Consider the following 57,671-nt stretch of genomic DNA (forward strand, 5'->3'; position numbering starts at 1 on the left):
GCCACCATCAACACGCAGGGAACAATATCTCGTAGCGGATCCGTATATTCCCTTCGCAATTTTAGGCAATTTACCATCAATGAAGATGGAGCAGTAACGGAGGCCGTAGCTCCTTTATTTTATTTTGATTTCAAAGAGAACGACGGGGTGGATGCGGGGGATGCTGTGTTAACGCTTAACGCAACACAGCGCGATATGGACATTATCTCAAATACTACAAAAGGCTATACACTTTCGTACATAGATAAAGCATTCGAATCTGTAGTGGTAACAGATAATTTCACGTCAGCCCCAGATGAAAAAGTAGGTATAGTAACGCCATTTTCACCAGAGGGAGCTATTGGATGGTCAAATTATGATATGTCGGTACACCATATCGTGGCCATAGCTAACCGTACCCTTATCCTCTCTAAAGGTAATACAGCCTTATTTAAATTTCGCGTCAATAGTATATACTCCAATGAGACACCGAATAAAGAATCTGCTTCAGATAACTATGTCTACTATGCTGTCGATTATGAAGAGTTTAAATAGGGACAAACTTTCTATTTGTTGTTTATTTAGAATGATTTTAAATAAATAACGTTTTGCATACATGATTTGTCGTTTTGCATACACCAAGTGTCAGGCAACGAAGCTATCTTTGTTTAGAATCAATTTAAATAATAGTACTACAAAAATGAAGATGAAAAATATCCTAATAGCCAGTTTGTCTTTACTGTTTATGGCTAGTCTTACGGCCTGTAATAAAAGCGATCCTGCGCCGGAACCTGAAGTAGATCCGGTTATACCGGAGACCATGTTTAACCGGATGATTGAAGTGCGCAACTTTGGTGAAGATCTATCGGATGGTGCTGCGCCGGACAGTGACCAAGAGCCCATTTATTACAGCTTAGAGGAAAACAAGCCTGTTGCTGTTTCCTACCGAAGGACGAACCGCTGGGATATATCCTTTGCCGGTATATACCGATCCTACTTGGGCGGTAATAGCGGGCGTGGAGGCGGTGTTTCTCCCAATTATGGAGCGGGAGGTCCAGGCGTCGGGGGGATTATGATCGTCGAGAAGAGTTTTGACGAGGTGGTCGACATTCCCGACGACAACGTGTTCAAGACCGAACGCAATGTCATCAGCACTGATGACAACGGCGATATGGGGAATGGCATAGGCTGGTACCTTTATGATTTCGGTGGTACCCGGGTCCGCGACGGCGCCTATGACAATGCACATATAGCCTATGCGCTCGACAAACCGCTCGAGATTACATTGCCCAACGGAGGAAAGAAAACGGTACAGCCCCGTACCGTGATCGTGCGCACCGCCAGGGGTAACTATGCCAAGATCAGAATGCGCAGTATCTATAAAAACAAGTTGGAACGCGATAGTTGGAAACGGAACGACGACAAGCCTTACTTCTCCTTTGATTATGTATTGGCAAAGAAAGGAAGCGCCAAGTTTGAAATTGATTAGTCATACAATATACCTCCCTGCGGTAGGCAGGTCATTTACAACAATAAAAAAATGAATAAAACATATACCTTTTTAAGCATCCTGTTTCTGGGGTTGGTGTTCGCTTCCTGCACCAAAGAGGAAGAACTGGCACCTCTGCCACAAGACAAAATAGTAGAATACAGTGTCAACAATGTACCTGCGGGCACCAGCCTTTACGGTGCTATTGATGACGAGAAAAAAACCATAACACTCTATGTGCCTTTTTACCTCGGCCTGGAACTGATCGATGCCGATATCACGGTATCTCCCGGCGCCAAGCTGCAGGAGGAAATCCTGCCCATCCCGATCGATACCGAAGACCAGACCTATACAGTAATTGCTACCGATGGCTCAACAAACACTTATACACTCCTTATCGTGTCACAAAATACCCCTGATCTTGAGGCCGTCTGGGGAATTTATAACTATCCGGCAATACAGCCGACAGCTTATCCTGTTGGGATATTGCCTTATATCCATGGTAATTTTTACAGTAATAATATCAACCTGATTAAACTGACATTGGTTTCCCGCAATACGCAAAAAGCAGTACAGCTCAATACCCGGGAGGGACGAGCGGCTCTGGCTCCACTGCTTACCGGTGACGAACCGTACCGGTACCGGATCGCAAATCTAACGATTCCGATGGACATCGATACCGGTTACCACGATGTAAAGATTGCTTTTCTAGGACATCAGGTAACACTGGCGGATCCGATCAATATCCAATACAGGTCACCTCGGATTAACTATTCTTCTGGTAAGGCCATGCAACAAGGAGGAGAGGTCGTTTATAATGCAACGCCACAGTATCTGATATTGGAACCCACATCGGTCAAGGCAACCTACATGGAAAGTGGTACGACCTATGATTTCCCGATCGTGAAGTATGATATGGAGAGTGTTACCTTGAAGGTGCCAGACAATATTCCAACAGGCAGAATTTCTGTTATCTTCCAGACAACATATAAAAATTGGCCGACGACCACCAACAGTACTTCGATAACGGTCACTCCAAAATAGCCACGTGCTTATCTCCGGCAACGGAGATGTCTATATAATAAATTAGTATTTAATAACACAAAAATTAAACAAATGAGTATGAAAAACATCCTCAAATCAACAATAGCTGTCGCGGCGGCGGCCTTGTTCAGTCTGTCTTCATTCGCGAAAGACAATAACCCAGTGGCTATCCAGCCGTTAACACCGGCTAAGGTAACGGCTATTTCCTGCGGCTATCAATATAGCGTGACAGGAAATGTTGGCAGCCCTTTTAATCCTTCGACGTTTGGCAACGTATACGTTACCCTGGGCAGTGGTTCGGCATCGCAGGGTAGTTCTGCAGGAGCGCAGCTCATCTTCACTGAACATGCCAATGCTGCTGTGGCTGCTAATAGTGGAGCTCAACTAAGGATATTGACTGGTGTAGATATTTGCACAGTTACGGCTTCAGATTGGGCAGGCGCAACGTCTGCAAGCGGTGCTGTAGGTGAAGATGTTTGGTACACGTACGAGGATCAAGTAGCAACTCCGATCCCGGGTGTCGTGATGTTGGTAAGCAATGATGGCGGTGCTACCGTCTGGGCTTTCACCTTAGACTCTGCTACAGCCGTAGAGATTACTCCATTTCCAGGATTAACCATACAAGGTACCGTTACGATTAATGTGAACCAACTGTAAACATAGCATAAAGGTTTCCTCAGAGAAGCATGTTGGCAGACCTCTGAGGAATCTTTTACTTGTTGTCGATTTTGAGAACCAGAAACATGAATAGACTATACAAAATATATACGGGCATAGCGGTTGGCTGTACCGTTCTGTTTGGCGCATGCAAAACCGAATACCCCGACCTGCCTTATGCCGAAATAGAAACTTTCACTATCGAAGACGCCCATGGCGATCCGCTCCAGGCGGTTATTAAAGGAGACGAAATCATCATATATTGGACTCCATTAGAAGACGAGCCCGAAACCATCCGACCCGTCATCACCCTATCCGAGGGGGCGTCAATATCACCGGCATCGGGCGAAGTCGTACCGTACAGCGCGTCCACAAAATATACGGTGACTGCACAGGATGGTAGCAGAAAGACCTACACCTTCCGGCCGGAAGGCGGACAGCCTATACCTTATTTGAATAGCATAAATAATACAGAAATAAATATAAACGGTGTAGTTGCCCTATTGGGCGATTATTTCCTGCCCGATGCTGATAAAACCAAGGTCTACCTAATGGCCGGCGAACAGGAATATGAATTAACGGAATTTCGCAGATTTACAAATTCCAGTATTCACTCCGTTATCCCGATTACGACAGAACTGGATACCGGTTATTACGATGTCAAACTAGTGACTGGCAGGTACACGCTCATGGCCGGGCAGCAGATACACCTCAATGCCCCTACCTTATCAACGTTGCTGGACAGGACGAAGCTGCCGCCGACTACCATCAATCCGGGACAGACGTTCTCCGTTTATTTCACGCACGAGCAAGCCCTAAAATTTTATCAGGAGGATGATTTTATAGCACGGATGGAATACAGCGACAATACACCGGTGCGTAATTTTGATCCTCAGGTGACGTTTGTCAGTGCCACCGAAGTGCAGATGACGATCCCCACAGATATAGCTACCGGATCTGCTTACTTTGTCTTAGCGACAACGGGCAGTATATTGAACGTCATAGGACAATCGGTAACCATAGAATAGCTTTTGTTGAACTAAATATTCCATTGAAGCGCGTGATAAACTGTTACGGATTATGTTGCCTGTTGCTCTTTTTGTGCGGAGCATGCTCGAAGTCGCCGGTGACAGACGGGGAGGTACCGCTGCCAGAGCCAGAACCTGTGGATACACGCAGCACACGGGAAAAATATAGTGCTGCGATCACAGCCTGGCCGGAAGCGGAATGGTACAGTGGAATTATCAAAAAAGAGTTGGCGGAGCTGCCTGCCAACCCAAATGCCAAGCCCAATACCGAAGTTCTGCGTCTGGGCAAAGTATTGTTCTTTGAGAAGCGGATGGGTAGTATACAGAACTCCTGTTCATCCTGCCATAACCCGGCGAAGTTCTGGACAGATGGCAGCAGGATGGCAATTGGGGGTGGCGTACGCAATACGCCTACCATCGAAAACGCCTGGCACCTCAAAGGTCACCTTTTTCACGATGGCAGGGCAGCAACCTATGCCGAACAGATCACCGAAGCTATCGAATCGCCTATCGAGATGGACGGTGACCTGAATATTATACCATGGATCCTGTCGCAGATCCCGGGCTATCCCCCTCTATTTGAGGCGGCTTATGGCAGCAACAGCATCACCAGAGAGCGCATTCTCGATGCACTGGAAGTCTATACGCTAAGCATCAGCAGCGGCGAAACGGCCTTCGATCGGTTTGTACGTGGCGATTATGCCGCACTGACGGATAAGGAAATCGAGGGTTTACATTTGTTCCGCACCAAGGGAAAGTGTATCAACTGCCACAACGGCCCGTTCTTCACCGATCTGCAATACCACAATCTGGGCTATGCAGTGGATTTTCGTGGAGATTTAGATAATGGGCGCTACGAGGTTACCGGATTCGAAGCCGACAAGGGAAAGCTCCGTACCCCCGGACTGCGAAATGTATCCAATACTGCACCCTATTGGCATAATGGCGAGATTGCCACACTTGAAGAGGTTATCGATCTGCTTAACCGCGGTATGCCCCATACGGGTAGGCAGAAGATAAACGGAACGTTATCGCCACATATACGACCATTGCAACTCACATCAAACGAGCAACGAGCCATCCTGGCTTTTCTGAATACCCTAAGTAGTGAAGTGCTCAAAGTAGAATCACCCACACTACCTCAATAGTATAAAAGCCTCCTCTAGACATACATCCGAGGAGGCTCTTCGTTGGTAGCCGTGCTTTAACGTCTACATAATAAATTAGTAACGCAAAAGTACACTTCGGTTCAGAAAAAACAAATTACAAGTTACTAAAGTCAAAAAAATATCAGTTTGCATATGCGAATCACCGTTTTTAATAGATTGATTAACAACCCATCCTTTATATTTGATATTATTTAGAATATATTTAAATAATAACGATAGGGTAAACCTTTTATGAACAATATATGATGAAAGTAAATGACCACACAACATTGCAGGTATGGATCGCACAACTGCGGGAGCGCGGGCATATTGCAAGCAAACAGCGTATCTTGATCATGCAAGCGTTGTTTCAGCAACGCGAAATCGCCGACATGGAAGATTTCTGGATTGCTTTGCGCCAGCAGCATCCGGTATCTTGGGCGACCTTCTACAATTTTATTCGTTTAGCTTTGAAAGAGAACTGGATAAAAAAGGAGACAGGCACCTCTAATTATACACGTTATCAAATTCTGATTGATTGAATCTACGTAATAGGAATGCTGATTTAACGTTTTTCATATACGATTGAGCGAAATGCAGCATATAAGCTATACAATAAATAAGAATCTTTGTAAATCAACATTTAAAATAAATAGAACAACTATGATGTTAAATCAAAATATCAAAAAAAACACAAAAGAGGCACACCAAACCTTAGAGGGGGTGGTGGTGAGACAACTTAAGGCCGTTCGATCTGATGCGGATTATGCAGAAGTACTTAAGAATTTTTACGCGTATTTCAATGCCGTAGAAAAAGCCATCGCTCCGTTTATTACATCGGACGTATTGCCCGATTACACGGAACGTCGTAATTCATCGCATATCAAAGCGGATATTGAAGAACTTGGCGGAAAAGTAGATAATTTGCCTGAAGCGACAGCGCCAGTAATACAAAATGCGTTAGAGGCTTTAAGCGCGCTGTACGTATTGGAAGGTTCTATTATGGGCGGCCCTTATATTGTGCAGATGTTGAATAAGAATGGTGTGACGAAAGGAACGTCTTTCTTTTCCGGTTATGGAGAAAATACTGGTAAAATGTGGAGTACATTTGTTGATGTATTGAATAGGCGCAGTGAAGGCCCCGATAGCCAAAAGCGAGCTATTGAAATTGCCAACGAGACCTTTGCCCGGTTTGGAGACGTGTTTAGAAGCGTAACGGCTCAATAGCGCTAACGTTCAAAAAAGCAAATCCTCGCCATATCTTGGCGAGGATTTTTTTCTTTTTTCTAAAAATTATCGTACTTTAATAGCAATGTAATTCAATATAAAATTTAACGAATAGACAAAACTATGGCTGAGTCCCAAAAAAAAGGAGAGATTGTTACGGACATTTTAGAGGGGGAAACCTTAGATAGTATTCATCATGTCAACAATCCCGTGCTTGATGTGCCTACAGTAGAAAAGAAATATCTGAATAAGGTTCTTTCGTATATTAAGCAGGGAAATGTGCTCGTCTTTACAGACGGGAAAGCCAGTGTAGAAGTAAGGATTTTTTCCGATGAAATTATCAGAGTGCGTTTGGCGCCAAGAAGCTCATTTCTTGATGATTTCTCTTATGCTATTAAGCAAGATCTTGATATTCACCCTACTTCTTTCTCGATTTTGGAGATAGACAACGCTTTTATCATAAAAACCAATGCTTTGGTTTGCCGAATACAAAAAGAAAATTTTCTTGTGTCGTTCGAAGATTTGAATGGGAAAGTATTGAATGCCGACCAGAAACCCATGCATTGGGAAGAGAATCCGGACTTTGGAGGGTACTATGTCTACTGTACGAAACACACTTCCCATGACGAAGCGTTTTTTGGTTTAGGCGATAAGTCGGCTAATTTAAACTTACGAGGAAAAAGGTTCCAGAACTGGAATTCTGACACCTATGGTTTCGGTTTTAATCAAGACCCACTCTATAAAACTATTCCGTTTTATATAGGTGTAACAGGTGGAGATGCCTACGGTATTTTTTTCGACAATACATTTAGAACGTATTTCGACTTTGCTGCCGAACAAAACGACCAAACAAGTTATTGGTCGGAGGGCGGAGAACTGCAATATTACTACATTCATGGACCGCAGATGATGGATGTTGTGAAACGTTATCACGGACTGACAGGCACACACTATATGCCACCGCTGTGGGCAATCGGCTACCATCAGTGTCGATGGAGTTATTATCCTGAAGCCAACGTACGGGAAGTTGCTAGCCAATTCCGTAAACGACAGATACCATGTGATGCCATTTATCTAGATATCGATTATATGGATGGTTATCGCTGTTTTACCTGGAATAAACGCTATTTCCCAGACCCGAGGAAAATGATTTCAGATTTAGCTGCTGATGGATTTAAAACGGTAGTAATGATCGATCCGGGTATTAAGGTAGATGAAGATTATTGGGTATTCACCCAGGGGAAAGAAAATAAATATTTTTGTCGTCGTGGAGATGATTATTTTATGGAGGGATATGTATGGCCGGGACGCTGTCAATTTCCAGATTACACTAATCCCAAGGTAAGAGAGTGGTGGGGCACATTGTATCGTGACTTGGTAGAAGATGGTGTGGCAGGTGTATGGAATGATATGAATGAACCCGCTGTATTTGGTCGCGGAACATTTCCGGACGACGTACGGCATTATTACGAAGGGTTTAGGGGATCTCACCGTAAGGCCCATAATATATATGGTATGCAGATGGTGCGCTCCACTTATGATGGCCTAAAGAAACTCCAAAAAAATAAACGCCCATTTACGATCACACGTGCTGCTTATGCCGGAACACAACGCTATTCATCTGTATGGACAGGAGATAATATAGCAACTTGGGAACATCTAAAGATTGGTGTCCTTCAATTACAACGTTTATCCGTCTCGGGCCTTTCATTTTGCGGTACTGATATTGGTGGGTTTACCGGAGAGCCGGATGGTGAACTTTATACCCGTTGGATGCAATTCGGTGTGTTTTCTCCATTTATGCGCGTCCATTCAGCCGGAGATACACGCGATCGGGAGCCTTGGAGCTTTGGCCCAGAATGGGAAGCTATCTGTAAAAAGTTCATTGAGCTTCGTTACAGATTATTGCCTTATATCTATACAGTATTCTGGAGACAGCATAAGTATAGGGAGCCTATATTGCGGCCTATATCATTACTAGAACAACATAAACTGGAAAATCTGCGACGGGAGGAGGAATTTGCTTTTGGACATAATATTCTCGTTTCGCCTGTTATTCAACCGGGACAACAATCGAAGACGGTGTACTTACCAGAAGGTAATTGGTATTATTATTTCGACAATACTTCGCTGGAGGGCGGGCAAGCACATGAGGTCGAAACGCCATTGGACGAAATGCCCATCTTTATTCGTGGAGGAAGCGTAATTCCTGAATTTCCGGTGATGCAATACACAATGGAAAAGAATATCGATGCGCTAAAATTAAACATCTATTGGGGGCAAGGACGATATGAATCCCATGTTTATGCAGACCATGGTGAAACCTTTGCTTACGAACAAAATGTGTACAACGAAAAATATTTTATCGTTGAGGGAGAACAAAATAGCTTTACTATTGTACAACATTTAGAGGGATTGTATCACGAACGTTTCGATAGTTATAAGATTTACGTTGTCGGGCTTCCATTTGATGTGGGCCATATCGAAGTAGATGGAGATGTATTGGACATGTTGGTAGATGAAGAAGGCAAGCATTACATTTCCGTTGAAAAAGAATTTAGACGGTTAACGATTTCATAAATATAAACAACTGGGATTATGGGGCAGGCAGTAGAGGTATATTCGTTATTCACGGACTTCGATATTAATTTATTCTGTGCAGGAAAGCATTTTAGGCTATATGAAAAATTAGGATCACATACGGTGACGCATAATGGCAAAGAGGGCGTTCAGTTTGCCGTTTGGGCCCCTAATGCGACATCAGTTTCCGTGATAGGTAATTTTAATGGATGGAATCCACATAGTCATCAATTGTATGTCCGATGGGACAGTAGCGGTATTTGGGAGGGTTTCATTGAAGGACTACGGTTAGGAGAAGTGTATAAGTATCACATCCATTCGAACACAGGGGAACATTTGGAGAAAGCAGATCCATTCGCATTGGTGAACGAACAGCCGCCTCACACGGCTTCCGTCGTAGGAACAACCTGGTACCAATGGAACGACCAAACATGGATGCGGCAAAGACAAGTGTATAATGCCCATGACAAACCTTTTTCCGTATATGAAATGCATATAGGTTCCTGGTTACGCGACCCGTCTGATCCTGAGCGTTTTTTAACTTACCGCGAGGTAGCGGGTAAATTGGTACCTTATCTTAAGGAAATGGGGTTTACGCACGTGGAATTTATGCCTGTAATGGAACATCCTTTTTATCCTTCCTGGGGATACCAAATTACAGGTTATTTTGCAGCTTCTTCCCGTTATGGTAGTCCGCAAGATTTGATGTACCTTATCGAAAGCCTACATAAAAATAATATCGGTGTTATCCTGGATTGGGTACCATCCCACTTCCCGGGAGATGCCCATGGCTTGTACAAGTTTGATGGCTCTCACCTCTTCGAACATGAGGATCCACGCAAGGGCTTCCATCCCGACTGGAAATCATATATCTTTAATTATGGAAGAAATGAAGTCCGTTCTTTCTTAATTTCGAATGCTTTTTTCTGGTTGGACAGATACCATATAGATGGTTTGCGGGTAGATGCCGTGGCGTCTATGCTTTATCTGGACTATTCCCGCAATGAGGGGGAATGGATACCGAACGAACATGGCGGACGCGAAAACCTGGAAGCTGTACATTTTTTAAAAGAATTAAATGAGGCGGTGTACGCCCAGTTTCCTGATGTTCAAACCATCGCAGAGGAATCCACATCATGGTCCGGTGTGAGTAGGCCTACGTTTGACGGAGGTTTGGGTTTCGGTATGAAATGGATGATGGGCTGGATGCATGATACGTTAAACTATTTCAAGGAAGACCCGATTAATCGTAGATATCATCATGACAAGATAACCTTTGGAACGGTATACAGCTTCCATGAGAACTTTATGCTGCCGTTATCACACGATGAGGTGGTACATGGCAAGCAGTCTCTTATTTATAAGATGCCGGGCGATGAGTGGCAGAAGTTTGCTAACTTGCGTACGCTGTATCTTTATATGTATACTTTCGTGGGAACTAAACTGCTGTTTATGGGAGGGGAATTTGGCCAAACCTCCGAATGGAATGTCAATCAATCCCTCGACTGGCACCTCACGCAATTTGAACCGCATCGCGGTATACAACAATTTGTAAAAGACCTCAACATGTTATACCGGACGCAGCCCGCGTTATATGAACGAGCGTTTACTCCCGACGGTTTTCAATGGATAGAACTTGGCGACCATGAAAATAGTGTATTTGCCTTTCTACGTCGTGGGGCGATATCGTCCGATGATGTGCTGGTTGTGTTTAATCTTACACCCGTGGTAAGAAGTTACCGCGTTGGTGTACCGGTACCAGGCTTGTGGGAAGTAATCCTCAATTCGGACGATGTGCCCTATTATGGAAGCGGGATACACCAGCGTGCGGCTCTTTCCGAGGAAATGGAGTGGATGGGCTGCGCAAATTCTATAACACTTAGATTACCTCCTCTTGGCGGATTAATCCTCAAACAAGTTTAGTATGCATGTAATACATTTAAGTGTCGAGTGTTTTCCATTGGCAAAAGTAGGCGGATTGGCTGATGTGGTAGGCGCATTGCCACGATACCAGCGTAAACTCGGTATCGATGCATGGGTGGTATGTCCCTACTACGATAAGCCATTTACACGTGACAACGACTTTTTATCAATTGCCAAAGGTTCTTTTTTTCAGGGATCGGAAGAGCTGCACTATGAGATATTGAAGGAAACCGAGAACAGTTTAGGCTTCCCTCTTTTCCTAATTCGCATACCCGGTAAATTGGATAGACAGGAAGTATATTGCTATCCTGACGAGGCGGAGCAATGGATAGCTTTTCAACATGCATGTTTAGATTGGCTTAAAAACAGTGGGACTAAACCCGATGTTATTAATTGCCACGATCACCATGTAGGTCTAATTCCTTTTTTAACAAAGTATGCTAATGACTTTAAAGAATTTGAAAAGGTGAAAACTGTATTTACCGTGCATAACGGGCAATACCAAGGCTGGATGAACTGGAGCAAAAGCATCCTATTGCCCGCATTTGATACATGGAAATGGGGATTATTGGACTGGGACGGGCTTATCAATCCATTGGCGGCAGCTATAAAATGTTGTGATGCTTTTACGACCGTTAGTGAGGGGTACCTCCAAGAATTGTACACGCAAGCAAATGGATTGGAAGGCTTATTCTTTTCAGAAGCAGCAAAAGGTTATGGGATTGTCAATGGTATCGATGACGCCTATTGGAACCCGGCAGCGGATAAATTGATATCCGTTAACTATGATGTTGAGTCCAACAAAAAAGGGAAAGCAAAAAATAAGAAAGCGTTTTGTGAAAAATATGGTCTGGACGAAACATTGCCTCTGCTGACATATATCGGCCGTTTTGCTGTCGAAAAAGGAGCGGATTTATTACCGGAAATTGTTGTAAATGTTTTTTCGTATACTGAAAATAAAATAAGTATATTTATACTAGGTTCAGGCGATACCCAGATTCAAGCTAATTTACAAGCTTTATTGGCGGCATATCCGGGTCGTCTTGCGACGTTCTTTGGCTATAATGAAACATTAGCACATGAGGTATATGCCGCGGCAGACATGATTTTGATGCCGTCGCGTGTAGAGCCTTGTGGCCTAAACCAATTGTACGCGATGAAATATGGTACTATTCCGATTGTTCGTGGAATAGGTGGACTAAAGGACACTGTGCGAGATATAAGTGAGAAGAATGGTTACGGTTTTGTGTTCTCAGACGCTACTTCTGAAGAAGCTGTTTCCGCCATTGGACGCGCCCTAGATTATATCGGGCAGCGGGGGAAAATGCAAAGAGTCCGAAGAAAAGAGATGGAGCTGGATTTTTCCTGGCATAAATCCGCTCAACAGTATGTCAATTTGTATAACCAGTTATAAATTTAATGGTATGGCACATAAAGTAGTATCGATTGTATTGGGGGGGGGACGCGGAACACGCCTTTTCCCATTGACAGAGCAGCGCTCCAAGCCAGCAGTTCCGATTGCAGGGAAATATCGTTTGGTTGACATTCCTATTTCCAACTGCCTGAATTCGGGATATAACAAGATTTTCGTCTTGACACAGTACAATTCGGCCTCGTTAAATCAACACATCAAGAATTCCTACAATTTCAGTATTTTTAGTAAGGGCTTTGTGGACATACTTGCAGCCGAACAAACATTGGAGGGAGACCGATGGTTTGAAGGTACAGCGGACGCCGTCCGACGCACACAGAAGAATTTGGTCAATGTGGATTATGACTATGTACTAATTTTATCGGGAGACCAACTTTACCAAATGGATTATTCGTCGTTGATTGACTTTCACGTGGAGAACGGTGGTGATGTCACCATAGCCACTATTCCGGTGAATGGTAAAGATGCAACAGGTTTTGGTATCTTAAAGGCAAATGAAATAAATGAGATTACGTCTTTCACAGAAAAGCCGGACAGCGAAGAGGTGTTAAACTGGGGATCTGAAGTTTCGGAAGAGATGCAACATCAAGGTCGATTATACTTAGCGTCGATGGGAATCTACGTATTCTCTAAGGGCGTATTGCGAAAAATGCTCACTGAAAACCCGGGAATGGATTTCGGGAAAGAGCTTATTCCTGATGCCATCGAGAGCCAAAAGGTATTGAGTTATCAGTTTGACGGATATTGGACAGATATTGGAACTATTCGTTCGTTTTTCGATGCGAATATTGGTCTGACCGATGACGTACCAGATTTCAACCTCTTTAATGAGACAGTCTTTACGCGCGCTCGTATGTTGCCGCCCTCTAAAATTTCGGGTACGACGTTGAACAATACGATAGTAGCCGACGGTTGTATCTTAAATGGAGATAAATTGGAACGCTCTGTAATCGGTGTCCGCTCACGAATTGGAAAAGGAACAGTCATCAAATCAACCTATATGATGGGCGGAGATCATTATGAAGATCTTGAAGAAGTCATTACGCTGGGCAATACACAGCAACCGCCTCCGATAGGTGTGGGCGAGCGATGTTATATAGAAAATGCAATCCTCGATAAAAATTGCCGAATCGGAAATGACGTCCGTATAAAAGGTGGGATACATCTATCTGATGGTGATTTTTCAACACATACAATACGTGACGGTATCGTCGTTATCAAGCGTGATGCGGTAATTCCCAACGGAGCAACAATCGGCTGCTAAATCCTTACAATCTCAATTCAAATTTGAAAAGCTTTCCAAATAGTTGGAGAGCTTTTTTCAGATAGATGTAGTAGTATTCTATATTTATTCCGTCCTTTGTCGAAAAATGGCGTTTGTCTATCGGTAATGACACACGTTGTTGTTTCGGAATCAATAACTTAGAAGATAGAGATAAGTGGACAGAAATAAGATTATCAAACAACATTATTGGAAGCTTTCGATTGTTTCAATTGGAATAGCTCTGGTTTGTAGTTTATTGGCATACACCTTGAAACATAGTACTGAATGGTTAGAAATATCGGTGTTTGAATGGATTTCTGATACAAACACATGGTTTTTTCTATTATTTCCGAGCGTTGGTATTACAGCTATCTATTTTTTACGGAAATGGTTGTTTCACAACCGTAAGAATAAGGGGTTAACGGAAATTTTCAAGACATTGGACGATAGAAAAGATCATCTTCCATTATTTAAGATTCCTTCCCACTATATCAATGGCTTCTTGACAGTTGTTTTTGGAGGCTCAACCGGCGTGGAAGTATCTACGGTGGTAGCTACTGCATCTATTGGCAATGCGGTTTATGAAAAAGGAGGCGTCGCCAAGATGTACAAACGTGAACTGATTTGTGCAGGGGTAACGGCAGGCGTCGCGGTGTTATTCGGAAGTCCGTTCGCCGGTTGGCTCTTTGCTCTGGAAGTCGTCGCCAGGAAATTCAATAAGACACTTTTTCTGGCATCTACCACTGCCGCAATTACCTCGGGGATATTTATTTATTTTTTTGATAATCGTCCATTTTTTAACTATACCGTGCAGGATTGGTATACTAGTGCGTTACCTTTTTTTATTCTTTTGAGTTTATTGTGTGGGCTGCTGTCCATTTATTTCACGTTGTTGGTTACACGTATTAAACTATTTTTTTCGCAGATTAATAACAATTTTATACGCGTCAATCTCGGCGCACTTATAGTTGGGGGGCTAATTTTTTGTTTCCCGTTGTTGTATGGCGATAGCTATCATGGGTTAAAAGGGATTGTCGACACCGCGATAACAGGAGGGCAACTGTCTTTAGGTATACTTTTTCTAGTTATTCTTCTGAAGCCTATCGCAGCTTCTTTAACTTTAGGGGCAGGCGGAGACGGGGGCGTTTTTGCCCCGAGTATCGTTGCAGGTGCGCTATTGGGGCTGGGGTTTGCGGTATGTTGTAATGCTCTCTTTGATACTAACCTTATTCTTATCAATTTCGTATTAGCTGGCGCGGCAGCAACATTATCGGCCTCTATCTACGCTCCCTTTACGGCTCTCTTTTTGACCTGTGGGTTGGCCGCTAATGGGTTCGAATTGTTTTTACCTATCTTAATTGTCTGTTTCCTGGCAAAATATAGCGCACAGAAAATATTGCCCTATAACGCCTATACATATGATGGTTTTTTAGCCAAACGGAGGGTGACGGAGATGGCTGATTGAGGTCGCTTACCTAGGCATCGGTGTAGTCGAATATTAAAATCAGATTAATGAATATCAACAATACGTCCGGAAACGGTGGTAGTATTGCCATTCCCGGATAAACAAGCCGGTTGGGGCATTTCTCGATAAGGTATAATAAATAAAAAATATTCCTATATATGCAATATAATATCAATTCGAGCGTTTTTAATATAAGGAGAAGCAAAAAACGGTGAGCTCTCTAAAAGAGATGACGTTTAAAATAAAAGCTTGCTTTACGAAAATGTATCTGTAAAGAATAAGCAAAGGGTTTATTCGAAAAAAGAAACATAGAAACGGAAAGAAAAGATACGAAGTAGAGAAGCATGAAAGGGTTCAGATTGATCTGAACCCTTTCTCCTTGATATATCCATGGTAACCATAGTTTCCAATTATTTATTTAACAATCATTTAACTGTTGGCTAAATAATTGTTAAGATTAAACCACTATATTTACAAAAAAAAATACTAGCCGAATAGACTAGACAAGAAACAAAAGATCAATACCATTTTACACATTCAATGAGTTCATCCATTAAGTTCAACAATGTCAATACATTGTTCTCAAAATCCCTCAAATTTAAAATCAACGATTATTTCAGTAGTACATATAAAAAGAAAACCGGAAATAGACGAATATTTATTAAAGCAGCAGTCCTGTTAACCACTTTCACGCTGCTGTACACCATTTTAGTTTTTGTACAACCACATTGGACTGTTGGTATCGTACTTTGTTTGCTGTTCGGAGTTAATCTTGCCGCTATTGGTTTCAATATCATGCACGATGCGGGACACAATTCATTCTCTGAAAACAAAAATCTAAATACCGTACTTTCTTATACCTTAAACCTATTAGGAGGCAATATCTATTTTTGGAAGCTTAAGCACAATATCGCGCATCACACCTACACCAACATCGATGGTGAGGATCATGATATAGAAGTTAAATTTATGCGGATTCACCACGATCAGCAATTGAAGAAGCATCATCGTTACCAATCGTTTTATTTTATTTTCCTATATGGTGTTTCCTATTTAGCTTGGATTTTCTATCAGGATTATGAAAAATATTTTCGGCAGAAGATGGGGGGAAGCTCGACACGATTCCACTTCCCACTGCGCGAACGGGTTATCTTTTGGACCAGCAAAGTGCTGCACTTTTTGATGTTTGTCGTTATTCCCATTGTATATGTGGGATGGCTACCTACATTAATCGGATGGGGGATTGCTGGAGCTGTATGTGGTATCAGTTTAGCGACTGTTTTCCAGTTGGCACATGTTGTCTCTGAAACAGAGTTTAAAACCATCGATCAATCGAAGGTCGAAGAGGAATGGATGATTCATCAGATTCAATCGACTGCTAATTTTGCTACCAAGAACAATGTGTTGACATGGTTGTTGGGGGGGCTTAATTTTCAAGTTGAACATCACCTTTTTCCTAGAATTAGTCATGTGCACTATCCCGCCATCAATAAGATTGTACAGCAAACCTGTAAAGAATACAATATTCAATATATTGAGTTTAGATCGTTTCGACAAGCTTTTATGTCGCATGTCCGGGTAATCCAGGCGATGTCAAGATAATATATTGATACAAATATCCAAAAGTGATGAAAAGTCTTTTATTTACAAATAATTAGCATTATCTTTGACGACATTAGGTCCTGTCGACGCTCTTTTTGATTCCGTTAGTCTAGCTTTCGCCATCACTCTTAGCTTTTTCAGTTTCCGTTAAGTTATCATAAATATAGACAGCACTAGTGCTGATTGGCGTCGTAACCCTCTGATCTGAACATCTCGATATATTACTGTTAACAAGCAAAAATATGTTCTCTTATTGATAGGCATTGCCTTGTCGAGACATACGATTGATAGTCTGTCCGAATTTTTAGATCGAGATAGGTTTCAGTCATAAATTAAATGAAATGAGTTTTAACAATTTCGGGATAATAGATCCCATTGTAAGGGCCCTTAATGATATAGGATATTCCGCTGCTACTCCGATACAGAAGCAGGCAATTCCCCTCATATTGAAAGGTAAGGATATTATAGGCTGTGCCCAAACGGGAACAGGAAAAACTGCTGCTTTTGCTTTGCCTGTGCTTAACTTACTGGCATCAGATACCAAGAAATACAATATGCCCCGTGCGTTAGTACTTGTCCCGACAAGGGAACTGGCTATACAAATTGACCAAAGTGTCGCACAATACAGTAAAAATATTCGTGTAAATCGCTTGGCAATCTATGGGGGCGTTTCCCAGGTCGCTCAAGTAGAACGACTACGCAAGGGCGTAGACATGCTTGTTGCGACACCGGGTCGATTAATGGATTTAATCAATCAGGGTCATGTGAGCCTTAGTCAAATTCAAGTCTTAATATTGGATGAAGCGGATAGTATGTTGGATATGGGATTTGTGCACGAAATTAAACGTATCTTAAAGTATATTCCTCAGAAAAGACAGACCTTATTCTTTTCGGCAACTATGCCAAATGAAATCCGCAAGTTTGCGAATACTATTCTTCACAACCCGGCCGAGATCAATGTTTCCCCTGTATCGTCTACAGCTGAGAAAATTGTACAGTCTGTTTCCTTTGTCGAAAAAAAGGACAAAGCTGCTTTTTTGGCTGGCGTTTTGCGGGATGGTCGTGTTACTCAAACTTTAATTTTTACACGTACAAAACATGGTGCAGATCGTTTAGCAAGGATATTGGGTAAAGGAGGGATATCAGCTGCTTGTATTCACGGAAACAAATCGCAGACGGCTAGACAAAAGGCTTTGTCATCTTTTAAAAATGGTGGGGTCAATATATTGATTGCCACTGATATTGCTGCGAGGGGGATTGATATTCAAGAGCTTCCATTCGTTATCAATTATGATCTGCCAGTTGATTCGGAAACATACGTACATCGTATTGGTCGGACAGGTAGGGCTGGGAAAGAAGGAAAAGCGCTCTCTTTATGCAGTGAAGAAGAAAAGCCTACTTTATTAAAAATTCAAAAGTTAATAGGCTTTCAATTGCCGATAACCGGAAAAAATAATAACAATTTATCAATAAATAATTAATACAATGCAAGAAGGAACAGTAAAATTCTTTAACGTTACCAAGGGTTTCGGTTTTATTACACCAAGTAATGGTGGTCAAGACATCTTTGTACACTCAACAGGTTTAGTCAATGACGTACGCGAAAATGATAGCGTAACATATGATGTTGAGCAAGGTAAAAAGGGGCTTAACGCAGTGAATGTTCGCGTAGCGAGATAGTGATAGGCTAGTTTAATTGTGAGATTAAACTACTTTTCATATTAAAATGGTGAGCTTTAGCTCGCCATTTTTTTAGGCCAAAGAATTAAGACTCCAGTTCTATTTCGGAGACTTGATTTCCTTGTTTCGTACGAATATACTTATATTTTACTTTTTGGTTTACAGCCAAAACCATACCCGCTAGCTTATCGTTAAAATAGACTGTTTCCCTACTTAAGTTGTCCCGAATAAAACCGTAGTGTCCAACCTCGTTATAATAAGAAACTTTACCATAAAGATATTCGTCTTCTGTATCTGCTGGACGAATTAAATCTTCTTCTTTAAACTTGTATGGCTGCGTTGGTGGTGTGTCGGAAATATTACCAAACTCGTCTACATAAGCAAACATTTCTTCCAATGGTTTGCCTTTGTTGTTCTCAGACTTATTTAGTTCTCTTCTTTCTTGTTTTTCTTTCTTTTTCAGTTGCTGTTTTTTAGCACGTTCTTTTTTCTTGAATGTAAGTTGATTTCTTGACATTAAAAGGGGTTAAAATTATAAAATAATAAGGTGTAAATCTTATAAGAAGCGAATTGCTCAAGGATAAGAGATAGGTGCCTTTTTGAAATGTACACAAATATACGGATTTAAAATGGCAAAAGCAATTTTAGCAAAACTAGACATTACTGGCATATTAGCCTTTCATCCCTCGGGCAGCGACTAAAAGAGGACTTTAGAAACAAAAAAGCTTCAATCTTTTGACTGAAGCTCTGCAGAGAGGAGGGATTGGTTTAGCCCTCATAAGCCCCATTCTCACCCCTAAACCTTCTCGAATCGAACCCCGGCCATACCTTCGGTTCGAATCTACCGGCTTAAAACAATAAACCCCTTATCTTTCAATAAGGGATTTATCTGCGGAGAGTGAGGGATTGGTTCAGCCCCGCAAGCCCCATACTCAGCCCTGAACCTCTTTTGGATCGAACCCTGCGGGTTCTCATCCCTCAGGCAGCGGCTAAAAATGCTTTAGAAATTAAAAAAGCTCCAATCTTTTGATTGAAGCTCTGCGGAGAGTGAGGGATTATCTCGCTTCGCTCGGTGATCCCCTGGATGGGAGGCTTCACGAAAACTAAAGCCATTCGCTTCGCTCATTCTTTTGTTGTTTAATCCTTTTGTTCAAACGTTGTTTGCAAAAGTCTATAAACAACAAAACCCGACTATTGTCGGGCTTTGTTGTTTGCGGCGGAGAGTGAGGGATTCGAACCCCCGAACCTGTGACAGTTAACGGTTTTCAAGACCGCCGCATTCGACCACTCTGCCAACTCTCCGCGACAAAAGTAGAAATTCTGACCCGATTCGCAAAAATTATTTTCCCCTTTGGACATTACCCTTTGAAAATGAGGTGAATTATTTTTTAAATGTTTTATCAGTCTACAAAAAGCAATACTGAACATGTCTTCGTGTGTATATTTCCGTTGCCAATAAAAAATAAATGCACTATTTTCACGGCCACATATGGCAAGAAGGAAAACTGTTGGAAGGAGGACGAAAGCAAGTGAAGAACGTAAAAGATATTTGGTTTGGAGTATCGTTGTACCGCTATGTATGTTAAGCGGTTTTGCCCTTTTATTTTATACAACAGATTTTTCTTATACTATTAAAAACTGGATTTTTCCGCAGGAATCAACGAACAAGCATACCGCTAGCGAGCACGAAAAGCGCAATATTGAATTAATAAAAAAACACGATTCTTACATATATGGGATTGATATATCCCAATATCAAGGTAATATTAGTTGGTTAGAGATCAACACTATATATGATCAAACACCGATCGACTTTGTGTTTATTCGTGCTACAATGGGCGAGAAGGCAAAAGACAAGCATTTCGAAGTGAACTGGAAAGCAGCACAAAGTAGAACAAAACTCCGGGGAGCTTATCATTATTTTCGCCCTAACGAGAATTCTATTCGTCAAGCCCGTAATTTTATAAACACGGTTAGGCTGAGGTCTGGTGATCTACCCCCAGTTTTAGATATTGAGGAGCGCCCCCGTAAGCAATCTATGGATTCGTTGAAGGTAGGACTGAAGCGGTGGCTGGGCGAGGTCGAGAAACATTACGGAATCAAACCCATACTCTATTCTGGAGATAGCTATTTTACTGATTTTTTAGAAAGAGAGTTTTCCGATTATATATTATGGATAGCCAATTACAATTTTTGGGTAGATAAACCTAAGAAACACTGGGACTTTTGGCAATTCTCCGAACGAGGCTTCGTACGCGGTATACAGGGAAACGTGGACCTTAATATGTTCAGGGGTAGTATCGAAGAATTAGAAGAATTGACAATGCCCTATTAATCCTGGTTTTCGTTTATATGGTTAGGTGAAGAAGGAGGCGTAATAACCAAAACCTTATCTATTCGGTGCCCATCCATATCAATTACTTCCAGTTTGTATTCTTTAAAGTGGACAAATTCGCCCTCTTCGGGTACGTGATCCAGCGTAAGAAATATCAGTCCTCCTAAAGTGGTAACATTCGAAATATCATCTTCTTCTGCTTCGTTCAAATTGATCTGAAAATATTCCAGAAAATCGTCTAGCTGCATTCTTCCGTCAATTATATATGAATCATCTTCCCGTTTACGGATAAGGGCATCTGCATGTTTCTCATCGTTGTTCATGTCACCGAAAAGCTGGCGTACAATATCTTTAATAGATACAATCCCTTGGGGTATACCGTATTCGTCGATGACAACGGCTAATTGTGCCCTGCCGTTTTTTAGAACGTTTAGAATATTGTATGCTGATGTGTTTTCGTTGACGAACGGGATGGGCTTTACCAACGCCTTCAAGTCGATCGGTTTATTATCGATATATTTTTTCAAAAACGTCTTAACATGAATAATACCCTTTACCTGATCGAAGGTTCCATCTACGACGGGGAACTCGGTATGTTCAGACTGTCGGATAATGTTTTTGTTTTCTTCAAAACTACTTTGCAAATCCAGGTATTCGATATCAGAGCGATGTACCATTAAGTTGATAGCGCGTTTATCACCTAATATAAGCAAACGGTCAACAAAGTCATGTTCAAAATTCTCAATAACGCCACTCATTACTCCTTCGTCAACCAGCGCTTTGATTTCCTCTTCTGTAACGGTATTCTTGGAAACCTTAATATTCAATAATCGAACAAGTGCGTCGGTGGAAACGCTTAATAACCAGACAAATGGTTTAACAAATTTACTTAAAAACAGCATCGGGGTAGCGACAAATGATGCGTATTTCTCCGGTATCGCCATCCCGATCCGCTTGGGGACAAGTTCGCCAATGACTAGGGAAAGATAAGTAATGCTAAGGACTACAACAATGATAGCTACCTGTTGACTATACGGAGCTAGAAATGATACTTGGCTAAAGACAGCGGCTAGATAAGTAGATATCGTGCCGCCACTGAAAAAACCGGTGAGAATACCGACTAAGGTGATACCGATCTGGATAGTAGATAAAAATCGATTGGGATTTTCTTTTAAATTTAAAGCTATCCGTGCAGATTTGTTGTTTTTGTCTGCTGCTGCTTGGAGACGCGCCTTTCGACTTGACACAATCGCAATTTCGGAAGCCGATAATATGCCATTAAATATGATTAACGCTATGATAATAATAATCTCTGTCAGCATAAAGCTATTTTAACTTCTAAAATACAAATTCTTTTCCAGCGTCACGCATGCTTCTGAAAAAAAACTAAAAAAGCGAGAGTCGCTTGTCAACAGCTTTTGTAAATCGCCGACTTTTCTAAACAGATTTAAAATAATTAATTAAAGAAAGAACAAACGTTTGCTTTAATACGACGTTTTTATTTATTGATTTATTTGTAGATATTGGCAATGTTTAACATGGTTCGTGTTAAATTTTTTTAAATTTTCCAATGTTTGAATTAAAAAATAGTAATGTGTTAAGCGCTGTTTCTCATTTTGATATAGAGGGGAATATCATTCATGTAGAACGTTTCGGATCGGGGCATATCAATGATACTTATCGTGTGAAAACTGATAGTAAAAGCTATCTATTTCAACGGATTAATACGCAAATTTTTGCTGATGTATTGGGATTGATGGAAAATACAAGAATCGTATTAGCACACCTAAAACAGAAATTGTCACACCTTGGAAAAGAAGAGGTGGAGAAATCAACCTTAACATTGATTCCAACTTATGAGGGGAAGTTGCACTATCAAGATGAAAACGACAGTTTTTGGCGAATGTTTATTTTGTTAGAGGGCACAAAAAGCTACGATATCGTTGAAACAGAGGTACAGGCATATTCAGGAGGACAGGCATTTGGCGAGTTCCAAAAGCAGCTGTCTGATCTGGAACCTGGTAAACTGGTGGAAATCTTACCGAATTTTCATAATATCGACTTCCGGATGAGCAATTTGCGTACAGCTATAAAAGATAACGCCGCCGGTCGTGTAAACGAAGTACAAGATATAATAGATTATATCATGGAGCGGGAGGAGCGGATGCGTATTGTTTTATTGATGGGACAGAAGGGAGATTTGCCATTGCGCATCACACACAACGATACAAAATTTAATAATGTCTTACTTGATGAACACGATCGTGTACAGTGTGTAATTGACTTGGATACAGTAATGCCCGGGTATGTAGCCTACGATTTCGGAGATGCTATTCGTACGATTATTAATTCGGCGGCAGAAGATGAACCTGATACCGAGAAAATAGTGTTGAATATTTCATTGTTTAGAGCCTATACGCAGGGCTATATGAGCAAAGCTTGCGATTTTTTGACTGAAAAAGAAATGACATCATTACTTCACGGTGTGTTCTTATTACCCTTCATGCAAGCTGTCCGTTTTCTCACAGATTATTTAAACGGGGACACTTACTATAAAGTACATTATTGTGCACATAATTTGGTTAGAACGAAAGCACAACTTAAATTAGTGCGAGAAATGGAATTGCATCAAAAAAAGATTGCTTCCATTTTGAAGGAAAGTGTCAATGTATAAATTAGAAAACGATGTCCAGTTTACAAATACCATACCGCGATATAGCGCTCGAAAACTTTACGTATTATGCGTTAAGCCAACAAATGGGAACATTGCCATGGCAACCTATAGCGTCCGTAAATTGGGAGGGATTTTCCTATAAGCCCAACGTGAATTTCCAGATGGCACACGATAGTCAAAGGATATTTATTCATTACAGTGTTCAGGAAGAATTTGTTAAGGCACAGTACGTCCACATAAACGAAGCGGTGTGGGAGGATAGCTGTGTGGAGTTCTTTGTTTCCTTTGACAAAAAAGTTAGCTATTACAATATCGAATTCAATGTATTGGGAACGGGGTTGATAGGCTCTGGTTCTCGAAGAAAAGAGGAAAGAGCACGCCTTGATCCAGCGATAACAACGAAAGTTAGAACTGCAACAACAGTCGTGAATGTCGACGGAAAAAAGAAATGGAATATTATCCTCGTGATTCCAACCGCAGTGTTTGTGAACGATAAAATAGGCAGCTTACGGGGTTTGACTGCGCATGCCAATTTTTACAAATGCGGCGATGGTTTGCCGACCCCTCATTTCCTTTCCTGGAGTAAAATAGAGCACCCTACACCAAATTTCCATTTACCAGATTTTTTTGGAGAAATTGTTTTTGAATAACGGCTGGCCCATTAAAAGCGATTTAGCATTCCTAAGATTCCCGTTAATCCACCAGAATGGAAAACTAATACCTTTGAACCGCTAGTTATTTGTTTTTGAGCAATTAAATCGTGTACTGCATAAAACAATTTTCCAGTATATGTGGGTTCTATCAAAATGGAGGTTTGGCGCGTAAATGTCTTTATAAATTCGATGAGTTCCGGCTTGGTCTTTGCATATCCACCGAAATGATAATCTAAATGCAGGCGTACATTTGCTGGATTTATTATGCCGAGCTTGGCAATCTCATCGAGGATAAAACTGCCTCCTTTAAGTACGGGAACACCGTGTAATGTGGTTTTCCACTGACGCGTAGTTATGCCCTTCGCCAAACCAGCTAAGGTTGTCCCAGTGCCACATGCACAGAACAAATGGTCGTAGGTGTCACAAATTTCGTTTGCTATTTCACTACATCCTTCAGCGGCTAGCGCGCCGTAACCTCCTTCGTCCATAAAGTAGGCCTCGCGAGAGTCTCTAAAGTAAATGTTAAATAGGGCTTTCTTATCTCTATACCGTTCTCTGTCAACAAAATGTAATTCCATGCCAAAAAGTTGACACAATTGTAGCACTGGATTGTCTAATCGATCTCCGCGTACAAATCCGTACGTACGGAATCCAAATCTAGCTCCTGCACATGCCGTGGCTAATAAATGGTTTGACCACGCTCCGCCAAAAGTCACTAATAGCGTTTTTCCGTCTGTTTTCGCTTGCTGTAACGGATATTTTAGTTTCCGCCACTTATTTCCAGAAATATAGGGATGTATGAGGTCATCTCGTTTGACAAATACGCGAACGCCACGCTCTTTATAAAGTGGAAGAGCAATCTCTTCTTCAGGGCTGTAAAAATCAAAATCCAACATATACTTTTGCCAAAGTTAGTAGATTTTGAAGGATTTCAATACTTTTGCGTAATGGCACTAGATTTGGATATTCACGAGCAGGACGAGCAAGAGCTTTTTGAACATTATCGGATTGAAGCCGATAAAGGACAAGCCTCACTGCGGCTCGATAAGTTCTTGATGAACAGGGTAGAAAACACTTCTAGAAGTCGCATCCAAAATGCCATAGATGCAGAGACGGTTTTTGTAAATGGAAAATTAGCAAAAGCGAGCTATAAAATAAAGCCATTGGATGTCGTCACTATGGTCTTACCGGATCCACCCCGCGATACAGAAGTATATCCAGAAAATATACCGCTTGATATTATTTATGAAGACGATGACCTGCTATTAGTAAATAAGGAGGCAGGCATGGTCGTCCATCCTGGTTATAACAATTACACAGGTACGCTTGTTAACGCCCTGACGTATCATCTAACTCAACTCCCCACTATGCCAGGCAATACCGGACGTCCGGGTTTGGTACACCGGATCGATAAAGACACTTCGGGGTTGCTAGTCATAGCAAAAAATGAATGGGCGATGACTTTTTTAGCAAAGCAGTTCTTTGACCATACAATAAATCGAAAATATCTGGCGTTAGTTTGGGGAGATATTACCGAAGACGGCACTGTGTCCGGTTATATCGGAAGGAACATTAAGGACCGCCGGATAATGGAATTGTATGACGATTCTGAAAAAGGCAAATGGTCGGTTACGCACTATACGGTATTAGAGCGCCTGGGATATGTTACGTTGATAGCATGCGCGTTAGAAACAGGGCGAACCCATCAAATCCGAGCGCATCTTAAATCTATAGGTCATCCGCTGTTTTCGGATGAATCATATGGAGGTGACAAAATTCTAAAAGGAACAGTATTCAATAAGTATAAGCAGTTTGTAAACAACTGTTTTGAGTTATTGCCTCGACAAGCATTGCACGCGGAATCGTTGGGTTTTATTCACCCCCGAACAAAAGAATATATGCATTTTGCGACACCTCTTCCGGCCGACTTTCAAGCGGTTTTGGAAAAATGGCGGTCTTATATCGCATCGACAGACCGATAGTTTAAAATAGGAAAAATTTATGTCTTTACAATATATCAATTTTGATGGGCAGCTTATTGCCGAAAATCAACAGATTGCAACCATAGATAACCGTGCTTTGCGCTATGGAGACGGACTATTTGAAACCATGTTATGGAAAGACGGGGATATACGGTTTTTAGATCTCCACGTAAAACGTTTACAACAGGGAATGCAAACGTTGCAATTAGATGAATATGCTAAGTTCGATGCTTTTTTTATTCGCTCCAAAACGGAAGAGCTTATCAGAAAAAACAACATGCTTGGCCAGCAAGTACGTGTGCGTTTTGTCGTTTATCGTGCAGGCGGAGGAACTTACGCACCGGAAACGAATAAACCGGTATACGTTGTACAGGTTTCTCGGATGCCACCTGTACTGCGCGATAAAAAATTAGGACTCATTGTCGATTTGTATACAGATTTTAAAAAGCCGTATAGTGATTTATCACATCTCAAATCAAATAGTGCATTGATTTATGTAATGGCGGGTCTGTACAAAAAGAAATTTGCCTATGATGAGGTATTTCTTCTGAATCAGGAAGGAAACCTATGTGAAGGATTAATATCCAATATCTTTATCTATTATGAGAAGACCCTTTATACGCCTGCTTTAACTGAGGGGTGTGTGGACGGTGTTATGAGAAAAGTTGTTATGGAAATGGCGGAGCATGAAGGTGTGCCCGTTGTTGAAGCGCAGATAAGTCCTGAAATTATGAAAGAAGCGGACGAAATTTTCTGTACGAACGCTGTTCAAGGCGTACAGTGGGTTATGGGCTACAAACAGAAGCGCTATTTTAACAAAATCTCTCGAATCCTTCAAGAGAAACTGCAAACTTGGGGAGAGGAAGCCGGTGAAAACTAAAGTTTAACGGTCTTATTGTCAAAAACTAAGGATAGATATGGAAAACGCATATGCGTTTTTTATGAAACATTTAAGTTTTTGTTTTAAAGAAGGGTTTCCTTATAAAAACTACGCTAGGCGTTTCTTACGCTGCACAAGTCGATACGTAATATATAGCAATATTAGCCAGATAGGTATCAACTCTACCGAAATCTTCAACCCGGTAAACCACATCATAACTAGTACACCCGATAAGAAAAAAAGGGATATATAATTGCTGATAGGGTATAGGAACGTGGGAAATGATGATGTTTCTAACCGCTCGGTTATTTTTCTTTTGAAAAAGATATGTGTTAACGATATCATAATCCAGTTGATGACAAGCGATGAAACCACTAAACTCATCAATACCTCCAATGCCCGTTCCGGCGCCAACTTATTGATGACAATACATATCGCGACTAATCCTGCGGTAACCAATATGGCATTAATAGGAGAATAGTTCTTGTTCAATTTCGTAAGAAACTTAGGAGCATTGCCCTGCTCGGCAAGACCGAAGAGCATACGCGAGTTACTGTATACACAACTATTATATACCGAAAGTGCCGCTGTAAGCACAATAACATTCAATGCGTTTGCAATGATATTTGTAAAATAATACATTGTGCCAAAAAGCTCAAACTGTAAACCTTTTAGACTTGCAAAAACCTCTACAAACGGACTTGTTTCGGGCGTGATATTACGCCATGGCATTAGCGAGAACAACACCAGCAATGAGCCGATATAAAAAATAAGGATACGCCATAACACTTGGTTCGTCGCTTTCGGAATGTTCTTTTCGGGGTTCTCAGCTTCTGCGGCGGTGATGCCGACCAATTCCAGTCCCCCAAAGGAAAACATAATCATGACCAGCGCAGCTAAAAGCCCCTGATAAGCACCACTTTCATTACTTGTTAGCCAACCTTTTGGAAAGAACCCTCCGTCGTTGATCAAGTTTTCTATTGTAGCTTGTTCTCCCCCTTTTCCACTTATCAGCAGGTAGCAACCAAAGAGAATCATGGCGATAATAGCCACTACTTTGATAATGGAAAACCAAAATTCCGTTTCACCGTATACCTTTACCGAAGCCAGGTTGAGTGCATTGATTACGATAAAGAAAAATAAGCTAGATACCCATAATGGGATTTCCGGCCACCAAAATTGTACATAATGGCCGATAGCTGTCAGTTCAGCCATACTGACTAATAGGTAAAGAACCCAATAATTCCAGCCCGAAGCATAGCCGGCAAACGATCCCCAATATTTATTGGCAAAATAGCTGAAACTGCCCGAAACGGGTTCATGTACTACCATCTCACCCAATTGCCGCATGATAAAAAATGCGATAACTCCCGCGATGGCATAACCGAGAATAACCGATGGGCCAGCTAGGACGGCGGCTTGTCCTACACCTAAAAATAAACCTGTACCAATGGCGCCGCCTAAGGCAATTAACTGGATATGTCTATTGCTTAGCCCGCGCTTAAGCTGCTTGTTGTCTTTCGGATTATTTGTTTTCAATATATTATTGTTCAAGTCTGTTGATTACGGTAAAAATAATAAAACCGCTGTATTATCAACGGTTTTATTATTTTTAATCTAGAACTACCCTTTGACCTATAGTATATTTATCTGTTTATCCTTAGGATGCTTAATTGAATAACCGAATTTTAGTTTTTGTGTACCTCCCGCTGGAATATGCAATTTCCATGTAACGATACCGGTTTCTTTATTTACTTCTCCGCCGCTGGATTCTTCGAGCGTAATATCCATGGACTTATCTGTCGATAGCGGATATTGTTCTTGCAGCGTTAGATTAACGGGTGATTTCTTATTGTTCTTAATGGTTATTTCAAAAATAGCCGTTTGCGTCCGGCTACTCCCTATCAATCTAGATGAAGAAAGATCATGGATTTTTTCCCGTTTAACGGAAATCATCTTGTCTCTTCCTAAGCTTAGTTTTAATGTGTCGGTAGCTTCGCTGGGATTGATGAATGTTTTCCCGACCAACATGTTTTCAAATATCACGTTTGCTTGTCCCGGAACTAGATTCAAGATTTCGTAATCTATCAGCTCCGCCAATAAAAATACCTCTTGGTTTATGCGCGGAGCAACGTAATATTGATAGCTGGCCGGATGCGTATAGTCTTTAAGATTTACGGCATGTTCTTTCCCATTAGAAGCAATAGTATACGGTATGTCAATATCAAAAGTGGTGTTTAACTGATTTTCAATTTGCTGTACGTAATCGTTCAATGCTTGGGGGATTACTGCGACTTCTTCTAATACGTTATTTTCTATTTTTGCTTGCTTCGCTACACCTCGTATTTGTACACCAGTTGTCCGCCCTTGAAGAGCGGCCGTTAAATTCTGTTGATAATACAAATGCCAAGGCAATAGGGTAGGTGCTACACTTCCTTGTGAGGGATTCGACGTAGAAAGTGTTAGATTAACGTGGTTCCAATCTACTCCAGTTTGTTGGGAAATGTTGGCTTTATATACAATTTGCAGCGGTGATGTCGTATTTGCGGCACGCAACTCATAAGAAGGATTCCAGTTTGCCTGCCGTGATAAATAAGAAATGTTAAACGGCTGGTTTCCTGTCTGGTTGTTTATAACCTGTACAATCAGCTGGCCTCCCGAGCCCGATGTTTGTCCTTTGACCTCATCAAATTGAACCTTCGCTTTATTTACAATATCTTGCTGCTCTGCGATCTTTTCTTCCAACGCGGTAACGTTGTTCTTTATTTCGAGATACTTCGGCTTGTAAAACTCCGTCATTTTCGCCAGTTCGGCGACAGTGGTGCTACTATTGTCACCAGAGATCTTTTGATTTTGTTCCAGAAGTTTAAGGGTACTTTCCTCGGTAGCCTTTTGATTCTGAAGTTTTTTTAATGCCGCTAAAGCACTTTTATACTCGTTTTCAATTTTGCTGTAAGCTGCTGTTTTTACGTCCGTATCAATGTAATTCATCGCGGGGCGCACGGAAAGGATAGTCACGTTGGTACCTGTACCAATCTGTATACTATTTTCATCGATATCGCGCGCCACGTGGGTGAATACTATTTCACTGCTACCCGAAGGAAGATTTATATTTGCTGTATGACTTAATTCTGCTGCATTCGTAAAGACGGTTACGTTTTTTAAGTCCGCTTTTTGTATAACGGCTTTCTGAGCAAAAGAGAAGTTTACTAAAACCAGTCCTGCGGAAAGTAATAAACTACTTTTTATCATAATATGAATATTTAATTTTTTTCACATCCGTCATTCCGCAACCACACCCCTTATTACAACCCGGTTGTTTGTTTTTAGAAGGCATAAATCGTTTTGCCATAAACACCAGTGCTAGGATGAATATAAGGATGATGATAGCATATTGAGTTACAGTTTCCATAATACTTTTTATTTAAGCAGTTGATAAGCGATAAAAGCAACAATATAAGCGATACCCGTCATCATGACCGTTTGTATCAGTGTCCATTTCCATGAGCCTGTTTCCCGTTTCATGATTGCAATGGTACTCATGCATTGCATGGCGAAAGCATAAAACAAGAGAAGAGAAATCCCTGACGCTAAGTTGTACGAAGGTTCTCCTGTGTTTCGGTTTATTTCCGACCGCATTCGACCCAATAAGGTCTCCCGTTCTTCGTCATCATCAGGGTCGATATCCTCACCAAGACTGTATACGGTGGCCATCGTTCCTACAAATACTTCCCTTGCGGCGAAAGAGGAAATAAGTCCAATACCCATTTTCCAATCATAACCCAAAGGTTTAACAAAAGGTTCGATGCCCATGCCCATATAGCCAAGAAAGGAATGTTCCAATCTGAAAGACGCCACCTCCTCGTCTAACTCTCCTTTGCTTATTGTCGGATTGGCTTGCTGTACGTATTGTTCAGCATTACTAAATTTATCGTTCGGACCAAAATTACCAAGTACCCACAGGATAACAGCCATCGCCAAGATTATTTTACCCGCCTGGAATAAAAAACCTGATGTCTTCTCCCACATATTTGTACCTACATTTCTCCAATCCGGTGATTTGTAAGAGGGCAGTTCAAAGATAAGGAAAGACTTATGTTGGTTTTTGATGATCTTATTTAAGACGGCCGCTGATAATAATGCCGCTACTACGCCAAGTAAATAGAGTATATTTAATACAAGTCCTTGTAACCCAAAGCCCAAAAATGTTTCATTCGGAATAACCAAAGATATTAAAACAACATAAATTGGAAGGCGAGCGGCGCAGGTCATAAATGGGGTAACCAACATCGTTACCAAACGTTCTTTAGTGTTCTCAATGTTACGTGCAGCCATAATCGCCGGAACAGCGCAGCCAACACCGGACATGAGCGGAATAACCGATTTTCCGTTTAATCCATAAGGACGAAGCCACCTATCCATTAGAAAGACAACACGACTCATATACCCCGTTTCCTCCATTAGAGAGATAAGCAGAAATAAAATGGCTATTTGAGGGACAAAGATAATTATTCCTCCGATGCCCGCTAACACACCTTGGGTAAATAGATCCGCTAATGGACCTTCTGGTAATATACCAGCGGTATAGTCTATAAGGGCAGAGAAATTCTCGTCGATCCAATCCATGATAGGCTCAGATAAAATAAATACCAATTGAAACACGAGAAATAAAAGAAAGAAGAAAATAATATAACCCCAGACAGGATGGAGTAGAACTTTGTCAATTTTATTCGTCTTATGGAGATGATGGTTATCCTTTTGGAGAATGACCGTTTTTAAATCCTCTTCAATCTTTGTGTTACGTTTGATAGCCTCGGTCTGTTGGAGCACGTTGGGAGAGAGCTGGTATCTTTCCCGGATATCTGTTAAAGTTTTTTGCTGATCTTTAGTCAAAAAAGAGATGTTTTCCTGTGCTATAAATTGCCAGGTTTGATATTCTGTATGTAATGGAAAAGCCTTTTTTGCTTCTTGTAATGCGGTATTATACGCTTCTTCTATCACAAACTGACTTGGGAAATAACTAGGACGCTCGTCAAACGCATGGATAAGCTGTGTTATTCCCTTTCCATTTCGCGCATCAGTGGTATAGACTTTTGTATGAAGGTAAGCTTCTAGTTTTTGGTAATCGACATCAATCCCTTTAGCATTTATTTCATCAATCATGTTGACCACGAAGATAGCTGGAACACCCAGTTCGCGAGCCTGCTGATATAATACTATCGATCGTTTGATATTGTTTGGCTCGGCAACAACAACAACCAAGTCGGGGTGTGCTGGGTTATTCCTATCTGCCAAAACGTTGTACACAATTTCTTCGTCCATTGATGTTGGGAACAGTGTATAAGTACCCGGTAAATCAATGACGCGGTATGTTTTTCCATTAGCCTTTACCGAGCCTTCTCTTTTTTCGACTGTGATGCCCGGATAGTTTCCTACGTGTTGGTGCAGTTTAGTAATACGGTTGAATAAGGAAGTTTTCCCCACATTAGGGTTGCCTAAGAAAGCTATTATTGGATTCTTCATATTATTTTTCGACGAAAATGTGTACGGCTTCGGATTTACGGATTGCAATTAACATATTGGAACTAAGGATATGAAGACCAATAGGTCCATGAAATGGTCCTTTATGCCTAACTTCTATAACGGTCCCCGGAAGGAGTCCCATTTCGTAAAACTTAGATGGCAATTCAGACGAATCTAGCTGTCGGATGGTAGCCTGTTCTCCTACTTCCAATAAATCAAGGCTGAAACTTTTCTGCATTTTATCGCGTTAAAAGATTATTTAATTATGTTTTATTCAAAACATTTGTCACGACTCCAAAGATAGTTAATTCAGATTGATTCTAAAGAAGATATTTTGTTTTGTCCTACTAGAGGGAATTAGATATAGTAGATCATGGTGTCTTTCGATATTTTTTCTTTCTCTATCAATTGGTATGATAGTTGGAGTCTCAGTTACGGTCGGATTCATTAAGATAAAGAAACAAAAGAAGCTGTTGAAATAGCTAGGGCTACAAAAAAGCGTCTTTTGATTGCTAGAATTAAAGATGGTGAAAACGGATTCTCGGTCGACAACGTTGAAGAGACTATTTTAAAGTAGCTGAAATAGAATCGATTTCCCGGTACAGATGCCGGGAAATCGTTGAACAACATTTTACGAAAGAACAGATGGCGAAGAAGAATATACAGGTCTATAAAATGATTTTGGCCAACCGTTAATGGTTATGGCCCTCGCCTCCATGGTCATGATGATGTTCGTGATCGTGGTGATGATTATGGTCCGGTCCGTGGTGATGATGATCATGGCCGTCAAATAGAAAATTAGCTAACGACACTAGCACACCTAGTATGACAGCAACCATTTTCTTCCGGTTGAATTTATGGTGATCCGCTGAACCTGATTCGAATAAAATCGTCGTGGAAATGTGAAGGAATATACCGATGACAATCGCCATAATTTTATCGAAGTACTGTGTGATATTTCCGATTTCGCCCTCACTTATTCCTTTGCTCGTTAGAAAGCCCAAGGGTGTCATTATCGCAAATAGGAGGAGAAAAGTCGTAATTTTGGTTTTTGAAAGCCGTGTATTAAGTAACAAACTTCCCAAAGCGAAAGCAGCAGGTACGTGGTGTATCGCGATGCCGAACACCAACTCTGCCTGATGGCCGGCAGCTAGCGGCATTCCTTCTAGAAAAGCATGTAAACACAAACTTATCATGATGCCCAAAGGGAACGCGTTGTGGGCACTATGGTGGATGTGCCCGTGTTCAATTCCTTGCGAGAATTGTTCTAATACCAATTGGAATAAAAAACCACCTAATATATACAGACCAATTATTTCCGGACTTGTGTTTTGACTGATGTAAACATGTGGTATCAAATGCAATACAGTAATACTAAATAAATAAGCACCACTAAACGAGAGAATAAGTTTAAGCAAGCTTGTATTGTCCCGTTTGACAAAGAATACGGACAACCCGCTTATAAAAGCGGAAATAAATAAAATGCTGATGATTAATGATGAACTCATGTTGTTATTGTTTCTGTAGTATGGTTTATTTTGAAGAAGTCTGGGAAAAATCGCTTGAAAAGGGAGCCAATTCCAATCCCTATTAAGATGCCTAGAACAGCTCCGCAAAGAATGTCGAAAGGATAATGAACTCCTACATATATTTGGGAAAAACTTATTAATGCTGCCCAAGTTACGCATAACCATAGCGTATGCTTCCAACGCCTACGGAATAGAACTACCCAAAAGAAAGCCATGGCAAAATGGTTTGTGGCGTGAGAAGAAGTAAAACTGAACCCGGAACCACAACGTACACGTACATTAGCTTCTTCTTTAAACACCAAATCATTACAAGGACGCACACGCTTTATATTTTTTTTGATAACATGAGACGAAAGTGCATCTGAAATACCGAAATTGACGAGCGTAAAAACCACAATAAGTAAGCCCATCTTACCATAATGCTTGATAAAGAAGATAATCAGAAATAGATACAAAGGCGCCCATGTATATGGATTCCGCAGAATAGGTAGCAACCAATCAAAAAAAGGATTACTTAATCCTTGATTAATGGCCAAGAACATCTCTTGGTCAAAATGAATGAGTTGATTTAACATAGATTTTGTACTTGTTTAAATTACCCTTCAAAAGTAAAGAATAATTAGCAACATTGTCATCTTTTAATAAAATGATACAATGTTGCAACAAAAGTATGCTTTCGTTTTTAATTTTGAAAGTTTTATATGATATTTTACGATATAACGCTATTTTTACGATTGTCTAAAGCGTAGGCTTATGATTACAGTTTTTAGGTTTAAAATATGACACTTATAAAATCAATATCAGGTATTAGAGGTACTATTGGAGGTAAGCCAGGAGAGGCGCTTACGCCGATTGACATTGTTAAATTTACAGCAGCATTTGGTAAAATTCTACTGCAAAAGACAGGTAATAAAAAAATTGTTGTGGGACGCGATGCACGCTTGTCGGGAGAGATGGTGAGTAATTTGGTCGTTGGAACTTTGCAAGGAATAGGTGCTGATGTGGTCAACTTAGGATTATCGACCACACCTACGGTAGAAATTGCTGTGCCGATGGAACAAGCTGCCGGTGGTATTATCTTAACAGCATCCCACAATCCTGGACAATGGAATGCCCTGAAGCTGCTGAATAGCAAAGGTGAATTTATCAATGATCAAGAAGGAAAAGAGGTCTTGGCATTGGGAGAGAGCCTAGATTTTGATTTTGCCGAAGTAGGGGATTTAGGCAAGGAAACAAGAGATGACAGCTATTTACAAAAGCATATCGACGCCGTTTTAGCACTTCCTCTAGTGGATAAAGAAGCTATCCGGCAAGCAGGTTTTAAGATAGCGGTAGATGCGGTGAATAGTACGGGAGGTATCTTTATTCCTGCTTTGCTAGAAGCGTTGGGTGTGGACACGGTCTATAAGATACATTGTGAACCTAATGGAGAGTTCCCGCACAATCCGGAACCTTTAAAAGAGCATTTAACAGATCTTTCTCAAGCCGTATTGAGCAATAAAGCAGATTTGGGGATTGCGGTAGACCCTGATGTGGATCGTTTGGTGTTTATGATGGAGGATGGAGAGTTATTTGGTGAGGAATATACATTGGTAGCCGTTTCGGATTATATTCTCGGACATACCAAAGGTAATACCGTTTCCAACCTTTCTTCTACACGTGCTTTGCGTGATGTGACGATCAAACACGGAAGTGAATATTTTGCGGCGGCGGTAGGAGAGGTAAACGTGGTAACCAAAATGAAAGAGGTAAACGCTGTCATTGGTGGCGAAGGCAATGGGGGAGTAATTTATCCAGATTCACATTATGGTCGTGATGCTTTGGTAGGCGTAGCTCTCTTTTTAAGCCATCTAGCTAATTTGCAGAAAACGGCGTCTACGTACCGCGCAGAGTTGCCACAATATTTTATGTCAAAGAATAAGATTACATTAACGCCGGATTTAGATATTGATGCCTTGTTGCAAAAAATGGAGGAAAAGTACAGAAATGAACAATATACAACGATAGATGGTTTGAAGATAGATTTTGAAAACGAATGGGTACATCTTCGGAAATCGAATACAGAACCTATTATCCGTATTTATTCGGAAGGGCCAACACGAGAAGACGCAGATGCTATCGCGCGAAAGATTATCCGTGAAATAGAAGAGATTATCAAATAAAAGAAAAAGGAGATAACGATGTGTTATCTCCTTTTTTCTTTTTAAGAATCTTATCTATTATTCAGCTACCACTTCAAAAGGAATCTGAACTTTAACTTCTTTGTGTAAGTTTAAGTTAGCAATGTATTCACCAACTGTTTTAGGCTCAGTTTCGAAAGTGATGCGACGACGATCAACGTCATATCCTTGTGTTTTCAGAGCTTCCGCAATTTGAATGCTATTTACTTTACCAAAGATTTTTCCGCTTTCACCAGCTTTAGCGCCAATAGTAAGTTTGATACTTTCCAATTTACCCGCTAATTCCGTTGCGTCTTTCTTGATTTTTTCTTGTTTGAACTGAGCCTGTTTGATGTTCTCAGCCAATACTTTCTTGGCGGACGGAGTCGCTAAGGTAGCAAACCCTTGAGGGATTAAGTAGTTGCGACCGTAACCCGGTTTTACGTTTACGATATCGTCTTTCTCGCCAAGTTGTTTAATATCTTGTTTTAATATAACTTCCATGTCGTTTCCCCCTTATTTTAATGAATCTGCTACGTAAGGCAATAGTCCGATAATACGCGCACGTTTAACGGCTTGAGCTACTTTACGTTGGAATTTCAATGATGTACCCGTTAGACGACGAGGTAAAATTTTACCCTGATCGTTTACAAATTTCAATAAGAAGTTTGCATCTTTATAGTCGATATACTTAATACCATTCTTTTTGAAACGGCAGTATTTTTTACGGTTGTCCTCTACTTTAGGAGCAGTTACGTATTGGATGTTTTCGTTTGCCATTATTTTGCTACCTCCTCCGTTTTAGTTTCAGCTTTTTTGTTGAATGCACCGCTACGTTTTTTCTCGTTGTAAGCTATTGCATGTTTGTCTAAAGCAATAGTTAAGAAACGCATCACGCGCTCATCACGCTTGTATTCAAGCTCTAGTTTTTGAATTAATTCACCCGGAGCCTTGAATTCAGTTAGGTGATAGAATCCAGTAGTTTTCTTCTGGATTGGATACGCTAATTTTTTCAAACCCCAATTGTCTTCAGCGACAATTTCGGCTCCGCCTTCAGTAAGGATGTTTTTGAATTTAGCGATTACTTCTTTCGCAATATCCTCTGAAAGCAACGGGGTAAGAATAATGACAGATTCGTACTGTTGCATTGTGTTTTAATAAATTTGTTTTAATTAATTTAATACTCGTACTTTTACGAGTGTGCAAAGATAATGATAAAATTTGGTTTTTACTTTTTTTCCTCAAAAAAAGTAAATAAATCGTTGTTAATTCGACTGTTTTAAATACATATCTAAAGCCTTCTGACTGCGTTTGAAAGCTTTTCGCTGTTTGTAATCCACCCACTTTTGCTTGAAGAGTTTGCGCATAAGTTTGTCTGTACACCGTATGAAGAATACCTCTTTTAACATGTTACAAAGCCTCTTTGGCGAACTAGGAAAGGAGCGGAGCGTAACAGAAAACCCGGCTTCCAGATAGCGATTGAAGTGCCAATAACCACTCGGCATAAAGAGTGCATCGCCATGATCCATAAAAATCTCGTGCCCTTTTGCATGACGTAATGCCGGAAACCGTTCGTAGTCCGGTTGCTCATAATCCACGTTATAAATAGTATGGACAGAAAACGGAACTTTATATAGAAAAGGGGCTTCTTCCGGAGGAAACAATAAAACTCTTTTTTTGCCCTCAAACTGAAAATGTAGTAAATCGCCGAGATCAACATCATAGTGCATAAGTACACGCGCCTCACTACCGCCGAAAAATAGTGTCGGTATACGTTTAAAATATTTAAAGCCTAAATCCGGGTAAGAAAAATTCTTGAGCAACTCAGGCAACTTATCCGTAATGATATAAAAGAAAATTCGCAGATCGGAAGGTTGCGTCTGGATGAGACGGATGTAATCACGCATTTTCATGCGGGTAATAGGTTCATCTGTTGCTTTGTTAGGATCAGCAGGCTTGTTGTCATATAGTCCGACAATTTGTTCGTTAGCTTGCTCGTATATATAATCTAAATTCCACTTGTTGTATGCATCCCACTTCTTAGCAAAACCCTTAATAAGAACGGGTTTTTGAGGCTTGAAATACTTATCCAGAAACACTTCTTTACTTATATCGTCCACTGTATCAATCTCCGATAGAATCATAGCGCTTTTTTAATGGTTAAATCTAAATAAAATGCATTGTATTCACGAATGTCTAATATAAAAAATATGTCGAGTAATGTTTTCATATGCCATATAATCGCGTCTGTTTATAAAACAATTTTTTTCTATGCTATCAAGGACAGTTTTTTAGAGGCGTTAGAAAAAAATGTCAAAATTTCATCATACATCCTGCCTACAGAAACTAAGTTAAGAAGAAAAGCGTTACTATTATAAACTAATGCTACAGCATCTATTATGACATCAATAAAAAACGAACTAGTAGGAACTTGGAAACTTTTATCCTATATTGAAGTCCCCATAGAAGGTGACGATTCTCTTTTCCCGATGGGAAAGAACCCGTATGGAATATTAATGTACTCACCTGATGGTTATATGGCAGTGCAGATCTCCAAAGAAGGACGAATGCTCTATAAAAGCAATGACAAAATGATGGCTACACAAGAAGAAATGGCTTCTTCCTTGCAAGGATATATAGCTTTTTCTGGAAAGTACAAAGTAGATAATAACAATGCTGTTGTTACTTATTCCATTGAAAGCTCATTATTTCCAAATTGGAAAAACCAGCTGCAACGTCGGAAGATAGACTTTGAAGGCGATGTACTCTATCTTAGATCTACTGAGCCTATCCTTTCCAATGGCGTATACGTCAATTCTTATATGACTTGGCAACGTATGGACCGTTCCGTTGACAACTTTGATGAGGAGCATTTATTGAGAGAAATTAGCCTAAAGAATTAGGCAAAAAAAGAGCGCTTCAGCGCTCTTTTTTTATTTTTGCTCTTTTTTTATTTTTTCGAATTTCTATTGTTGTAAAGCTTCAATTTTAGCTTGTGTTTCAGCTGATTTCTCTTCGTTTTGTTGGAAGTCATAATAGCCCTTTAAGCTTTTTAATGCATCAACATCCTTTGGGTCCAACTCCACAACCTTTTCTAAGTACGGCAGAGCAACTTTAATCTGCTCTTTAAGCTCTTCTACTTTTGTACTGTAATCATTGTTGGATAACGTTTTATCGTCATTAAGTGCATTCAATTGATTCCTTACACTATTGATGATAGTTGCTGAAGCATTTTTATTGGCTTCTACGTAATTGGGATCTATTTCCACAGCCTTTTTATATGCTTCGATGGCTTTATCGTTATTTTCAGACGCTGAATACGCAATACCTAAATAGTAGTATAGCGCCTTGTTGTCCGTGTCCTTTGCTATCTGATTTTCAATATCGCTGATTATTTTTCCCTCATTACCTGTCATAAGGTTCAACTCGATATTCTGTACAGAAGCGTCATTGTCCTCTGGGTATTCAGCCGCTGCTTTAGCAGCGTACTCCAATGCGTTAGTGGTATCTTTAGTTGATAGATATAGTTTAGGCAAGTCTATCATCACCGCCTTGTGTTGAGAAAATTCTTTTTGCGGAATCAGTTCCTCATATCTTTTAATAGCATTCGGATAGTCCTGATTTTGGATAGCGGCCAAACCCGAGTAGTAAAGTAATGTCGTATCTCCTGGAAGATAATGCAACGCTCGATTAAAAGTTGTATAGGCCGTTTCGTAGTCTTGGTTATTAAAAGCATCAGCGCCCTGTCCAAAATTAAACTGACCTAAAAGTTGGCCGGCTACAGTAATGTTTTCTTTGTGTTTTCCATCGCTGTCCAACGCTGTTGCTTTTTGGATGCCTTCTTCAGCTGCTTGCTCTGCCTCAGCGGATTTTTCTAAGGTCGCCAAATTTGCATTCACTAAAGCATAAATAGTCCAAGTTTCGGGATTATCTTTTGTTTTGTCATGCGTGATAGCTGCGTCGATAGCCTCTTTAGCGTCTTCCAAATCTTTTTTACCAAGTTGGGCTAGTTGCTCCGCAGGCAAATTGTTCCCTTGTAACTCTTGAAATTTCTGCAACCCTGCTTTGGCTTTCCGCAAGTTGCTACTTTGAGCGAAAGCAGTAGTACCTGCTACCACCAATAAAGAAAATAATATTGCTTTTTTTATATTCATATCTAATTATTTGATAGTTGATTCAATAGTAATTTCACCCGATCTAATTGTGCGAGATCTCCAGACCTTTCATAATATAATGAAAGAGACTTTAAAGCATTAACGTCGTAAGGGCGAATTTCGTTTGCTTTTAGCAATAAATTTTGCGCTTGATACTGTGCCTCTACATTGTCGCTATCTTGAAGAAAATTGTTAAGAAAGATAAGCCCTAATGCCAGATTTGCCTCGTAGTTGTTTGGGGCGAGCTGCAAAACTTTTGCATAATATCGTTTTGCAATTTCGATATTTCCTACATTTTCATTCGCGTACCCCGCTAGATAATTCAAATCAATATCTTCTGGTTCATGTACTATAGCCTCATCGATAATAGGAGCGATAGCTTTATACTCATTATTCTGAGCGAATAGTTGGATCAAATTCAACAATACCTGTTTGTTTTCGGGAAACTTCGTGCGTGCTTCATGTAATGTGTTCAGTATAGCCTGATTATCTCCGTTTCTTTTGTGAATTTCTGCCAGCTCTAAATAATACTCAACAGGTGCATCGCCCTTACCTAACAAATCATTATAATACCTTATTGCTGCATCATACTGTTCGGTTTGAGAAGCCAAAAGAGCAAGATTATAGGTCACATCATAATTTCGAATATTAAGATCTTTTACCTTCAAGTAACTTTCATAAGCACCAGCATAATCCTTTTTCTCAAGCGCTTTTTTTGCTTTGTAAATATGTGAAGCAGCTAAATTCTGCTTGATGTAATTGGATTCAGATGCATAATTTTCCCAGTCTCGCTTTCTTATCTTGTTTACCGATTCATAGGTAATATCAATAGGATCGTTCGGGTTTTTTATGGTACCGGTAGAATCAGCATACGCTATGGAACTGTATATCATAGCACGTAGGACGTTCACGCGTACACTATTTGAATCTCGGCGGTTTTTGTAAGTTTCGTCTATGAATTTTTTCGCGTTCGCGAGATTCTTTAAATCACCAGACTTGGTATAGCGCGCAAAACTATTGCTACTCTCCTTATAGTTAGACTGAGCAGAAGTTTGCACTGCCCCCAATAATAGCAGGCCCGAAACGAGAGCGGGCAGGCATAATCCCAGTTTATTCTTCGTTTTCTTCAGCATCTATTGTGTCATTTGATACTTTATTTCCTTCTACATTATCACCGCTGTTTTCTATCTCCTCTTCTTCTTCACGGTCTACTTTGGTGATAGATGCTATCGCGTCGGTATCTTTCAACGTAATCAGACGCACACCCTGTGTCGCACGGCCCATTACCCGAAGGTTATCGACACCAATGCGGATTACGATACCTGATTTGTTTATAATCATCAAATCATCTTCATCAGTAACCCCTTTAATGGCAACCAGTTCGCCTGTTTTATCTGTAACATTTATCGTTTTCACCCCTTTACCTCCTCGATTTGTTACGCGGTAATCTTCAATATCGGTGCGTTTGCCGTAACCTTTTTCGGAAACAACAAGTACCGTTGTCTCTGCATTATCTACAGCAATCATGCCAACTACCTCGTCTTTGTCACTAGCCAGCGTAATACCCCGTACCCCTGTCGCTGTTCTTCCCATCGGACGTACAGTGGACTCGTTGAAACGGATAGCGCGCCCGGAGCGTAGTGCCATGACGATTTCGCTATTTCCAGTTGTCAAACATGCTTCCAACAGCTCATCGCCATCGTTGATGTTGATTGCGTTAATACCATTTGCACGCGGTCTTGAATACGCCTCTAACGACGTTTTCTTGATTGTACCTTTTTTCGTACACATGATGATAAAGTTATTTTCAAGATATACTTGGTCTTTCAGGTTTATTACCTTAATAAAGGCCCTAATTTTCTCTTCTTTTGGTACATTGATGATATTCTGCAACGCACGTCCACGTGATGTACGACTGCCCTCGGGAATTTCAAAGGCACGTAGCCAGAAGCAACGTCCATGATCAGTAAATAACAGTAGATAATTGTGCGCTGAGGCTGTAATGATGTGTTCGGTAAAATCTTCGTCTCGTGTTGTAGACCCGATGGAGCCCTTACCACCGCGACCTTGACGGCGGTATTCCGTCAGTGGTGTACGTTTCACGTACGAATTATGTGAAATGGTAATCACGATCTCTTCATCGTCAATGAAGTCTTCCATGCGCATGTCTTCAGCAGAATGCACAATGACTGAACGCCGCTCATCACCGTATTTTTCTTTTATCTCTATAAGCTCTTTTTTGATTATCTCCATGCGTAGATTTTCATCTGCAAGTACCGATTTTAAATAATCAATTGTTTTCATGAGCTCTGCATATTCCTCTTTGATCTTGTCGCGTTCCAGTCCTGTTAGACGACGAAGCGTCATGTCTAAGATAGCACGTGCTTGAATATCGGTCAAGCCAAAGCTACTCATCAAGCCTACACGGGCATCTTCCGGAGTGTCGGAGTTACGGATTAGTTTGATGACTTCGTCTAAATGATCTAGCGCGATGAGGTAGCCTTCTAATATATGTGCTCGCTTTTCTGCTTCGGCTAACTCGAATTTGGTACGACGGATAACAACCTCATGTCGGTGCTCTACAAATTCGTGAATCATATCCTTCAGATTCAACAGCATCGGACGTCCTTTTACTAAGGCAATGTTGTTTACCGAAAATGAAGTTTGTAAAGCGGTATATTTATATAGGTTATTTAATACAACATTTGCGTTTGCTTCTCGCTTAATCTCGTAGACGATTCGGAAGCCGTCTCTATCGGATTCATCCCGGATGGTAGAAATACCCTCGATTTTTTTCTCGTTGACCAGTTCAGCTGTCCGTTCAATCATGTTCGCTTTGTTGACCTGATAAGGGATCTCGGTCACGATAATGCATTCACGGCCATTTTTGAGGGTTTCGATTTCCGCTTTAGCACGCATGACGATACGGCCTTTCCCGGTCTCACAAGCATCTTTTACACCGTTATAGCCATATATAATACCGCCGGTAGGAAAATCAGGTCCTTTGATATGCTGCATCAATTCCGAGATTTCGATGTCGCGGTTTTCTATATAGGCAATGGTACCATCCACTACTTCGGTCAGGTTGTGCGGAGCCATGTTTGTAGCCATACCCACAGCAATCCCCGACGCTCCGTTTACCAGAAGATTCGGAATCCGGGTCGGTAAAACCGTGGGCTCTTGCAGTGAATCGTCAAAGTTCAGTTGAAAATCTACAGTGTCTTTATTGATGTCAGAAAGCATCTCCTCAGACAATTTTTTTAGACGTGCCTCGGTATAACGCATGGCTGCAGGAGGGTCGCCGTCGATGGAACCGTAGTTACCCTGTCCATCAACCAATTGGTAGCGCATACTCCAGTCTTGCGCTAAACGAACCATGGCATCATATACTGAAGAGTCACCATGCGGGTGGTACTTACCCAGCACATCTCCAACGATACGAGCAGATTTCTTATAAGGTTTGCTACTCGTTACACCTAGGTCTAACATCCCGTATAGTACACGTCTGTGCACAGGTTTCAAACCGTCTCTCGCGTCGGGTAAAGCACGGGAAACAATGACCGACATAGAATAATCTATGTAGGCAGATTTCATTTGATCCTCGATATTAATTGGAATGATCCTATCGTTTGCAGGTACTAGATTGTTTTCGTTTTCTGTTTCTTCAGCCATATTAATTTGGTTTCAATAAAACTAAATGTGCGTCTCCAAAAAAAAGACACACATCGCATGCGAAGTTACGATTTTTTTTATTAATTACGGAGCGATTAAGTGTCTAAAATATATAAGGACGATTAAGTGCGTAACAAAAATAAATACACTTGGTAACATTCGTTTATTGTGTGTCATTTTTGTATAAAACAAAAGAAATGTTTATTTATTTTTCAATAAAAGTTTGTGAAATATGAAGAAAATTAAAAAATGTGCTATTTTTGCGGTTCATTTATTCACGTAAAATAATTCATGATGAAACACAATTTTGGGGCAGGACCATGCATACTTCCACAGGAAGTATTTCAAGAAGCTTCGCAAGCTGTAATTGATTTTAATAATACTGGGCTTTCCATTCTTGAAATATCGCACCGTTCCAAAGAGTTTGAGCAAGTGATTCAGGAAGCAGAGGCTTTAGTACGCGAGCTTATGGATGTTCCGTCTGACTATTCTGTTTTGTTTTTACAGGGAGGAGCGAGTCAGCAATTTGCAATGGTTCCGATGAATCTTTTGCCAGAAGGGCGGAAAGCAGCATATTTGGATACCGGTGTTTGGGCCACGAAGGCCGCAAAAGAAGCGTCGAAAGTAGGGCAAGTAGCGATTGTAGCTTCTTCATCCGATAAAAACTATAGCTATATTCCTAAGGAGTTTTCGGTGCCTTCGGACGCTGCTTATTTTCATTACACCTCAAATAATACGATTTACGGTACCGAGATTTTTGAAAAACCAAATGTAGATGTGCCTACCATAGTTGACATGTCATCGGATATATTGAGCCGCGTGATAAACATTGCTGACTTTGATTTGATATATGCCGGTGCCCAAAAAAATATGGGGCCTGCAGGTGTTACATTGGTTATTGTTAAGAATGATATTTTGGGAAGAACCGGACGCACACTACCGGCAATATTTGATTATGAAGCGCATGCAAAAGCAGGGTCACTTTATAATACGCCTCCGGTATTCTCTATATATGTATCAATGTTGAATCTACGGTGGTTAAAAGAGAAGGGTGGTATATCGGTAATTGAGCAAGAAAACATTATTAAAGCGCGAACATTATACGATGAAATTGAGCGGAATCCATTTTTTAGAGGCACTGCAAATGAACAGGACCGTTCTCGAATGAATGTGACATTCGTTATGGACACGCCGGAGCAGGAATCCGCTTTCTTGAAACTTGCGCAAGAGCGTGGAATGGTGGGTATTAAAGGGCATCGTTCGGTAGGAGGTTTCAGGGCGTCGATTTATAATGCCTTGGGTATTAGTTCTATCAATGCCTTAGTAGATGTGATGAAAGAATTTGAAGAATTGAGTAAATAAATAGAATAAACAATTTATTAAATGAAGATATTAGCAAACGACGGTATTGATGCAGCGGGTAAGAAACTGTTGGAAGATGCCGGATTTGAGGTAGATACAAATCATATTCCGCAAGAAGAGCTTGCAGAAAAGTTACAGGCTTATGATGCCGTTACCGTACGCAGTGCTACAAAGATTCGTCAAGCATTACTTGACGTATGCCCGAATATTAAAGCTATTGGTCGTGGTGGTGTAGGAATGGATAATATTGATGTCGACTATGCGCGCTCGAAAGGTATCGCTGTTATCAATACGCCTGCCGCTTCATCGTTATCTGTAGGAGAACTTGTGTTTGCTCACCTTTTAAATGGTGTGCGCTTTTTGTACGACTCCAATCGCAAGATGCCTGTAGAAGGGAACACAAATTTCGCGGGACTTAAAAAAGCCTACGCCAAAGGTGTGGAGTTAAGAGGGAAAACATTGGGTGTTGTTGGATTTGGAAGGATTGGTCGGGAAACTGCGAAAGTAGCTCTTGGACTGGGAATGGATGTGATCTATACCGACCTATTCGACGGACCGACATCCTTATCACTGACATTTACCGGCGGCGTTCAAGTAGACTTGCCTGTGAAACAAGTGGCTTTCGAAGAAGTATTAAAACAATCGGATTTCATTACCCTTCATGTTCCTTTTCTGGATAAACCTGCTATCGGAAAAGAAGAGTTTACTTTGTTAAAAGATGGAGTCGGGTTAGTAAATGCTGCTCGCGGTGGTGTAATAGATGAATTAGAGCTTATCAAAGCACTGGATTCTGGTAAGGTATCTTTTGCGGCATTGGATGTGTTTGATAATGAGCCAACACCAAGACAAGAGATTTTGAGCCATTCTCGGATTTCTTTGACGCCGCATATCGGAGCGGCAACAAATGAAGCACAGGAGCGGATCGGTATCGAACTGGCGACGCTGCTTATAGATGCTCTAAAGAAGTAATTCTTCCGCATGAAATATATGCGGCACAAATGCTTTTCATTGCTTTTGTGCCGCTTTTTTATGTAAAATAATTACATTTACAGGTTTTTTGAAAGATAGTAATAGATACTACGATTATAATATGAAAATTCTAAAGTTTGGTGGCACATCAGTGGGAGGTGCCCAACGTATCAAAGGGTTACTGGATATTGTAAACCCTACCGAACGCCAGCTTGTTGTTCTATCGGCTGTAGCTGGTACGACGAACGCATTGGTGGAAATCGGACATGCTTTTCTAGCGGGAAAAACCGAAGAGGCATTGAATTTAATCAAGTTGCACAAGAATAAGTACGAAGAACTGATAAAGGAGCTCTTTTCGACGGATCAGGGACTTGAAAAGGGCAAGAATCTGATTGACTATCACTTTAATTATATCGCTTCGTTGGGGAATGAGATGTTCACGCCCGTCGAAGAGAAAATCATTTTGGCACAGGGTGAGTTGCTGTCGACCACATTGTTTCATTTTCATTTAGAAGAAATCGATGTTCCATCGGTGTTGTTACCTGCGTTAGATTTCATGAAAATAGATGAAGACAACGAACCTATGGTACCTTATATTGGGGAGAAGCTTTCTGCTTTATTGGCGGAATACCCTGATAATTCCTTATTTATTACACAAGGTTATATCTGTCGTAATTCGTTTGGTGAAATTGACAATCTACGTCGTGGAGGATCTGATTATACAGCTTCTCTTATTGGTGCAGCTATCCAAGCAGAAGAGGTCCAAATATGGACGGACATTGATGGGATGCACAATAATGACCCACGCGTAGTAAAAGGCACACAGCCGATAGCAAATTTGAGTTTTGATGAGGCCGCGGAGCTAGCGTATTTCGGAGCTAAGATTTTACACCCACAGAGTGTATTCCCCGCACAACGATATAATGTACCCGTGCGTCTACTGAATACGATGGATCCGCAAGCAGCCGGCACACTAATAAGCAAAGAGGGTGGGAGCAAAGGACAAATTAGGGCGATTGCTGCTAAAGATGGAATTACGGCCATCCATATCCACTCTTCCCGTATGTTGTTGGCTTATGGTTTCTTACGGAAGATATTCGAAATATTTGAACGGTACAAAACACCGATCGATATGATTACAACATCTGAAGTAGCGGTTTCGTTGACGGTGGACGACACTCGAAATCTAGAAGACATCATCAAAGAAGTCGAAGACTTCGGTTCCGTACATGTGGATTATAATCAGACCATCGTTTGTGTAGTGGGTGATTTTAGCGCCAATACACATGGGTATGCAGCCAAGGTATTAGATGCGATCAAACATCTCCCATTGCGTATGATTTCTTATGGAGGCTCGGACTATAACGTTTCTATCTTGTTGGATAATAGTCATAAAACGGAAGCGCTTCGTTCCTTGCATAATAGATTATTTTAGCACTTTATAAGTGGGGGCGATGACGCCGTCGCCCAGTGAATAAGAAATAAAGGGCGTTGCCCATAATCACAAAGACGAAAAAATTATATGTTGTTTAATAATATTCAGCGAGAAAGAATAAGAGATTTAGAAACACCATTCTACTATTACGACCTTGGCCTATTGAACGAGACATTGGAGCAAGCGAAACATGCTGCGGATAAGCGAGGGTTCCATGTGCATTACGCGTTGAAGGCTAATTTTAATGATCGTTTGTTGTCTGTGATCCAATCGAAAGGGTTCGGCGCCGATTGTGTAAGCGGAAATGAAGTTCAAAAGGCGATTGATCTAGGTTTTTCAGCCGATAAAATTACATTTGCAGGGGTGGGGAAATCGGATAAAGAAATTATCCTCTCCTTGCAACACGGCATATTTGCCTTTAATGTTGAGTCTATTCAAGAGATGGAGGTCATTAATGAGCTGGCAAGTAAGCTAGGTGTCATTGCCAAGGTGTCGCTACGGATTAACCCGAATATCGATGCCAATACGCATCATTATATCACGACAGGACTCGATGAGAACAAATTTGGGGTTCCGACTTCAGAACTAGAATCTGCTGCATCGGTCATCAGACAAGCAAAAAACGTGGAACTGATTGGGTTGCACTTCCACGTCGGATCTCAGATAACCGATATGAATGTTTTCAAGAGCTTATGCGTTAAAGTAAATGAATGGAAAAATTGGTTTGAAGAGCGGGGGACACAAATCAAAGTGTTAAATGTGGGAGGTGGATTGGGGGTAGATTACCAACATCCTGATGACAATCCGATTCCTGATTTTCAGACTTATTTTGAGATATTCGACCGGTTTTTAGAACGAGCTCCGCATCAGGAGGTCCATTTTGAATTAGGACGTGCGTTGGTGGCGCAATCGGGATCACTTATCACAAAGGTATTATATACTAAAAGTGGGGTAAAGAAACACTTTTTAGTGGTTGATGCAGGAATGACAGAACTGATGAGACCGGCCTTATACCAAGCGTACCACAAAATAGAGCGTGTGGACACAGACCAAGAGCCAGGTGTTCAGTACGATGTTGTAGGGCCAATCTGCGAAAGTTCTGATTGCTTCGGTAAAGAGGTGCCTTTACCGCAATCGGAGAGGGGAGATTTGATTGCTATCCGCACAGCGGGTGCGTATGGTGAAGTAATGGCCTCTCATTACAACTTACGCGATGAAGTGCGCTATTTGTACAGCGATGCATTAAATTTATCCCCCTCACTATGAGCAAGTTTTTGTTTTTATGAAAAAAAGAGGTAAAGAATATTTGCATTTTAAATCGAAATTCCTACTTTTGCATCACTTCAAACAATGAAGCGACGCTTCAGAAAATGAAGGACGATTCTGTAGCTCAGCTGGTAGAGCAATACACTTTTAATGTATGGGTCCTGGGTTCGAATCCCAGCGGGATCACAAAAAAAGCAACTCCAAAAGAGTTGCTTTTTTTGTGATCCCGTATAAGAAATTCCCTTGTTACCCTGTGGGTCATTTGTTGCATAGAGCCTTGCACCCTACGTCTGCTAATAGATCTTGCAGGCTGTCAGTTCCGACATAACCTGTGGTCGCGAAATTCGATATAGCCGTATCCGAACATTTTCCTGGTAATAACGTTCTCTTAAGTAGAAGCAAACGATATGAAAGAAGGTAACGCGTTATGAGGAAGCTTACAAAACCGACAAAGATCAATATGGCAATAGGAATCATGTTAGCAAGCATAGTATTGGTAGCTTGTAATGGAGAGTCGGCCTCGTCATCTACGGATGATAACACCGACTCCGTTCTCCATCCTGCTGAGGACAGTGGTGTCCCGTTGAATTATCTTGAACGTTTTAGAGACCCCGACACGGTCGATCAGAAAATAGAGAATCATTCCGGTGTACCATTAAATAACCTAAATCGAGATAATAGTTATGATACGATAAGCTCTCCCGATCTGGATTGAACACACGGGAGAGCGGTCAGCAACGAATTTCCTTACGCATAAATAAATAGTAAGAAGTAGCAAAACATACAATAGTACAGGCGATCAACGCCACCAACTGCGACCATGCCACTTTTATACTTTCCCAAATAGGTAGAGGCGAAGGAATTGCTCCCTGAATTTGTTCCATGTGCAAAGGACCAAGACTTCTGATGGATGGCATTAGCAACATACTCGTTCCATCACTATAGAGCTGACTCGGTGCAAATCGCATTATTGTTAGCATAAAATGCTGATACTGCATGATTTCCGCTTCCGAAGCGTATGGGTTTGGCTGTACTGCTTTTGCTACGATATTGATAATGATCGGATAGAATACTGTGAAAAATAACCAAATCGCGATGGCGACTAAAGCAGACGTTGCAGTGTGCTTAAAACGAACTGAAAACAGAATCGATAAATTGAGCCAGAAAGCAACATAAACGATGGTTAACAAGGTAAAAAGAAAAAGCCTATTGCATTCCATGAACGTGGGGGGGAAACCTACCAATAATGTCGCAGCTCCTATAGTCAGGAGAATAAGGGATGTAAATAAAACGCCTATCACAGTTAATGCGCCAATAAATTTAGCATTGAGGAAATAATCCCGATGGATAGGCTGTGATAGAATACGACCCAAGGTGCGTCCGTTAAATTCGGAATTGACAGCGTCAAATCCCAGACAAATGCCAAGCAACGGACCTAGAAATCCAACGAACAGGTGAAACGACGGCATGGTGCCATCAGATGTAGTAAAAATTTTGAGGAAAAAAAACGCCGCATCGGGATCGTTCGGAGCTGGTGCGGTGTTTTTCAATGCCTGTAAAGCGGTATATAAAGAGGCTACGCACGTCAATAGGATAATAGCCAATAGAATAATGAATTTCCAGCTACGAATATGATCGGCAATTTCTTTCTTCACTAAAATGGAGAAAGCATATAGATTATTATTTTTATTTATCGTCATCGGTAGATCCTCCTTCGAAATAATGTGCGTAAATATCTTCGATACCATATGTGCGTTGTTGCAGTTGCATTATATTAATGTCATGCTCCACCAGCTTCTTCGCCAGACGATGTGCGATAATTTCGTCAGCATCGATAAGGAACAGATCATTTTTTTGCTCGATTGATTTCATATTTTGCATCTCTTCCAAGATACGGCGGGTTTGTTGCGTGTCTGTTTCGCACACTTTGAGTTGAATATGACGAGGCTTATCCCGGAATAAACGTGATGCCAAATCTTGAATGGGGCCGTCGGCGACCAACTTACCTTTAATAAACAAACCCACCCGATCACAGATTTGCCGTACTTGATAAAGCTGGTGACTGGATAGAATGACGGTCAGTTTCTCTTCCCGGCTCAAACGTAATATAAGTGACGTGAAATCTTTGACACCCATCGGATCCAATCCCAACGTAGGTTCGTCCAAAATCAAAACTTTGGGCTCTTTTATCAAACTGTCTGCTAGACCAAGCCGTTGCCGCATCCCCCTGGAAAATTTACCTACTTTTTTTTCAGCAACATCCTGGAGACCTACTTTTTCCAATAAGGAAAGAGAGCGTCTTTTCGCTTCCGTGTAAGAAACCCCATTCAATTGTGCTGTCAAGATCAGGTTTTCGAGCGCAGTCCAACTCTCATAAAAGCCGATGTTGTCGGGTAGATATCCTACCAAACGCTTGACGGCAAGGGGGGACCGGACAGGATCGGTGTCACAAACTTCTATTTCGCCCGACGTCGGTTCGCTTAAACCGAGAAGCATCAAAATCGTTGTCGATTTTCCGGCACCGTTTGGCCCCAACAAGCCAAAAATCTCACCAATTGCGATATCAAGATCCAGGCAGTCTACCGCTGTGAAATCCCCATACTTTTTTGTCAATTGCCGTACGCGAATAATAGGGTTGTCCATTTTATCTCCTTCCATATTTACGGATCAAAAAATAAACAAGTGCAACGGCAATGGCTATAATCAAAATGCCTACCCAACCCCACAATAAAGAAGTTTCTACGGTCACGCGAAATTTAATACTATCGCTCGTTTCGTTATTTTTTGCATCTAATGTAATTTGATAGTCGCCTGCGATAGCCTTTTTAGCGGGCTTAATGATGGCTGTAACGGTTTGGTTCTCGCCCGCTTTGAGCGTGCTGATCCGACTGGGCTCGAAGTGGGCTTCCCACTGCGAAGGGGCAGAAGCATTGAGGTTGATTTGACTCAAATCGGAACTACCGGTGTTTTTAACGAGAAGCTGAATCGATTTGTTTCGGTTGGCCGTTGCGGTTGTACTCAATAACCCCTCGGGTGTGGTAAGCTTTAACCCGTAGGAACCTGTAATCACGACCTCCAGCGATAGGTCAGATTGATTGAGCGGACTTTGAGCAAATAGCGGAATTGTATATTTCCCTTTTTTAACACTTTCTGGAGGAAGGATTTCAATTAAAACATCTTTACGTTGATTCCCTTCTATATTAACAGATGAAACTTGCTTTCCCTCTACTTTAAACGTCGCACCCCACCCGGGTTGAAGGTTGGCGCCCAAGCGATATACCTGTGCTTCTGAGGAACGATTTAACAGGGAGGCGTTGAAGGTAAAGGTTGATTTTGCCGAACCCTCCATATTGGTTTGCGGACTGTTGAATTCTGAAGACGATTTCCCATCGGTGTTGACGTCAACGGTTAACGGTAAAGATGATTCGCCTTGCGCAATCAGTTGGAATCGGTACTGCCCCTTCTCTATTTTAGAGGGTACGATCACTTTGAGGTTAAGAGATTTACGTTCTTTAGGTAAAACGGAGATTTCTTCCGCACTATAATTCCCCGACTTTATTTCATAATCCCAATCTTTTGGGAGATTTCGCAAGCTGATCCTTCCGTTTCGCGTAACCGAACTATTGTTGATAAGCTCTACATTGTAATCAATGACCTCTCCTGGTGAAACCGAAATCTTCGGATAGGTCGTGTACAGCTGCAAATTTTGAGCAAAGGCAATGTTTGATGCCAAAATCATGCCCAATAAATAGATTATCCGACTTTTTAGCATAAAGTAAAATTTTAAAAAGAGTGGTTTTATTAATTTTATTGGTCTAAAATAAAAAGCCCTTGACATTCCTGTCAAGGGCTTTAACATTTTTTTACATATTATCTGGCCAGTTGAATTTCGTCAATCCAGCAGCATATCATTTTTTACAGCATACCACCATCCACAGGAATAACCTGGCCATTGATATAAGAGGATAAATCCGACGCCAAAAATAAACAAGCGTTGGCCACGTCTTCAGCTTCTCCGGCACGTTTTAGCGGAATGTTTGCTTCCCATCCCGCAACAACCTTCGGATCGAGTACATCTGTCATCTCCGTACGGATAAATCCGGGGGCAATTACGTTCGTCCGGATATTTCTAGACCCCAGTTCTCTGGCTACAGATTTAGAGAAACCGATAATGCCCGCTTTGGAGGCAGCATAATTTGCTTGCCCGGCATTACCCTGGACGCCAACTACAGAACTCATATTAATAAACGAACCTTTACGGTTTTTCATCATAATTTTCGAAGCTGCTTTGGTCACGTTGAAAATGGATTTTAGATTAACGTTCATAACATCATCCCAATTTTCTTCCGTCATGCGCATTAATAGACCGTCTTTTGTAATCCCGGCGTTGTTGACGACGACATCGATTGTCCCAAATTCAGCAACGATATCTTCGATTAGTTTTTCTGCCTCGTCAAATTTTGATGCATCGGAACGGAAGCCTTTTACACGTGCACCAAAAGCCTGTAATTCCTTCTCCAACGCTTCTCCCTTTTCTACAGAAGATAAATAGGTAAATGCAACGTTCGCTCCATGCCGAGCAAAAACTTCAGCAATTTTTCGACCGATGCCTTTTGATGCTCCCGTGATTAAAGCTGTTTTGCCTTCTAATAATTTCATTTTATGTTTGTATGATTCTAATTCTGCTCTTAATATCCAACAAACCTAAATAAAATGCTTTGCATTCACCAATACCTAATAAAAAAAAACAATTAGTAGTAACGTTGCATTTTGCTGCCATCTAGTCCCAACCCAACGGTTTTACGTAAAAAACACCTCAATTTACGATGCTATTTCCGATATAAATAGGAGTTATAGGCAATAATATTATCTGTATGCGTTATATATGTAGGAAAAATTTTCGAAAAAACGAATGAAGATGAACAGGAATAAATTTTTTATGCAGAAACTAAAAGTAATTTTATTAGCGGTAATGATGATGGTTGGCGTTGGAGCTATGGCGCAGGAATCAAATCCAATGCAGGAACCGGAATTGAAAGAAGATTTCAAAAAAGACGAGTTAATTTCATTTGTAAAAGCGAGTTCCAAAGTGGAAGCTATACAAATGGGGGTACAAGAGAGTATGGCGAACGCGGTCAAAGATGAGGGTTTAACGGTGGAGAAGTTTAATACGATGGCGCAAGCACAAGAAAATTCAGAGGAGGGGATTCAAAATGAGAGTGCCGAAGATCAGAAAATGTTCAATAGCGCTTTTGAAAAAATAATGAAAATTCAAGACGAAGTTGGAGGAGATATTCAAGAAGCAATAAAAGAAGAGGGTATCGATATAGAGGTGTTTGAACAAATTATGTACGCTTATCAAAACAGCGAAAAAGTAAAAGGTGAGTTAGATGGTGTTTTGTTGGAATTACAACAGGAACAAAACACGCAGCCTCAATAATAATAGCACAAAAATGCTGACACTACCGTAACTTTTTTTAGGCATATGACGAGCCCATGAATAGTGATATTCATGGGTTTTTATTTTTGGTTAAATGCGATGTAGCCTCTTAAAAAAATAACAAGAATAATGAAAGAATTTTGACACTTTCATTCGGTTATAACCAATTTGAATGTTAATTTTGTACGCAATTTTGAAACTATGGGTAAAAAAGCTAAAAAATCTGAAGTCGATGTCGTATTGATTGGTGCAGGTATTATGAGCGCTACGTTGGGGACTTTAATCAATGAGCTAAGTCCTGATATTAATATCGAAATCATCGAACGGCTGGATGTTGTTGCAGCTGAAAGTTCAGATGCCTGGAATAATGCTGGTACAGGGCATTCGGCCTTATGCGAATTAAATTATACACCAGAACAATCCGATGGCAGTGTTAAAATAGATAAGGCTATTAATATTGCAGAGCAATTTGAGATTTCCAAACAGTTTTGGGCCTACCTGGTAGAAAAAGGAATTCTAAAAGAGCCCGCCGAGTTTATCCGTCAAGTACCACATATGAGTGCCGTTTTCGGTGAGAAGGACGTTCAATTCCTGCGCGCGCGTTATACCGCGATGGAAAAAGAGAACTTATTTAAAGGTATGGTGTATACCGAAGAAAAAGGGGTTTTGGAAGATTGGATACCGCTTATGATGGAGGGGCGATCGAAAAACGAAGTGATGGCTGCCACACGCATGGAAATAGGAACCGATGTGAATTTTGGTTCGCTTACGCGTGATTTGGTTCATCACCTACAAACGAAGGATAATATTAAGCTATCACTCAACCAGGAAGTACGTGATATAGAACGCGAAGAGGATGGCCGTTGGGAAGTAGAAACCAAAGATTTAAATACAGGCGAAAAGCGTAAAATAAAAGCGAGGTTTGTGTTTATTGGGGCAGGAGGCCGTTCTTTACTTCTTCTAGAAAAATCTGGGATTCCGGAAGCAAAAGGATATGGTGGGTTTCCGGTCGGCGGACAATGGCTACGCTGTGCCAACAAGGAGATTATAGAAAAGCATCATGCTAAAGTATATGGAAAAGCATCGGTAGGTGCACCTCCCATGTCTGTTCCTCACCTAGACACTCGCTATATTGACGGTGAACAAGCACTATTGTTCGGACCATATGCAGGTTTTTCGACGAAGTTCTTAAAAAAAGGTTCTTATTTCGATCTTCCAGCATCTATCAAACTGTCCAATATTAAACCCATGATTTCTGCAGGCCTGCATAATTTGGATTTAACAAAATATCTGATTACTGAGGTCATGAAAAGCCCTTCGGATAAATTGGATGCATTAAAACAATTTATGCCAACAGCGAAGTTGGATGATTGGAAAGTCGAAGTTGCTGGACAGCGGGTACAGGTTATAAAAAAAGATCCAAAACATGGCGGTATCTTAGAATTTGGTACAGAAGTAGTCTCAAGTGCCGATGGTTCCATCGCAGCTTTATTGGGAGCATCTCCGGGGGCGTCTACGTCTGTTCCCATCATGATTAATCTATTGAAACGTTGTTTCCCCGAAAGAGCAAAATCGGAGGAATACCGCAAAAAGCTTCGTGAGCTTATCCCATCGTGGGGTAAAAGTTTAAATGATGACCCCGCTTTATGCGAAGAGGTTAGAAGTCGTTCAAAAGAAGCGTTACAATTAGCGTAAGCTATAATATACTTATGGGGTGCTTTTCCCAAGCAATTCGCAAATTGCTTGGCTTACAGGGCTGAGAATATACCCAATCCCGTACCGTTTTCGGGAGGAACCTGACCCGGGTAATGCTGGCGTAGGGATGATATCTATTCTGGTTTTAGTAGGTTGGTACACATAAGTGGAGGCGATTTTCCACTATACACTTATAGTACATATGCAGATATCAGATTTTTTTGAACAATTACAAAACGGATTCCTTCAAACTTCCTGGTTAGAACGGCTAGCGGTGCTTTTTGGTATAATACAGGTGCTGCTATCCCGTAAAAACAAAATATCCAATTATTTCTTTGGTATCGTTGGCATTTGCTTGACCATTTGTGTGTTGTACAGCGCTAAGCTATATGCCGAGATCTTGTTACATGCGTATTATCTGCTTATGAGTATTTATGGCTTGTGGTACTGGAAATTTCGAAACCAAAGTCAACAACAGATACACATTACCCGATGTAGTATGCAAGATTGGTCTATCGTTGCTGGCATTGTCGTAGGCGGTTATTTTCTACTGTTTGGTTTTTTGACTTACTTTACGGATTCGGATGTACCAATCATGGACGCCTTTGTATCCAGCACGGCCTGGGCCGGGATGTGGTTGCTGGCCAAACGTAAGATTGAAAACTGGATACTATTAAATATAAGTAACTTTGTCGCTATTCCTTTATTATTTTATAAGGAGCTTTATCTCTTTGCGTGTCTAACGATATTCCTATTTATTGTGGCGATTTCCGGCTATATGAAATGGAAGGAAATAATGTCTACTCAATTTGAAACTCATGATGCTTAATACAGAAAGCCGTTACCTTATTAAAGATTCCGTTCGCGAAAGCATCCAACGAAAAGCGTTGGCTCCCGAGCTTTTGGAACTGATATATCGGCAAAATTGGTTTAATTTATGGGTTCCTAAGGTTTACGGAGGACTAAATGCTGAACTGAAAGAAGGGTGTCAGTTGCTGGAGGAATTGGCATACATTGATGGTGGTTTTGCTTGGACGGTAACCCTCTGTGCGGGAGCTAATATGTTTGTCGGATTTATTGATTCGACGTTGGCGGAAACAATTTTCAAACAGGATAAAGTTTGTTGGGGCGGGAGCGGTAAACCTTCTGGAAGAGCCGATAAAATGGGGAATAGTTTTATCATCAGTGGAGCGTGGAAATATGCTACAGGAGCTCCCCATTTAACGCATTTTACCTTAAACGCTTGGATATACGAAGATGGAGAGCCTGTTGTTGACGAGACTGGGAATCCTGTTTATCATTCCTTTTTTATAGACCGGGAGGATGTGCTTATCCACTACGATTGGGATACATTTGGATTGGAATGCACGGCAAGCCATAGTTTTTCTATTAGCGAATTGAAAGTTCGGGAGGAACGCGCTTTTG

The 57,671-nt window shown here is 41.0% G+C and carries 53 protein-coding genes and 2 tRNA genes (2 of these 55 running past the window's edge); 33 read left to right on the forward strand and 22 right to left on the reverse strand.

Annotated elements, in window-relative coordinates; translation table 11 throughout:
• The 16 genes from C5749_RS00485 to C5749_RS00560 form a co-directional block, all read left to right on the forward strand.
• Positions 1-534, forward strand: the 3' portion of a protein-coding gene (locus C5749_RS00485) for a hypothetical protein (RefSeq protein WP_105722019.1). It extends 150 nt beyond the left edge of the window; the window shows 534 of its 684 coding nt (coding positions 151-684); its start codon lies beyond the left edge, outside the window; the stop codon is at positions 532-534.
• Positions 535-685: 151 nt separating this feature from the next.
• Positions 686-1,468, forward strand: coding sequence for an HmuY family protein (locus C5749_RS00490; protein WP_219847871.1), 783 nt, complete (start codon positions 686-688; stop codon positions 1,466-1,468).
• A 51-nt stretch (positions 1,469-1,519) separates the two neighbouring features.
• Positions 1,520-2,512, forward strand: coding sequence for a hypothetical protein (locus C5749_RS00495; protein WP_105722023.1), 993 nt, complete (start codon positions 1,520-1,522; stop codon positions 2,510-2,512).
• Between the two features lie 78 nt (positions 2,513-2,590).
• Positions 2,591-3,169 carry a hypothetical protein gene (locus C5749_RS00500; RefSeq protein ID WP_105722025.1) on the forward strand — a complete coding sequence of 193 codons (579 nt, stop codon included), beginning with the start codon at positions 2,591-2,593 and terminating at the stop codon, positions 3,167-3,169.
• Between the two features lie 86 nt (positions 3,170-3,255).
• Positions 3,256-4,197 carry a hypothetical protein gene (locus C5749_RS00505; protein WP_105722027.1) on the forward strand — a complete coding sequence of 314 codons (942 nt, stop codon included), beginning with the start codon at positions 3,256-3,258 and terminating at the stop codon, positions 4,195-4,197.
• A gap of 98 nt (positions 4,198-4,295) precedes the next feature.
• The gene (locus tag C5749_RS00510) at positions 4,296-5,345 is read left to right on the forward strand and encodes a cytochrome-c peroxidase (RefSeq protein ID WP_245893574.1); all 1,050 of its coding nucleotides are present in this window, start codon (positions 4,296-4,298) and stop codon (positions 5,343-5,345) included.
• Between the two features lie 263 nt (positions 5,346-5,608).
• Complete coding sequence (locus tag C5749_RS00515) at positions 5,609-5,887, forward strand: hypothetical protein (protein WP_105722031.1); 279 nt, start codon at positions 5,609-5,611, stop codon at positions 5,885-5,887.
• Positions 5,888-6,008: 121 nt separating this feature from the next.
• A complete protein-coding gene (locus tag C5749_RS00520; protein ID WP_245893575.1) occupies positions 6,009-6,572 on the forward strand; it encodes a biliverdin-producing heme oxygenase in 564 nt (187 codons plus the stop codon).
• A 123-nt stretch (positions 6,573-6,695) separates the two neighbouring features.
• Positions 6,696-9,152: a glycoside hydrolase family 31 protein gene (locus C5749_RS00525; RefSeq protein ID WP_105722033.1), complete on the forward strand. Its 2,457-nt coding sequence runs from the start codon at positions 6,696-6,698 to the stop codon at positions 9,150-9,152.
• An 18-nt stretch (positions 9,153-9,170) separates the two neighbouring features.
• Positions 9,171-11,075 carry a 1,4-alpha-glucan branching protein GlgB gene (glgB, locus tag C5749_RS00530; RefSeq protein ID WP_105722035.1) on the forward strand — a complete coding sequence of 635 codons (1,905 nt, stop codon included), beginning with the start codon at positions 9,171-9,173 and terminating at the stop codon, positions 11,073-11,075.
• Position 11,076: 1 nt separating this feature from the next.
• A complete protein-coding gene (locus C5749_RS00535; protein ID WP_105722037.1) occupies positions 11,077-12,489 on the forward strand; it encodes a glycogen synthase in 1,413 nt (470 codons plus the stop codon).
• 10 nt (positions 12,490-12,499) lie between these two features.
• Positions 12,500-13,771, forward strand: coding sequence for a glucose-1-phosphate adenylyltransferase (locus C5749_RS00540; protein ID WP_105725067.1), 1,272 nt, complete (start codon positions 12,500-12,502; stop codon positions 13,769-13,771).
• Between the two features lie 268 nt (positions 13,772-14,039).
• Positions 14,040-15,236, forward strand: a complete 1,197-nt coding sequence (locus C5749_RS00545; protein WP_245893576.1) for a chloride channel protein — start codon at positions 14,040-14,042, stop codon at positions 15,234-15,236.
• Positions 15,237-15,776: 540 nt separating this feature from the next.
• A complete protein-coding gene (locus tag C5749_RS00550) occupies positions 15,777-16,838 on the forward strand; it encodes a fatty acid desaturase family protein (RefSeq protein ID WP_105722041.1) in 1,062 nt (353 codons plus the stop codon).
• 341 nt (positions 16,839-17,179) lie between these two features.
• Positions 17,180-18,319, forward strand: a complete 1,140-nt coding sequence (locus C5749_RS00555; RefSeq protein WP_105722043.1) for a DEAD/DEAH box helicase — start codon at positions 17,180-17,182, stop codon at positions 18,317-18,319.
• Positions 18,320-18,323: 4 nt separating this feature from the next.
• Positions 18,324-18,518 carry a cold-shock protein gene (locus tag C5749_RS00560; RefSeq protein ID WP_105717781.1) on the forward strand — a complete coding sequence of 65 codons (195 nt, stop codon included), beginning with the start codon at positions 18,324-18,326 and terminating at the stop codon, positions 18,516-18,518.
• 85 nt (positions 18,519-18,603) lie between these two features.
• On the opposite strand, the gene C5749_RS00565 is transcribed toward C5749_RS00560, so the two are convergent.
• From C5749_RS00565 to C5749_RS00570, 3 genes are all read right to left on the reverse strand, one after another.
• Positions 18,604-19,035, reverse strand: coding sequence for a cold-shock protein (locus tag C5749_RS00565; protein ID WP_243403362.1), 432 nt, complete (start codon positions 19,033-19,035; stop codon positions 18,604-18,606).
• A 483-nt stretch (positions 19,036-19,518) separates the two neighbouring features.
• On the reverse strand, positions 19,519-19,644 hold the full coding sequence (locus C5749_RS19870; protein WP_281258026.1) for a hypothetical protein: 126 nt from the start codon (positions 19,642-19,644) through the stop codon (positions 19,519-19,521).
• Between the two features lie 91 nt (positions 19,645-19,735).
• Positions 19,736-19,820 (reverse strand) — tRNA-Ser (locus C5749_RS00570).
• 187 nt (positions 19,821-20,007) lie between these two features.
• Between C5749_RS00570 and C5749_RS00575 the strand changes: the two genes are divergently transcribed.
• Entirely contained in the window at positions 20,008-20,853 is an 846-nt protein-coding gene (locus C5749_RS00575; protein WP_105722045.1) for a glycoside hydrolase family 25 protein, read from the forward strand.
• Here the strand turns inward: C5749_RS00575 and C5749_RS00580 are convergent.
• Positions 20,850-22,175: a hemolysin family protein gene (locus tag C5749_RS00580; RefSeq protein WP_105722047.1), complete on the reverse strand. Its 1,326-nt coding sequence runs from the start codon at positions 22,173-22,175 to the stop codon at positions 20,850-20,852. The genes C5749_RS00575 and C5749_RS00580 overlap by 4 nt on opposite strands.
• A 248-nt stretch (positions 22,176-22,423) precedes the next feature.
• On the opposite strand from C5749_RS00580, the gene C5749_RS00585 reads away from it, so the two are divergent.
• Together C5749_RS00585 and C5749_RS00590 are read left to right on the forward strand one after the other, a co-directional pair.
• Positions 22,424-23,527, forward strand: coding sequence for a phosphotransferase enzyme family protein (locus C5749_RS00585; RefSeq protein ID WP_105722049.1), 1,104 nt, complete (start codon positions 22,424-22,426; stop codon positions 23,525-23,527).
• A gap of 11 nt (positions 23,528-23,538) precedes the next feature.
• Entirely contained in the window at positions 23,539-24,177 is a 639-nt protein-coding gene (locus C5749_RS00590) for a carbohydrate-binding family 9-like protein (RefSeq protein ID WP_105722051.1), read from the forward strand.
• Positions 24,178-24,188: 11 nt separating this feature from the next.
• On the opposite strand, the gene C5749_RS00595 is transcribed toward C5749_RS00590, so the two are convergent.
• Positions 24,189-25,076 (reverse strand): 1-aminocyclopropane-1-carboxylate deaminase/D-cysteine desulfhydrase, encoded by an 888-nt coding sequence (locus C5749_RS00595; RefSeq protein WP_105722053.1) that lies wholly within the window; start codon positions 25,074-25,076, stop codon positions 24,189-24,191.
• A 51-nt stretch (positions 25,077-25,127) separates the two neighbouring features.
• On the opposite strand from C5749_RS00595, the gene C5749_RS00600 reads away from it, so the two are divergent.
• Both C5749_RS00600 and C5749_RS00605 read left to right on the forward strand, forming a co-directional pair.
• On the forward strand, positions 25,128-26,162 hold the full coding sequence (locus C5749_RS00600) for an RluA family pseudouridine synthase (RefSeq protein WP_105722055.1): 1,035 nt from the start codon (positions 25,128-25,130) through the stop codon (positions 26,160-26,162).
• Between the two features lie 19 nt (positions 26,163-26,181).
• Positions 26,182-27,042, forward strand: coding sequence for an aminotransferase class IV (locus C5749_RS00605; protein ID WP_105722057.1), 861 nt, complete (start codon positions 26,182-26,184; stop codon positions 27,040-27,042).
• A 108-nt stretch (positions 27,043-27,150) separates the two neighbouring features.
• Here C5749_RS00605 and C5749_RS00610 read toward each other — a convergent pair whose 3' ends face one another.
• The 6 genes from C5749_RS00610 to C5749_RS00640 form a co-directional block, all read right to left on the reverse strand.
• Complete coding sequence (locus C5749_RS00610) at positions 27,151-28,581, reverse strand: amino acid permease (RefSeq protein WP_105725069.1); 1,431 nt, start codon at positions 28,579-28,581, stop codon at positions 27,151-27,153.
• 96 nt (positions 28,582-28,677) lie between these two features.
• The gene (locus C5749_RS00615; protein WP_245893577.1) at positions 28,678-30,294 is read right to left on the reverse strand and encodes a DUF4139 domain-containing protein; all 1,617 of its coding nucleotides are present in this window, start codon (positions 30,292-30,294) and stop codon (positions 28,678-28,680) included.
• Between the two features lie 168 nt (positions 30,295-30,462).
• Positions 30,463-32,565: a ferrous iron transport protein B gene (feoB, locus tag C5749_RS00625; RefSeq protein ID WP_105722063.1), complete on the reverse strand. Its 2,103-nt coding sequence runs from the start codon at positions 32,563-32,565 to the stop codon at positions 30,463-30,465.
• Between the two features lies 1 nt (position 32,566).
• A complete protein-coding gene (locus C5749_RS00630; RefSeq protein WP_105722065.1) occupies positions 32,567-32,803 on the reverse strand; it encodes a FeoA family protein in 237 nt (78 codons plus the stop codon).
• Positions 32,804-33,257: 454 nt separating this feature from the next.
• Positions 33,258-34,073, reverse strand: a complete 816-nt coding sequence (locus C5749_RS00635; protein WP_105722067.1) for a ZIP family metal transporter — start codon at positions 34,071-34,073, stop codon at positions 33,258-33,260.
• Positions 34,070-34,669: a phosphatase PAP2 family protein gene (locus C5749_RS00640; RefSeq protein WP_105722069.1), complete on the reverse strand. Its 600-nt coding sequence runs from the start codon at positions 34,667-34,669 to the stop codon at positions 34,070-34,072. The genes C5749_RS00635 and C5749_RS00640 overlap by 4 nt, the downstream gene beginning before the upstream one ends.
• Before the next feature lie 204 nt (positions 34,670-34,873).
• Between C5749_RS00640 and glmM the strand changes: the two genes are divergently transcribed.
• Complete coding sequence (gene glmM / locus C5749_RS00645) at positions 34,874-36,256, forward strand: phosphoglucosamine mutase (protein WP_105722071.1); 1,383 nt, start codon at positions 34,874-34,876, stop codon at positions 36,254-36,256.
• Positions 36,257-36,313: 57 nt separating this feature from the next.
• Here glmM and rplI read toward each other — a convergent pair whose 3' ends face one another.
• The 4 genes from rplI to C5749_RS00665 form a co-directional block, all read right to left on the reverse strand.
• Positions 36,314-36,757, reverse strand: a complete 444-nt coding sequence (gene rplI, locus C5749_RS00650) for a 50S ribosomal protein L9 (RefSeq protein WP_105722073.1) — start codon at positions 36,755-36,757, stop codon at positions 36,314-36,316.
• A gap of 12 nt (positions 36,758-36,769) precedes the next feature.
• Positions 36,770-37,033, reverse strand: coding sequence for a 30S ribosomal protein S18 (gene rpsR / locus C5749_RS00655; protein ID WP_105716646.1), 264 nt, complete (start codon positions 37,031-37,033; stop codon positions 36,770-36,772).
• On the reverse strand, positions 37,033-37,401 hold the full coding sequence (gene rpsF, locus C5749_RS00660; RefSeq protein WP_105716647.1) for a 30S ribosomal protein S6: 369 nt from the start codon (positions 37,399-37,401) through the stop codon (positions 37,033-37,035). The genes rpsR and rpsF overlap by 1 nt, the downstream gene beginning before the upstream one ends.
• A gap of 117 nt (positions 37,402-37,518) precedes the next feature.
• Positions 37,519-38,397 carry a cupin-like domain-containing protein gene (locus C5749_RS00665; protein WP_105722075.1) on the reverse strand — a complete coding sequence of 293 codons (879 nt, stop codon included), beginning with the start codon at positions 38,395-38,397 and terminating at the stop codon, positions 37,519-37,521.
• A gap of 255 nt (positions 38,398-38,652) precedes the next feature.
• Between C5749_RS00665 and C5749_RS00670 the strand changes: the two genes are divergently transcribed.
• A complete protein-coding gene (locus tag C5749_RS00670) occupies positions 38,653-39,156 on the forward strand; it encodes a lipocalin-like domain-containing protein (protein ID WP_105722077.1) in 504 nt (167 codons plus the stop codon).
• A 63-nt stretch (positions 39,157-39,219) separates the two neighbouring features.
• On the opposite strand, the gene C5749_RS00675 is transcribed toward C5749_RS00670, so the two are convergent.
• Genes C5749_RS00675 through gyrA form a run of 3 tightly spaced genes read right to left on the reverse strand, consistent with a single transcriptional unit; the run spans position 39,220 to position 44,079 of the window.
• Positions 39,220-40,407 (reverse strand): tetratricopeptide repeat protein, encoded by a 1,188-nt coding sequence (locus tag C5749_RS00675; protein ID WP_105722079.1) that lies wholly within the window; start codon positions 40,405-40,407, stop codon positions 39,220-39,222.
• Between the two features lie 2 nt (positions 40,408-40,409).
• Positions 40,410-41,540 carry a tetratricopeptide repeat protein gene (locus C5749_RS00680; protein WP_146113640.1) on the reverse strand — a complete coding sequence of 377 codons (1,131 nt, stop codon included), beginning with the start codon at positions 41,538-41,540 and terminating at the stop codon, positions 40,410-40,412.
• The gene (gene gyrA / locus C5749_RS00685) at positions 41,518-44,079 is read right to left on the reverse strand and encodes a DNA gyrase subunit A (protein ID WP_105722081.1); all 2,562 of its coding nucleotides are present in this window, start codon (positions 44,077-44,079) and stop codon (positions 41,518-41,520) included. Before gyrA ends, C5749_RS00680 begins: the two co-directional genes overlap by 23 nt.
• 294 nt (positions 44,080-44,373) lie before the next feature.
• Between gyrA and serC the strand changes: the two genes are divergently transcribed.
• The 6 genes from serC (at position 44,374) to C5749_RS00715 (ending at position 49,826) form a co-directional block, all read left to right on the forward strand.
• Entirely contained in the window at positions 44,374-45,441 is a 1,068-nt protein-coding gene (gene serC, locus C5749_RS00690; RefSeq protein WP_105725073.1) for a 3-phosphoserine/phosphohydroxythreonine transaminase, read from the forward strand.
• A 21-nt stretch (positions 45,442-45,462) separates the two neighbouring features.
• Complete coding sequence (locus tag C5749_RS00695; RefSeq protein WP_105722083.1) at positions 45,463-46,410, forward strand: D-2-hydroxyacid dehydrogenase; 948 nt, start codon at positions 45,463-45,465, stop codon at positions 46,408-46,410.
• Between the two features lie 121 nt (positions 46,411-46,531).
• Positions 46,532-47,845: an aspartate kinase gene (locus C5749_RS00700; protein ID WP_105722085.1), complete on the forward strand. Its 1,314-nt coding sequence runs from the start codon at positions 46,532-46,534 to the stop codon at positions 47,843-47,845.
• 90 nt (positions 47,846-47,935) lie between these two features.
• A complete protein-coding gene (gene lysA / locus C5749_RS00705) occupies positions 47,936-49,111 on the forward strand; it encodes a diaminopimelate decarboxylase (protein WP_425443441.1) in 1,176 nt (391 codons plus the stop codon).
• Between the two features lie 113 nt (positions 49,112-49,224).
• Positions 49,225-49,297: transfer RNA gene (locus C5749_RS00710), tRNA-Lys, on the forward strand.
• 274 nt (positions 49,298-49,571) lie between these two features.
• Positions 49,572-49,826, forward strand: a complete 255-nt coding sequence (locus C5749_RS00715; protein ID WP_105722089.1) for a hypothetical protein — start codon at positions 49,572-49,574, stop codon at positions 49,824-49,826.
• A gap of 16 nt (positions 49,827-49,842) precedes the next feature.
• Here the strand turns inward: C5749_RS00715 and C5749_RS00720 are convergent, their stop codons facing one another.
• From C5749_RS00720 to fabG, 4 genes are all read right to left on the reverse strand, one after another.
• Positions 49,843-50,811, reverse strand: coding sequence for an ABC transporter permease (locus tag C5749_RS00720; RefSeq protein ID WP_105722091.1), 969 nt, complete (start codon positions 50,809-50,811; stop codon positions 49,843-49,845).
• Positions 50,798-51,769 carry an ABC transporter ATP-binding protein gene (locus C5749_RS00725; RefSeq protein WP_245893578.1) on the reverse strand — a complete coding sequence of 324 codons (972 nt, stop codon included), beginning with the start codon at positions 51,767-51,769 and terminating at the stop codon, positions 50,798-50,800. The genes C5749_RS00720 and C5749_RS00725 overlap by 14 nt, the downstream gene beginning before the upstream one ends.
• On the reverse strand, positions 51,756-52,883 hold the full coding sequence (locus C5749_RS00730) for a COG1470 family protein (RefSeq protein WP_105722093.1): 1,128 nt from the start codon (positions 52,881-52,883) through the stop codon (positions 51,756-51,758). The genes C5749_RS00725 and C5749_RS00730 overlap by 14 nt, the downstream gene beginning before the upstream one ends.
• 143 nt (positions 52,884-53,026) lie before the next feature.
• Positions 53,027-53,770, reverse strand: coding sequence for a 3-oxoacyl-[acyl-carrier-protein] reductase (gene fabG / locus C5749_RS00735; protein ID WP_105722095.1), 744 nt, complete (start codon positions 53,768-53,770; stop codon positions 53,027-53,029).
• A gap of 259 nt (positions 53,771-54,029) precedes the next feature.
• Here fabG and C5749_RS00740 point away from each other — a divergent pair, with 259 nt between their 5' ends.
• The 4 genes from C5749_RS00740 to C5749_RS00755 form a co-directional block, all read left to right on the forward strand.
• A complete protein-coding gene (locus tag C5749_RS00740; RefSeq protein WP_181151230.1) occupies positions 54,030-54,551 on the forward strand; it encodes a DUF4168 domain-containing protein in 522 nt (173 codons plus the stop codon).
• Positions 54,552-54,752: 201 nt separating this feature from the next.
• Positions 54,753-56,246 (forward strand): malate:quinone oxidoreductase, encoded by a 1,494-nt coding sequence (locus tag C5749_RS00745; RefSeq protein ID WP_105722099.1) that lies wholly within the window; start codon positions 54,753-54,755, stop codon positions 56,244-56,246.
• Positions 56,247-56,448: 202 nt separating this feature from the next.
• Positions 56,449-57,075 (forward strand): nicotinamide riboside transporter PnuC, encoded by a 627-nt coding sequence (pnuC, locus tag C5749_RS00750; protein WP_105722101.1) that lies wholly within the window; start codon positions 56,449-56,451, stop codon positions 57,073-57,075.
• Positions 57,065-57,671, forward strand: the 5' portion of a protein-coding gene (locus tag C5749_RS00755; protein ID WP_105722103.1) for an acyl-CoA dehydrogenase family protein. The gene runs 461 nt beyond the window's last position; only the first 607 of its 1,068 coding nucleotides appear in the window; it begins with the start codon at positions 57,065-57,067; the stop codon falls past the right edge of the window. Before pnuC ends, C5749_RS00755 begins: the two co-directional genes overlap by 11 nt.

The sequence above is a fragment of the Sphingobacterium gobiense genome (assembly GCF_002980575.1).
Classification (GTDB): Bacteria; Bacteroidota; Bacteroidia; order Sphingobacteriales; family Sphingobacteriaceae; genus Sphingobacterium; species Sphingobacterium gobiense.

What these genes read in the sequence shown, in the direction of transcription:
- C5749_RS00505 (WP_105722027.1), top strand. Translation starts at nt 3,256, where the DNA reads ATGAATAGACTATACAAAATATATACGGGCATAGCGGTTGGCTGTACC.
- C5749_RS00630 (WP_105722065.1), bottom strand. Translation starts at nt 32,803, where the DNA reads ATGCAGAAAAGTTTCAGCCTTGATTTATTGGAAGTAGGAGAACAGGCT.
- C5749_RS00740 (WP_181151230.1), top strand. Translation starts at nt 54,030, where the DNA reads ATGAACAGGAATAAATTTTTTATGCAGAAACTAAAAGTAATTTTATTA.
- C5749_RS00600 (WP_105722055.1), top strand. Translation starts at nt 25,128, where the DNA reads ATGGCACTAGATTTGGATATTCACGAGCAGGACGAGCAAGAGCTTTTT.
- C5749_RS00590 (WP_105722051.1), top strand. Translation starts at nt 23,539, where the DNA reads ATGTCCAGTTTACAAATACCATACCGCGATATAGCGCTCGAAAACTTT.
- feoB (WP_105722063.1), bottom strand. Translation starts at nt 32,565, where the DNA reads ATGAAGAATCCAATAATAGCTTTCTTAGGCAACCCTAATGTGGGGAAA.
- C5749_RS19870 (WP_281258026.1), bottom strand. Translation starts at nt 19,644, where the DNA reads ATGAGCGAAGCGAATGGCTTTAGTTTTCGTGAAGCCTCCCATCCAGGG.
- C5749_RS00720 (WP_105722091.1), bottom strand. Translation starts at nt 50,811, where the DNA reads ATGACGATAAATAAAAATAATAATCTATATGCTTTCTCCATTTTAGTG.
- C5749_RS00580 (WP_105722047.1), bottom strand. Translation starts at nt 22,175, where the DNA reads ATGCTGACAGAGATTATTATTATCATAGCGTTAATCATATTTAATGGC.
- C5749_RS00555 (WP_105722043.1), top strand. Translation starts at nt 17,180, where the DNA reads ATGAGTTTTAACAATTTCGGGATAATAGATCCCATTGTAAGGGCCCTT.
- C5749_RS00525 (WP_105722033.1), top strand. Translation starts at nt 6,696, where the DNA reads ATGGCTGAGTCCCAAAAAAAAGGAGAGATTGTTACGGACATTTTAGAG.
- C5749_RS00490 (WP_219847871.1), top strand. Translation starts at nt 686, where the DNA reads ATGAAAAATATCCTAATAGCCAGTTTGTCTTTACTGTTTATGGCTAGT.
- C5749_RS00745 (WP_105722099.1), top strand. Translation starts at nt 54,753, where the DNA reads ATGGGTAAAAAAGCTAAAAAATCTGAAGTCGATGTCGTATTGATTGGT.
- C5749_RS00635 (WP_105722067.1), bottom strand. Translation starts at nt 34,073, where the DNA reads ATGAGTTCATCATTAATCATCAGCATTTTATTTATTTCCGCTTTTATA.
- C5749_RS00605 (WP_105722057.1), top strand. Translation starts at nt 26,182, where the DNA reads ATGTCTTTACAATATATCAATTTTGATGGGCAGCTTATTGCCGAAAAT.
- C5749_RS00540 (WP_105725067.1), top strand. Translation starts at nt 12,500, where the DNA reads ATGGCACATAAAGTAGTATCGATTGTATTGGGGGGGGGACGCGGAACA.
- C5749_RS00520 (WP_245893575.1), top strand. Translation starts at nt 6,009, where the DNA reads ATGATGTTAAATCAAAATATCAAAAAAAACACAAAAGAGGCACACCAA.
- C5749_RS00725 (WP_245893578.1), bottom strand. Translation starts at nt 51,769, where the DNA reads ATGGAAGGAGATAAAATGGACAACCCTATTATTCGCGTACGGCAATTG.
- C5749_RS00715 (WP_105722089.1), top strand. Translation starts at nt 49,572, where the DNA reads ATGGCAATAGGAATCATGTTAGCAAGCATAGTATTGGTAGCTTGTAAT.
- serC (WP_105725073.1), top strand. Translation starts at nt 44,374, where the DNA reads ATGAAACACAATTTTGGGGCAGGACCATGCATACTTCCACAGGAAGTA.
- C5749_RS00680 (WP_146113640.1), bottom strand. Translation starts at nt 41,540, where the DNA reads ATGCTGAAGAAAACGAAGAATAAACTGGGATTATGCCTGCCCGCTCTC.
- C5749_RS00695 (WP_105722083.1), top strand. Translation starts at nt 45,463, where the DNA reads ATGAAGATATTAGCAAACGACGGTATTGATGCAGCGGGTAAGAAACTG.
- C5749_RS00640 (WP_105722069.1), bottom strand. Translation starts at nt 34,669, where the DNA reads ATGTTAAATCAACTCATTCATTTTGACCAAGAGATGTTCTTGGCCATT.
- gyrA (WP_105722081.1), bottom strand. Translation starts at nt 44,079, where the DNA reads ATGGCTGAAGAAACAGAAAACGAAAACAATCTAGTACCTGCAAACGAT.
- C5749_RS00675 (WP_105722079.1), bottom strand. Translation starts at nt 40,407, where the DNA reads ATGAATATAAAAAAAGCAATATTATTTTCTTTATTGGTGGTAGCAGGT.
- C5749_RS00700 (WP_105722085.1), top strand. Translation starts at nt 46,532, where the DNA reads ATGAAAATTCTAAAGTTTGGTGGCACATCAGTGGGAGGTGCCCAACGT.
- C5749_RS00730 (WP_105722093.1), bottom strand. Translation starts at nt 52,883, where the DNA reads ATGCTAAAAAGTCGGATAATCTATTTATTGGGCATGATTTTGGCATCA.
- C5749_RS00595 (WP_105722053.1), bottom strand. Translation starts at nt 25,076, where the DNA reads ATGTTGGATTTTGATTTTTACAGCCCTGAAGAAGAGATTGCTCTTCCA.
- rpsF (WP_105716647.1), bottom strand. Translation starts at nt 37,401, where the DNA reads ATGCAACAGTACGAATCTGTCATTATTCTTACCCCGTTGCTTTCAGAG.
- C5749_RS00550 (WP_105722041.1), top strand. Translation starts at nt 15,777, where the DNA reads ATGAGTTCATCCATTAAGTTCAACAATGTCAATACATTGTTCTCAAAA.
- C5749_RS00585 (WP_105722049.1), top strand. Translation starts at nt 22,424, where the DNA reads ATGTTTGAATTAAAAAATAGTAATGTGTTAAGCGCTGTTTCTCATTTT.
- C5749_RS00515 (WP_105722031.1), top strand. Translation starts at nt 5,609, where the DNA reads ATGATGAAAGTAAATGACCACACAACATTGCAGGTATGGATCGCACAA.
- fabG (WP_105722095.1), bottom strand. Translation starts at nt 53,770, where the DNA reads ATGAAATTATTAGAAGGCAAAACAGCTTTAATCACGGGAGCATCAAAA.
- C5749_RS00575 (WP_105722045.1), top strand. Translation starts at nt 20,008, where the DNA reads ATGGCAAGAAGGAAAACTGTTGGAAGGAGGACGAAAGCAAGTGAAGAA.
- glgB (WP_105722035.1), top strand. Translation starts at nt 9,171, where the DNA reads ATGGGGCAGGCAGTAGAGGTATATTCGTTATTCACGGACTTCGATATT.
- C5749_RS00535 (WP_105722037.1), top strand. Translation starts at nt 11,077, where the DNA reads ATGCATGTAATACATTTAAGTGTCGAGTGTTTTCCATTGGCAAAAGTA.
- C5749_RS00560 (WP_105717781.1), top strand. Translation starts at nt 18,324, where the DNA reads ATGCAAGAAGGAACAGTAAAATTCTTTAACGTTACCAAGGGTTTCGGT.
- C5749_RS00670 (WP_105722077.1), top strand. Translation starts at nt 38,653, where the DNA reads ATGACATCAATAAAAAACGAACTAGTAGGAACTTGGAAACTTTTATCC.
- C5749_RS00565 (WP_243403362.1), bottom strand. Translation starts at nt 19,035, where the DNA reads ATGTCAAGAAATCAACTTACATTCAAGAAAAAAGAACGTGCTAAAAAA.
- rplI (WP_105722073.1), bottom strand. Translation starts at nt 36,757, where the DNA reads ATGGAAGTTATATTAAAACAAGATATTAAACAACTTGGCGAGAAAGAC.
- C5749_RS00495 (WP_105722023.1), top strand. Translation starts at nt 1,520, where the DNA reads ATGAATAAAACATATACCTTTTTAAGCATCCTGTTTCTGGGGTTGGTG.
- C5749_RS00500 (WP_105722025.1), top strand. Translation starts at nt 2,591, where the DNA reads ATGAAAAACATCCTCAAATCAACAATAGCTGTCGCGGCGGCGGCCTTG.
- C5749_RS00615 (WP_245893577.1), bottom strand. Translation starts at nt 30,294, where the DNA reads ATGATAAAAAGTAGTTTATTACTTTCCGCAGGACTGGTTTTAGTAAAC.
- pnuC (WP_105722101.1), top strand. Translation starts at nt 56,449, where the DNA reads ATGCAGATATCAGATTTTTTTGAACAATTACAAAACGGATTCCTTCAA.
- rpsR (WP_105716646.1), bottom strand. Translation starts at nt 37,033, where the DNA reads ATGGCAAACGAAAACATCCAATACGTAACTGCTCCTAAAGTAGAGGAC.
- glmM (WP_105722071.1), top strand. Translation starts at nt 34,874, where the DNA reads ATGACACTTATAAAATCAATATCAGGTATTAGAGGTACTATTGGAGGT.
- C5749_RS00665 (WP_105722075.1), bottom strand. Translation starts at nt 38,397, where the DNA reads ATGATTCTATCGGAGATTGATACAGTGGACGATATAAGTAAAGAAGTG.